We start from the raw sequence: 57,671 nt of genomic DNA, 5'->3' as shown, positions 1-57,671 counted from the left end.
GTCGTCGGCCGCCGGGGACGACGCGGGCGCGGTGCCGCTCGGGGCGCCGCTGCCGCCCGGCGCCAACCAGTCGGCGGTGGGGCCTTCCGGGCCGAGGGACGCGCCCGCCGCGACGGCCGCGATGACGAGGCCCAGCACGAGGGCCGGCACGACAACGAACAGCGGCCCGCGCCGGCGCTCGGCGGCGGGCGGTGCTTCGATGGCCGGGGGGTCCTCTTCGGGCGGCAGGTACGGTCGTCCGTAAACAGTCACTACGTCACGTTCCGGGAGGTCGGGCGGGGTGAGCCCAGGCTACTCGAACGGGTGACTCCACGTCGTCGGCCACGCGGCGGTGCCTGCGAGAACGGCCGCGTGGGTGGCCCGGGCCAGCCGCGCGCCCCACAGCGACCGCGGGCCGCCGAACGGCTCGGCCGGCCCGTCGGTCGGGCACGCCACGACGACGGCGTCGCTCGCCGTGCCGGTGGCCGCCACCCCGTACTCCCAGAGGGCCTGGACCTTCGCCTCGGTCATCGTGATCGCGGCATTGACCAGCGCGGCGTCGGTCAACGGCACCGGGACCGTGGCGACGATGTTGATCGTCCCGATGCCGTGGCGCAGATCACCGTCGGGCGCCGCGGCCCAGGTCGGATGCCCCAACCCGACCGTCGCGACCACGTCGGCCCCGGCGTCGTTGGCGGATGTCGCCGCGTCGACATCCACGGCCGTCAACAGCCCGGCGCCGGGTCCGCGCAGCCCGAGGCCGTCGGCCAGCTCGCCCAGGTGCCGCTCCGGGTCCATCCGCGAGTACGTCCGGGAAACGGTCGCGTTGATGATCCACCAGCGTTCGCCCAGCCCACCGCCCAGCGGGCCACTGGAGATCACCCGCATGGGCGCGTCGAAGCGCCAGAACAGCAGAGAAAGGTCTGCGCCATCCTCGATGCGGCTGGTACGTGTCGGTGCCATCGGCCGGGATATTAACGGGAGATCACCGATTTGCTAGGCCGGCGTCCGTTTCTCGCCCTGGTGTGCCTAGACTGACTCCGTCCGGCAGTCTTGCCGGAAGGTGGAGGTGCGGCGATGGACGAGACTTTGACCCGCAGCGGGATCTTCCAAGGTGTGGACCCCGAGGCGGCCGAGGCGCTCGCCAAGGAGATGGAGACGGTCGAGATCCGCAAGGGCGACGTCGTCTTCAACGAGGGCGAGCCCGGCGACAGCCTCTACATCGTGCTGTCCGGAAAGATCAAGCTGGGCCGCCGCGCGCAGGACGGCCGACAGAACCTGATCTCCGTGATGGGCCCGTCCGACATGCTCGGCGAGCTGTCGCTGTTCGACCCCGGCCCGCGCACGGCCACGGCCACCGCGGTGGTCGACACCCGCCTGGCCCGCCTGCGCAAGCAGAGCCTGCGCCCGTGGCTGACCAACCGCCCGGAGATCGCCGAGCAGCTCCTGCGCGTGCTGGCCCGCCGCCTGCGCCGCACCAACGACGCCCTCGCGGACCTCATCTTCACCGACGTCCCCGGCCGCGTCGCCAAGAACCTGCTCCAGATGGCGGGCCGCTTCGGCTCCCGCGACGGCGGCGTCCTGCGCGTGACCCACGACCTCACCCAGGAGGAGCTCGCCCAGCTCGTCGGCGCCTCCCGCGAGACGGTGAACAAGGCCCTGGCCGACTTCGCCTCCCGCGGCTGGCTCCGCCTGGACGGCAAGAGCGTGATCATCCTCGACCCCGAGCGCCTGGCCCGCCGCGCCCGCGTCTGACCCACCCGACCCGGGGTGTCATCAAACCCTGGCGACACAACGCCAGGTTGGTAACTTGGCGTAGTCGCGCCCGCGTTGTCACTGTGCGCAATCTCCGCGACAAACGCGCCGCGCCTTCCCACCCACTTTGCTCTGCTTCCCTATAGGAATCAGGCACATTGAGCAGCAACAATAACCTAAAGCACTCGACCAATTACCCCACGTACCGCAACTCTGCGTTGTGCTTCCTATAGGGAAGCAGAGCAAAGTGAGGAGAAGGGCACAGCGCTGCGCGCGCGACAATAACCGAGAGTGACCCCGCGGCCGAGAGGACGACTCAGTCCTCGAGCCAGGGGGCCGGGGTGTCGAAGGTCGGGTGGGCGACCGTGGGTTCGTCCGATGTGTCCCGTCGGTCGCCCGTCGGCGGGATCACCTGCAGCGGGCGCAGGGCCGACGTCGGGTCCGGGTCGCGGCGGACGCCGCCGAGGGTGTCACGCAGTTCGGTCGCCGTGGGACGGGCCGACGGGTCGTTCTTGAGGCCCTGGCGCAGGGTCGCGGTCAGCTCCGCCGGCACGCCCGGCAGGTCCGGCACCGGCTCCGCGAACAGGTCGATCACCGAGACGAGCGTCGGGTTGTGGCCCTCACGCCAGCGCGGCGGGCGGCCCGACAGCAGGGCATACAGCGTCGAGCAGAGGGCGTAGACGTCCGAGGCGGGCACCGGGCGGGCGTGGTGGAACAGCTCCGGGGCCGCGTAAGCGGGCGTCAGCTCCAGCGTGATCGATGTGTCGCGCGTCTCCGTCAGCACGGCGAGGCCGAAGTCAGCCAGGGCCGGCTCACCGAAGCGCGTGATCAGGATGTTGGCCGGCTTCACGTCGCGGTGCACCATGCCGAGGCTGTGCGCGTCCGCCAGCGCGTCGGCGATCTTCGCGCCGACGTCGCGGGCCTCGTGGTGGGTGAGCGGCCCCTGCTTGAGCCGGTCGGCGTAGGTGCCGTCGCACAGTTCCATGATGAGGAACGGGTGCTGGTCGTGGGTCACGCCCGCATCGAACAGGTCGACCACGTGCGGGTGCGACGACATCTGGCCCGCCGCCTTCGCCTCCCGCAGAAAGCGCCGCTGGTCCCGGTCGCTCTCCAGGGTGCGGTGCTCGACCTTGACCGCCACCTCGCGGCCGATGGACTCCTGCACGGCCCGGTAGACCGTGGCGTATCCACCTCGGGCAACGACGTGGAGCCCGGTCAGGCCGGGGATCGTGGGGTGTACGGCGGGCGGGGGGGCGCTCACACCCGGAAACGTTACGCCACCGCGGGGGACGACACGGCGGCGAGCACCGCGTCAACCCCCCGACGTTCACTCGCCTGCTGCGTGGCGTAGGCCTCGGCGACCGCCTGGCGGGCCACGATCTCGGCCTCGGCCGCCGCGCCCGGCTCACCGTCCGCGCCGGTCGCGGCCAACGAAGCGGCGAGTACGCGCAACGCGAGCACCCGGCTGCGCACATCCTCCGCCGGCAGCTCGACGGCACGCCGCGCCGACGCGACCGCGTCCGCGGGCCGCCCCGCGGCGAGCAGCGCCTCGGCGTGCGTGGAGAGCACCTGTCGCCGCGAGAAGATCAGGGCGGGGCGGGTAGCGGCCGAATCCACCTCGGACGCCACCGCCTCCAGCAGGTCCAGCGCGTTGGCGACGTCGCCCACCGCCAGTCTCGCCGCGCCCAGCAGCACGCGCGGCCCCACCGTCGCCGCCTTGTCCACGTCGTGCGACTCGATCACCGCGAGGGTGGCCCGCGCGTCCGCCTCGGCGGCCGCCGCGTCCCCGGCGGACAGGCTCACGAAGCCGCGGATCGTCCGGGCCATGCCGATGAGCAGCGGGTGGCCGGTGCGTTCGCCGTGGCGCAGCGCGTCGGTGAGCAGGTCGTGCGCGTGACCCGGCTCGTCCAGTCCCCGCGCGACGACTCCCCGGACCACGAGGGCGAACCCCATGCCCCACTCGTCGGCCGCTTCCGAGAAGTCCCCGTACGCGCGGCGGGCCTCGGCGTCGGCCGTACTCAGATCTCCTAATTCGGCGGCGGCGAAGGCGCCCACGGCCCGCAGCGTGCCCACGGCCCAGTCGTCGCCGACGCGGTCACCGAACGGCAGGAAGGCGTGGGCGAGCCGGCGCGCCTCGGTGAGCCGGCCGGCGAGCAGGCGGGCGAAGGCGGACGTGCCGCGCACCCACGCCCGGCCGGTCACGTCGCCCAGCTCGGCGAAGATCCGCGTGGCCCGGTTGATGGCCTGGTCGGCGGCCAGGAAGTCGCCGCGCGTGGTGGTGACCCAGGCGAGGTACTGCAACGACCAGGCCTGGCCGGTGCGGTCCCCCGCGGTCTCCGAGATCTCCAACGCCTTCGCGAAGAGCGTGGCCGCTTCGCCGAGGCGCCCCCGCAGGTACTCCGTCATGCCGATGCGGCGCAGCACCTCGGCGCGGACGTCGGCCACGTCGGCGGCCGTCGCCACGGCGAGCGCGCCGCGCCACGCGTCGTCGGCGCGTTCCGGCTCGCCCAGCGCCCGGTGCGCCAGTCCGGCGGTGAGCAGGCCGCGGGCGCGCAGGGCGGGGTCCACGCCGTCGGCGATGATCTTTTCGGCGTCGACCAGGGCCTCCTTGGCGCGGCCCAGTTGCAGTAGCGCGTTGGCGAGGACGAACCGGTCGTCGGGCGAGAAGTCGTCGCCGGCCATGGCCGCGGCCTGGTCGAGCAGCTGCGCGGCGCGCGCCGGTTCGCCGGCGACCAGCGCGGTCCGGGCGAGGCGGCCCCACGCGGCGACGGCCAGCGGCACGACGGCCCGGGCGGGCGCGTCGGCGCGCAGGCTCATGGCGTCGGCCAGGGTGGACGCGCGCTCGCCGTGCCCGGCGATGAACGAGTCCCGGTCGGTGGCGCTCCAGCCGTGCACCGGCGACGGGACCTGGGCGGCCCAGGCGGCCAGCAGCGCGTGCCGCTCGGCGAGGTCGGCCTTGCCGACGCCGGCGTACGCGGCCTCCCGCATGAGCGGGGTCGCGAACGCGTACCCGCCGTGGACACGCAGCAGCATGCGCCGGTGCAGCAGTTCGTCGACGGCCCGGTCCAGCTCGACGGTCACCACCGCGCCCGGGCGCGCCTCGCCGCGGTGCAGCCCGCCCCAAGCGGCGACGCGCCCGTCGCGCAGCGCCTCCAGCGCGGCGGCGGGCACCTCGTCGCCGACGACGGCCGCGTCGCGCAGGACGGCGCGGGCCACGGCGGGCAGCGCGTCGATGCGGGCCGCCAGCACAGCGGCGAGGTCACGGCTGAGCAGCCGCCCGCCCAGCGACTCGGGCGAGAGTCGCCAGGTGTGCGTCGCCCCGCTGCGCGCCCCCGTGGCGGTCAGCGTGCCGCGCTCGATGAGCATCGTGACCAGCTCGACGAGGTAGAACGGGTTGCCCTGCGCGGTGAGCAGCAGCCGGTCCTGATCGGCCTGCGGCAGCTTGCCGCCGCCCAGGTACGCGGTGAGCAGCCGGGCGGCCTCTGCCCCGCGCAGCGGGGAGATCGGGTACACCTCGGCGTCGGCGAGGCGGGACATGGCGGCCGGGTTGCGGACCAGCTCCGGGCGGGCCATGAGCAGCACGAGCGCCGGGCCGCGCAGGTGGCGCAGGGTCACCCCGAGCGCCTCGATGGTCTGCGGGGTCGCGTCGTGGAGGTCGTCGACGATCACGACGATGGGGCTCTCCAGCGCGGCCGCGCTGATCAGGTCGCCGACGGCCGCGGCCATCGCCTCGCGCTCGGCGTCGGCCCGCTCGGTGGCGACGTCGCCCGTGCCGGATGGCCGTTCGGCGCCGCCCGGACGCTCGACGGCGCCGGGCCGGTCGGCCTGCGCGGACACCCCGTCGCCGTAGCCGAGCAGGGTGAGCAGCAGGTCCACGCGCAGCTTCGGGGTGACGCCGGTGCGCCGCTCGACGAGCTGCGCGAACCGGCGCAGCCGGTCCTCCGCGCCGGCCCGGGTGGCGGCCGGGTTGGGCTCGGCGGGCAGGCCGGCGACCGCCCGGACCAGGTCGGCGAGGGGCGCGAGCCGGCGCCGTTCCCCGTACGCGGCGCAGCGGGCGGTGAGCACGCGGGCGCCGCCGCCGGTGTTGCGGTCGTAGCCGGCGGCCACCCGCGCGGCCTCGGCGGCGAACCGGGACTTGCCCAGCCCCGCCTCGGCGGTGAACACGACCACCCGGGGCTCGCCCCGGTCGGCGACCTCCGCCAGGCGGCTGGACACGATGCCGAGCTCGGTCTCGCGCCCCACGAACGGGGCCTCGTCACCCATGCCGGAGCGGGTGCCCGGCGAGTCCACGAGGCCGAGCAGCTCGTACGCCTCGACGGGGTCGCGTTTGCCCTTCAACCGCAGCGGTCGTAGCCAACGCCAGGAGGCGACGTGGCGCGTGGCGGCGCTCGTCACCGCCCCGGCGTACGTGGAGCCGATCGACGCCGCGTCAGCCAGCCGCGCGGCGGTGTTGACCGTGTCCCCGATGACCGTGTACTCCAGCCCGGCCTGCACGCCGGCCACGACGACGCCGGTGTTGAGCCCGAGCCGCAGCCCGCCGGGCGCCCCGCCGCCGCGCTCGTCGTCGAGCACCCGGCGCACGGCGCGCTGCATGGCGAGCGCCGCGCGCACGGCCCGCTCCCCGTCGTCCTCGTGCGCGACGGGCGCCCCGAACACGGCCATGATGCCGTCGCCGGTGAGCTTGTCGACGTGCCCGCCGAACGTCTTGACCGCACCGGCGAGCGCCGCCATGACCCGGTCGGTGACCGCCCCGACCCGTTCCGGGTCCACCCCCTCGGACCAGGCCGTGAAGTCGGACAGGTCGCCGAAGAGCACCGTGACGACCCGCCGTTCCGTGGCGGGCAGGGTCGCCGCCGCGGCAAGGGCGGCGCCGCAGTGGTGGCAGAAGTTGGCTCCGGGCACGGGGACGGTGCCGCAGACCGGGCAGGTCACGGCGGGTCCAACTGGTGCGCGGGCGGGATAGATTCCCGCTGGTCGGCTTGTTGACGCTCCTCTTGCCCCAGGTAGGCGAGCTGCGCCCGGACGGACCAGGCCGCCGCGGGCCACAGGTCCGTGGGCACGTCCCGGTAGACGACCGCGACAACCTCTTCCGGGGTACGCGCGCCCGCGGCGACAGACGCGCGCACCTCGTCGAGCCGCGCGTACCGGTGGGCGAGATAGAAGCGGGCGGCCGCCGCGCAGTCGGCGAGCGCGGGCCCGTGCCCGGGCAGCGCCGGCACCCCGTCGAGTCCGGTGAGCGCCTCGAGACTGCGCAGGTAGTCGCCGAGGTGCCCGTCCGGGTGGGCCACGATCGTGGTCCCCCGGCCGAGGATGGTGTCCCCGGTGAGCACAACGGTCTGCGCCCCGGGCTCCCGGGTGGCGACGAAGCAGACGGAGTCGGCCGTGTGGCCGGGCGTCGGCCGCAGTTCGAGGTCGAGGCCCGCCGCGGCGCCGAGGCGCCGGGCCGTCGCGCCGTCGCCCGCGTGTGCGGACAGCACGGGGACGCCGAGGCGTCGGACCAGCGGGTCGACGCCCTCGACGTGGTCCGGGTGGCCGTGGGTGATCAGGATGCCGGCGACCGGGCCGTGCGCCGCGAGCGCGTCGAGGTGCGCGTCGTCGTCCGGCCCGGGGTCAACGATCAGGCACGGCTTCGCGGGGTCGGCGCGCAGCACCCAGCTGTTCGTCCCGTCCAGGGTCATAACGCCCGGATTGTCCGCCCGGACGAGGGCGACCCAGGTCGGCAACTCCGCCAGGACCGCGGCGGCCGGCACGCTGACGTGGCCCACCATGCCGACGATCGTACTGACAGGTGTCAGCCGATCTCGAAGATGAACTCCACCTCGACCGGCGCGCCCAGCGGGAGTTCGGCCACGCCCACGGCGCTGCGGGCGTGCCTGCCCGCGTCGCCGAAGACCTCGCCGAGCAGCTCGCTGGCCCCGTTGATCACCGCCGGCACGGCGGTGAAGCCGGGCGCGGCGGCGACGAACCCGGTCACCTTGACGACCCGGGTGACCGCGTCGATGCCGACCAGGTTGTCGACCGCCGCCAGGCCGCTGAGGGCGCACCGGGCCGCCAACTCCTTCGCCTCGTCCTGGCTGATCTCCGCGCCGACCTTGCCGACCGCGATCAGGCGCCCGTCGGCCATCGGCACCTGTCCGCTGACGAAGACGTGCGGGCCGGAACGCACCGCCGGCACGTACGCGGCCAGCGGCGGGGTCACGGGCGGCAGCGTCAGGCCGAGTTCGGCCAGACGCTTACGGGCTGCGCTCACGTTATTACTCCTTGGGCCGCTTGAGATACGCCACCAACTGCTCCGGGTTCGGCCCGGGCACGACCGCTACGAGTTCCCACCCGTCGGCGCCCCAGTTGTCGAGGATCTGCTTCGTGGCGTGCACGAGCAGCGGCACCGTGGCGTACTCCCATTTGACCATGTGTGACCCGTCCCTCAAGTCGTGTATAGATCAAGAATCCTACCGGTCGGGGCATCCGGGCTGGACGGCGGCGAGGTAGCGTAGCGGCGCCGGCCCACCCCTTCGCACCGAGCGCCGAGGATGATCATGAGCGAGCCCACCCCGGAGCCCACCGCCCCCCAGCCGGGGGTGTACCCGCCGCCGCCCACCTACACCCCGGGCTCCTACGGCGCTCCGTCGTACCCCTCCGCGCAACCGGGCCACCCCACCCCGACCGGGCCGGTCCAGCCGGGCTACCCCGCGGCGCCGCAGGCCCCCACCAGCGGCTACCCGGCCGCGGCCCCGACCTCCGGCTACCCGACGGCCCCCACGTCCGGCTACCCGGGCGCGCCGACCTCGGGCTACCCGGGTGCGGCCCCGACGTCGGGCTACCCCGGCGCGCCCACCTCGGGCTACCCCGGCGCGCCGGTCTCCGGCTACCCGGGCGCCCCCACGAGCGGCTACCCGGGCGCGACGCCGGGCTTCCCGCAGGGCTACCCGTACGCGCAGCCCGCCCCGAAGAAGAGCCGCAAGGGCCTGGTCATCGCCCTGGTGTCGGTCTTCGTCGTGCTGCTCGCCGGCGCCGGCGTGGGCGGCTACTTCGTGATCCAGGCGTCCCAACCGAAGGGCGAGGCGACCCCGGCCGCGGCCGCCAAGGGTTTCCTGGCCTCGATCTACAAGGACCACAGCGCCACGGGCGCCGCCCGGTTCGTGTGCAAGGCCGCCCGGGACGATGCCAAGATCCGCAGCGTGGTGGACAACGTCCGCGCGTACGAGCAGACGTACGACTCCCCGACCGTCACCTGGACGGATCCGGAGATCACCAACGGCACCGGCAAGGCTGACGCCACCGTGACGGTCAAGATGAGCACCGCCGACGGGCGGGTCGCCGAGAAGAAGCTCCAGCTGGCCCTCGTCGAGGATCGTGGCTGGTGGGTGTGTGACGCCACGCAACTGAGCTGAGCGAGACCGCGTACGGCACACCGGGTGCCGGTAACCTCCCTGGTGTGCCGACCCGCGATCAATTCCCGGCTGGGGACCCGGCGGCGGGCGTGACCCGCTGGCCGGCCCGGCTGCATGTCGTGACGGGCAAGGGCGGCACCGGCAAGACCACGGTGGCCGCCGCGCTCGCGCTCGCCCTGGCCTCCCAGGGCCGCCGTACCCTCCTCATGGAGGTTGAGGGTCGGCAGGGCATCGCCCAGCTGTTCGACCGGGACCCGCTGCCCTACCAGGAGCGGCCGATCGCGGTCGGCTGGCCGGGCACGCGCGCCGAGGGCGCCGGCGAGGTGTACGCGCTGGCCGTGGACGCCGAGGAGGCCCTCCTCGAGTACCTCGACATGTTCTACAAGCTGGGCCGCGCGGGCCGGGCGCTGCGCAAGTTCGGCGCGATCGACTTCGCCACGACGGTGGCGCCCGGGGTCCGCGACGTGCTGCTCACCGGCAAGATGAAGGAGGCGGTGACCCGCACGGTCGAGGGCAGGCGCGCCTACGACGCGGTGGTGATCGACGCCCCGCCGACGGGCCGGATCGGCCGCTTCCTCAACGTGACGGCCGAGACCGCCCGGCTGGCCAAGATGGGCCCGATCAAGACGCAGAGCGAGGGCGTGCAGGCCGTGCTGCGCTCCCCGGTGACGTCGGTGCACGTGGTGACGCTCCTGGAAGAGATGCCGGTGCAGGAGACCGCCGACGCGATCATGGAGCTGCGCGCGCTCGACCTGCGGGTGGGCTCGATCATCATCAACGCCGCGCAGCCGGACCTGCTGCCGACCGCGAAGATCACCCAAGCGGAGGTGCGCCGGGGACTGGTCGCCGCCGGGCTGCCCGCCGACAAGGGCACCGTGGCGGGGCTCGTGGCCGAGTCGCGGGCGTACCTGACCCGGCGCCAGCTGGAGGAGGGCCTGCGCGCGGAGCTGGCCGCCCTGGGCCGTCCGATGATGGCGCTGCCGGCACTGGCCGGCGGCGTGGACCTGGCCGGCCTGCACCGGCTGGCGGGCATCCTGCTCGGGGGGCCCGATGAGTGACCTCGACGTCGACGCCCTGCTCGGCAATCCGGACATCCGGATCGTGGTCTGCTGCGGCTCAGGCGGCGTCGGCAAGACCACCACCGCGGCCGCGCTGGGCGTGCGGGCCGCCGAGGTGCACGGCAGGCGCACCGTGGTGCTCACGATCGACCCGGCCCGCCGGCTCGCCCAGTCCCTGGGCCTCGTCGAGCTGGACAACACCCCCCGCGCCGTCCCCGAGGCGGCCGGCGAGCTGCACGCCATGATGCTCGACATGAAGCGGACGTTCGACGACGTCGTGCTCGCCCACACCGACGCCAAGCGCGCCGAGGAGATCTTCGCGAACCCGTTCTACCAGGCCATGAGCTCCACTTTCGCGGGCACGCAGGAGTACATGGCGATGGAGAAGCTGGGCCACCTGCGCGCCCGCGACGAGTGGGACCTGATCATCGTCGACACGCCCCCGTCGCGCTCGGCGCTGGACTTCCTGGACGCCCCGGCGCGCCTGTCGCGCTTCCTCGACGGCCGGATGCTGCGCCTGCTGATCGCCCCGGCCCGGGCCGGCGGGCGCAGCGTGTTCAGCCTGGTCACGGCCTCTTTCAGCCTGTTCGCGAAGCTCATGGAGCGCGTCCTGGGCGGGCAGTTGATCAGCGACCTGTCCGGCTTCGTCGGCGCCCTGGACAACATGTTCGGCGGCTTCCGCGACCGGGCCGAGGAGACGTACCGGATCCTGCAGGCGCCCGAGACGGCCTTTCTGGTCGTCGCCGCCCCCGAGCCGGACGCGGTCCGCGAGGCCGACTACTTCGCCGGCCGGCTCGCGGAGGAGCGGATGCCGCTGGCCGGCCTGGTCGTCAACCGGGTCCACGAGGTGTACGCCCCGGACATCCCGGCCGGGGAGGCGCTCGCGGCGGCGGACGCGGTCGAGGCGGACGACCCGGTGGCGGCCGGGGCTCTGCGGGTGCACGCCCGACTGGTGGCCCAGGTGGACCGGGAGCAGGCGGTGACGCTGCGGTTCCGGGAGGCCCACCCGAGCGTGCCGGTGGCGACCGTCGCGGCGCAGCCCGCCGATGTCCACGACATCGACGGGCTGCGGAAGATCGGCACGGCCCTGTCGGCCGACCCCGTCAACTTGTACTGACGAGTTCGTTGTCCTTCATCGCCGCCTCGAACATGCGGCGCCAGCTCGTGACCTGGGGGTGCCGCCGCAACAGCGCGCGCCGCTCCCGTTCGGTCATGCCACCCCACACGCCGAACTCGATGCGGTTGTCGAGCGCGTCGGCCAGGCACTCGTAGCGCACCGGGCAGCCGCGGCAGATCCGCTTGGCGACGTTCTGTTCGGCGCCCTGCACAAAAAGCGCGTCCGGGTCGCCGTTGCGGCAGGCCGCGAGAGTCGGCCAGTCACTGATCATCCCCATCTGTCACGTCCCCCCTTACGCTCCGGCGGTCCCCACCGCCCGGAGCGGACTTACCCCGGTATCAGGCACGGCTCCGCCCTGGTTGAGCTGGGCGTTGAGCACATCCCCCGCCGGACATCATGCTCCGTAGTCGTACGATTACGCAACGTTGTCCGTGAAATCCGCATAACAGGACACCTCATCCCGCATCAACTCTGGTGAGCGCAGCGGGCGAGGACCGGGCCGGCCGCACGCGCTCCGGCCGTACCGAGCCAGACCGGCCGCAGACCTTCCTCCGGAGAAAGGCGCTCCTCCGGAAGGCTTGCGACGCAATCCCGTGCAAACGGCTGCGGGGGGACCAGCGGTGCCCGACACTTGATGCCGGGCGCCACGCGTACGAGTGATCGTGCGCTCTGCCCAACGACCGTTGCGCGGGCCGGTAATGGTCAGCAAGCCGACGCATTGACGCGGGACCCACAGACGCGCGCACGTCACGTACCCTGTGCGCGTGAAGTGGATGCGCACGCGCGATCGGAGCCTGTTCGCCAACGCCGCTGCGCTACTCGTCTGCGGGGTCCTCGCCGGGGTAGTGGTCGCGGCCGCGGCGTTCCCGGCGATCGCGATGGGTGGCCTGGCGATGAAGTCCGGGTCGGACGCCTACGGCGGCCTGCCCAGCCAGCTCCAGGTGCTGCAGTCGCCACAGATCAGCTACGTCTACGCCTCGGACAACAAGACCCTGCTCGCCACGATCTACGACGAGAACCGCCACGACATCCCGTTGGCGCAGATTCCGAAGATCATGCAGGACGCCATCATCGCGGCCGAGGACGAGCGCTTCTACGATCACCACGGCGTCGACGTGCAGGGCGTGCTGCGCGCCTACGTGGCCAACCAGAACAGCGACGACCAGCAGGGCGCGTCCACTTTGACCATGCAGTACGTGCGCCAGGCGCTGACGTACTTCTCGGACAGCCCGTCGGACATCATCGCCGCGACCGAGCGCACCAACCTGCGCAAGATGAAGGAAATCAAGTACGCGCTCACGCTGGAGACCCAGCTGACCAAGGAGCAGATCCTCGAGCGCTACCTGAACATCGCGGCGTTCGGCAACGCCACCTACGGCATCTACGCCGCGAGCCAGGTGTTCTTCGGCAAGGAGCCGAAGAACCTGACCCTCGGCGAGGCCTCGCTGCTGGCCGGCCTCGTGAAGGCCCCCAGCACGTACGACCCGACGACCAAGACGGGCCTGAAGAACGCCCTGGACCGCCGGCAGTACGTGCTGAGCCAGATGGTGAAGAACGGGTACATCACCCAGGCCCAGTCCGACGAGGCCAACAAGGCCCAGCTCAAGATCATCGGCAAGCGCACCCCGAACGGCTGCGTGGCCACCCGCAAGAACGACTGGGGCTTCTTCTGCGACTACCTGTACCGCTGGTGGCTGCAGCAGGAGGCGTTCGGCGCGGACACCTCGACGCGCGAGAACAAGCTCAAGGCCGGCGGCTTCCGCATCGTCACCACCCTCGACGTGAGCGTCCAGGCGGCGGCGAAGAAGAACATCGAGAAGCAGCTCAAGACGGGTAATCCCATCGCGCTGAGCCTCGCCGCGATCGAACCCGGCACGGGCAAGATCAAGGCGATGGCGACCAACCGGAAGTACGGCCTGGACACGTCGGGTAACGGCCCGTCCACCGACCCGAAGAAGCGCAAACTCGGCATCAAGGGCACGTACCCGACCACCACGAACCCGCTCATCAGCGGCGGTGGCGACATCACCGGGTACAAGATGGGTTCGACGTTCAAGATGTTCACGATGGTCGCCGCGCTCGAGGCCGGCTACACGCTGGACTACCCGATCGCCACCAAGTCGCCCTACCAGTCGCAGTACGCCGTCGAGAGCAGTTCCAGGGCGGCCTGCAAGGACCGGAAGCACTGGTGTCCGGTCAACGCGAACCCGAAGTGGATGAACGGCCTGCGCACCATGTGGACCGGCTTCGGCCGCTCCGTGAACACCTACTTCGTGCCGCTGCAGGAGCGCGTCGGCGCGGACAAGGTGGTGGAGGTCGCCAAGCGGCTCGGCATGCAGTTCCGGGCCAAGGGCACCAAGGACGCCCCGGCCGACTACGAGTTCTCCAGCGACCCCGACCGCGCCCGGAACTGGGGCCCGTTCACCCTCGGCGTCTCGGACGCGGTGCCGCTGGAGCTGGCCAACGCCTACGCGACCCTGGCCGCCGACGGCAAGTACTGCGAACCCATCCCGGTCTCGAAGATCACCGACCACGCCGGGAACGTGCTGGACGAGGTCACCAAGCCGCGCTGCAAGCAGGCCGTCAAGGCCGACGTCGCGCGCGCCGCGGTGGACGCGGCCCGCTGCCCGGTCGGCGACCGCTCGTCGGTCAGCAAGTGCGACGGTGGCACCGCCACCGGCGTGCGCGGCATCGTGGGCAAGCCGGTCATGGGCAAGACGGGCACCTCGGACGTCAACTGGACGGCCACCATGGCACTGAGCACCAAGCAGCTCTCGATCGTCGGCACCATGGCGGATCCGGACTACGCCCAGCACGACAACGTGGGCGTCTCCATGTTGACCAACAACGCCGTGGCGTACACGATGCGCGACGCCCTCAAGGGCAAGAAGTCGGTCAATTTCACCCCGCCGTCGGCGAAGTACACCACCGGCAAGCGGGTCAGCATCCCCGGCAACCTGACGTGCCGCGGCGTGGACGAGGTCCGCTCGATCCTGCGCGGCCGGGGCTTCATCGTCGAGGTGGACAACAACCCGATCGACTCCCCCTGCCCCGCCGGCACCGTGGCGAGCACCGAGCCGGACCGCTGGACGATCGAGGACGGCTACGTCCTGATCCACATCAGCAACGGCAGGGGCACCAGGCCGCCCACCCAGGAGCCCGGCCTGCCAGGCCAACCCGGTAACGGGGGCGGCAACGGCAGAGACTGACGAGCCACACGGAAAACCGCGCTCTGCGACCAGAGCGCGGTTTTCTGTTTCCGGTACGTCTGTTCAGCCCGCGAGCTGCCTACGGACCTCCGCCGCCACGCGGCCGCCCTCGGCGCGGCCGGCGATCGCGGCCTGGACGGCCTTCATGGCCTGGCCCATCTGCCCCTGCGCGGTGAACCCGCCGGCGGCGAGCGCGCCGGAGACGATCTCGGCGATCTCCGCGTCGGAGAGCTGCTTCGGCAGGTAGCCGGCGAGCACCCGCTCCTCGGCCCGCTCCTTGTCCGCGGACTCGGCCCGCCCGGCGGCCGCGAACGCCTCAGCGGCCTCCCGGCGCTTCTTGGCCTCCTTGGTGAGCACGCCCAGCACCTCGTCGTCACTGAGGTCGCGCGCCGCCTTGCCGGCGACCTCGGCCGTCCGGACCGCCGCCAGGGCCATCCGCAGCGTGGAGGTGACCAGCTCGTCGCGGGACCGCATGGCGTCCTTGAGGTCGTGTTCGAGCCGCGCCTTGAGCGCCGTCATGGGAGTCGCACCGCCCTTCAGAAGTGAACCGCGACGCACATTACTCTGTGGCATATGCGTGCGCGCACTGTTTACCGCCTCGGCGCGGGCCTCGCGGTGGCCGGCGCGGCCACCTTCGCCTACGCCTCCCTCATCGAGCGGAACCTGTTCACCCTGCGCCGCTTCGAGGTGCCGCTGCTGGCCCCCGACGCGGAGCCCCTACGCGTCCTGCACGTGTCGGACCTGCACCTGATGCCGGCGCAGGCCCGCAAGCAGCGCTGGGTCGCCGAGCTGGCCGCCCTCGACCCCGACCTGGTGATCGTCACGGGCGACAACATGGCCCACCCGAAGGCCATTCCGGGCGTGCGCCGCGCCTATGAGCCCCTCTTCGACTTCCCCGGCGCGTTCGTCTTCGGCTCGAATGACTACAAGGGCCCGGTCTGGAAGAACCCGCTCAGCTACTTCGACCATGATCGGGAGTACGTCCAGGGCGTCGAACTGCCCACGGAGGAGCTGCGCAGCCTCCTGGTCGACGGCGGCTGGGCGGACCTGAACAACGCCCGCATCCTGCTCAAGGCCGGCGGCCGCTCCATCGAGCTGGGCGGCGTCGACGACCCGCACGTCGACCGCGACGACTACGAGCAGATCGCCGGCCCGGTGGACACGTCCGCCGAGGTCAACATCGGCGTCACCCACTCGCCGGAGCCGCGGGTCCTCGACGCCATGGCGTACGACGGCTTCGGGCTGCTGCTGGCCGGGCACACGCACGGCGGGCAGGTCCGGGTCCCCGGCGTGGGCGCTCTCGTGACCAACTGTGGCCTGCCCCGCAAGATGGCCCGTGGGCTGCACCGGTGGCCCGACAGCGACGCCTGGCTGCACGTGTCGGCGGGCCTGGGCACGCACCCGACGGCGCCGATCCGGTTCGCCTGCCGGCCCGAAGTGTCGCTGCTCACGCTCGTGCCGCGCTGACAGGGGGATACCGAGTTGGACCGTACGGCGCGGTCAGTTAGTATTGCCGGGCACCACCTCGGGGTGTAGCGCAGCTTGGCAGCGCGCTGCGTTCGGGACGCAGAGGTCGTGGGTTCAAATCCCGCCACCCCGACAAAGAGCGAAGGGCCAGGAGAAATTCTCCTGGCCCTTCGTCTTGTGTCAATAGGTTACTGATTTTCCCGAGTAACCGCGTCGATTGCCGCTTCCTCAAGCGCGGCCTGTTGCGCCCGCGTATCCAGCCACACCGGGCTGTGCACGACCGCGATCTTCGCCTCGTGGACGCCCACTAGTCCGGTCCTAATCAGGATCCGGATGCTGTCGCCCATGTAGACATCGCACTCCCGCAGAAACCGAATCACGTCGTCGATGGCCGCGCCGTCCGTGAGCATTTGCCGAGCCCCGGAAATCAGCTCAGCGTACTCTTCGCCACCCAACATGATCTCCTAGGTGAGGTCTCGCGTAATATCCGTCACGTGACCCGCAGCCGGACCTGTGGTTCGCACTCCGGTGATCCGGAGCTTGTCGTAGCCCTGCAGTCTAGCCTGGTCTTCAAGCTGCTTCAGGAAGTCCATCGCCTCGCCGCGTTGCAGCCGCTTTCGCAAGGCCTCCCAGTCCCCGATGCTGCCCCGGCCGGGGGCGATCGACACATCCTTCAACCAGAGCGTGCCGTCAGACGCTCTGACCTCATTCGCGAAAAAGTCGATCTCGCCAACCGACGTGTTGAAGGTGTGCTTATAGTCCATCCCGACCATAAAGACCGAGCAGGCTTCGTTGTGCACCAGGACCGGGGTGCTCAGCGCGAACACGTAGTACGTGTGAATGCCGGCGACGGTGAGGTTATAGGCCCGGGCCCGGTGTGCCGTCGCCATGTTGAGGCCGGCGACCGCGACCGAGCCGCCGCCCGCCGTGTAGAGCAGGTCACCCTCGTCGAATTGCTGAGTCTCCTGCCACTGCCGGTCGGTCGCGTTCCAGAAAAGGTGATCTTCGGTGGTCGTCACCGTCGCCCCGCCGTCCAGGCGGAGGTCAACGAGCATGTCGTCGTGGACCCAGACCTTCGTCACCTTGCGCGGGGCCTGCTCACCGGTCTCGGGGTCGGTGGCTAGCACCTCGTCTCCGACCCGGATCTCCGAGATGCGCTTTCTCGTCCCGTCGGCCATCAAGACCTCTGTGTCGCCCGAGAAGCTGTCCTTCTTCAGGGCGCCGAGCAGACATTCCACGGTTTGCGTGAATCTGACCTTGCTCGCTTCGTCTGCGGCGCCGACCGCCTTCGCGCCATTCTTGATCCGTGCCATCGCTGCGATCTTGCCGACCTTGGCAATGGTAAATATCAGGCCGATGACGTTGACGGCTGTCCATACACATCCGCTGACAGAACCTTCGCCGAAGCAGTCCTCCGCATCGGAGACGCCGGTGAAGTCCTTGAGCATCTTCCAGGGGTCGACCTCGCCGTTCCGCTCCGCGTATTCCGTGCAGGTGATGCCGCTCATCTGCTTGCACAGGAACTGCTGAACGACATTCTTCATGTACGGCTCGTACGGGAAGTCCTCGAGGATATCCTTCTTGAAGTCGCAGTTGCAGTACTCGTTAGCAAAGATGCTGAATTCCTCGGCGACCGTGATGGTGACCGAGACGTATCCCTTGGTCGCCGATGCGCAGGCACTCGCGGCGTACTGGTTTGTGTAGTTACAGCTCGCCGTGGCGAGGCTGGCGAAGCTCCAGAGACCGCTCGGATCACTGAATGTGATCGGGCTGTTACCCGAGTAGCTGTAACCGTTCCACTGCTGCGGGTCGTTCATATCCATGACGGGGTCGACGGATATGAAGCGGCCCGTGTTGGGGTCGTATTCGCGGGCGCCAAGATGCGTCAGGCCCGTGTTGTCCGTCGTGCCGCCCACGAAGCCCTTGGTGTTCGGCCAGGTCACGGCCGCCCCGCGAGCTCCGCCGTAGGGCAACTGGCGCCGAGCCGTGAGCTGCTGGTCAGACTGGCGGATCGAGACCTGTGCCGTGCCCTGGTGGTCACCGCCGAGCCAGGTCAGGCCGGCGGCATCACGCGATGCAAACACCGCGTCACCGAGCGCGTAGTAGCGGGTGCAGGTCACCACCTGGGACGACGTGGTGTACCGGACCTCCTGGCCGGGCAGGTAGAGGGTCTTGCCGGTCGGGTCGCGGCGGATCAGGCGGTTGCCGTCGGCGTCGTAGATGTAGCTGGTGGCGCCGGTCGCGTCGGTCGAGGTCGCCAGGTGGCCCTCGGGATCCCAGGTCAGCACCTGCGAACCGGCCGTGGTGGGATTCGACGCGTCGCAGTCGTTGGTTCCCGTTCCGGCCGGGCGGCAGAGCGTAGCGCCGTTGGCGTCGTAGCGGTACTCGGAAACCTGCGCACCCGTCGTCGAGTTGACCGCGTGCGGGCGGGTCGCGCTCGCACCCGCGGCCGGGTACTGGTAGTCGGTGACGTAGTTCATCGACGTCGTGTGAACGGTGAGCTTTGTCCGGTTGCCGGTCTTGTCCAGCGCCCAGGTGTGCCAGTAGGGCGCCGGCCCACCCAGCGCGGCGGTCGACTTGGCGGCGTTACAGTCGCCGCTGGCCGGAGTCCATGCCTCGGTAAGGCGGCGGAGGAAGTCGTACGTGAAGCACTGGGTGTCGTCCACGGGATCGGGCGCGGCATCCGTGATCTTCGTAATGTTGCCGGCGTTGTCGTACGTGAGGCGCTGATCCATGACCGTGTACGGGGCCACCGTGTCGCGGTCCGTACGAATGCCGGTGATCCGACCGGTCTCCAGTTGCCGGGTGTAGGACTGCCAGACCCGGCCACCGGCGGTGTCATCGGTGTCGAGAGTGATCTGCTCGGTCTGGCCCAGCGCGTTGTAGGCGACAGCGGGAACCAGCTTGAGATTCGTTCCAGGGCTGGTCCCGTACAGCGACGACATCGCGATGGGCATGCCGAGGCTGTTGTGGGTGTAGGACAGCGTCTCGGTCGGTAGCCCGCCAGTCGCCATACCGGGGAGCGTTGACGACGTCAGCGACCCGTCGACGCCGTTGTACGTGTTGGCGTAGGCGTAGGTGCCCGCGAGGCCGGTCTCGGCCGACGGAATAACGATCTCGCTCTGGGTGGGCTGGTAGCGATCGTTGTAGGCGAGGATCTTGCTCTGATAGAGGGCGGTGCCGACCTTGCGGGTCGAGGTGCTCAGCTGACCCTTCGCGATGGTGTCATAGACCCACTGGGCGCGCAGCGTGCCGCTGAGCGAGTCCTCGTAGACCGACTTCTTCCGGCCGAGCGCGTCGAGCACGAAGAGCAGCTTCTTGTTGTTGCTGTCCGTCACCGAGGTGAGCCGACCAGCGTTGTCATAGCCGTACTTCGTGGTGCCCTTGTCCGGATCCTTCGCCTCGCTCAGGCGGCCGAGCAGGTCATATGTGGACTTCCACTCGTTGCCCAGTGCGTCGGTGACCGTGGCGAGCTGGCCCTTGGCGTTGTACGCGTACGACGTCTGGTCCCACGTGCCCGCGGTGGTCGGCGTCGGGGTGGCACCGAAGTACTGCCGCAAGGCTGTGGTCCGACCATGCGCGTCGACGACCGTCGAGGCGGCCGTGCCACCGGCGGGCGGGGTGACGTCCGTACGGTCGCCGCCGTAAGCCGTCGTGGTCCGCCACCGTTCCGCGTCGTACGGCTGGAAGATGACGGCGGTCTCCCGCTTCGCACCGTCGAAGACGGTGCGGTACTGGTTGGGCACGTCGGTGCGCTGCGTGGCGGTGACCAGCGTCGCGCTCGGCGCGCCGGTCGCGTAGTACAGGTTGTAGGTTTTGACCTTGTTGCCGACGGTGTCGTAGAAGTTCTCCGTGATCAGCCGCCCGCCCGACGGCGACGCCGTCTGGGTCTGCCGGTCGCGCATCAGGCCGTCGTACAGGGCGTACCGGGTGATGTACTGCTCCGAGCCGTTGAGACTGCTGGTGGACACGACCGTTGGCGCGTTCGTGCGCAGCTGGTATCCGAACGTCAAGTTGGCGGTCTTGGTGGCTTTGTCGCGGCCCGGCAGCCAGACGCTGGTCATTCGACCAAGACCGTCATAGGCGATGTCGGTGCGCTTGAGGTTCGCGTCGACAATGGCCGTGCCCATGCCGTACGCGGGGTCGAGCGTCGTCGTGGTCACGTGCCCGAGCGGGTTCGTCGCCTTCATAGCGGTGACCGGCCCGCCGGTCAACGGCGTGAACTCGGTCTTCGACTCGTAGTTCAGGGCGTCCCAGGTGCTCGTCGCCCGACCGTGGATGTCGTACGCGAACCGCGACGTCGTGAGGAACGTCGGCGAACCCGAGTTCCACGTGGACATGACTTCGGTCTTCGCGACAAGTCCCTTGTCGGGGGCCTCCAGGAACGCGTTGTCGTCGTAGATGGTGCGGTCCTCGCCGATGATCTGCGCCTCGGTCAGTGTGCCGGTGGTGCTCGCGCAACCGACCGCGTACTTCTGCACCTTGTGTGACTTGTCCATGATCCACGCAGTGTTGTTGCGCGGCTCATAGGTCGTCTTGACGCACGTCTCGTCGCCCGTGACGGCGGTGTCGCCCAGGTCCTCCACCTGCACGGCCATGCCGTACGCGTCGAACGTGGTGGTGGCGGACGCGACCAGGTCAGCACGTCCGCCGTCGCGCGCCGCCCGCTTGTGCGTCGCCTTGATGGCGACGAACCGGGCCGACACCGAGCCCCGGGTGGCGGTGGCCGCGGACTGCCACGGCTCGTTGACCTCGCGGGTCACCACGGCGCCGCCCGGGCCGTTGAAGACCGTGGTCTCGCGGGCCAGGCCCGCGTAGGCGTTCTCGTCGTTGACGGTGGCCACGCCCGTGCCGGTGATGGTGACGGTGCGGGTGCCGCCGCTGTCGTTCGCCCGGTCACCGTGCATGCCCCGGAAGAACTTCGTTTCCGTGTACGTGCGACCCGGGTCGTCGGGGTCGCCGACGGTCACGCCGACGCGCCCGTAGCCCCGGTAGTCCGACCAGTCGCGATCCTTGGGGTCGACGAGACCGTCGTCATCGGTGTAGTGCCACGCCACACCGTCGTAGTACGTGTAGTGGTAGGCGATGCGCGGGCTGCCCTGCGGGGCCGCGCCGCCGGTGTGGTCGATCTCGTAGATGTCGGTGACGACGTACTTGTGGAACCAGTCCTGCTTCGGCGTCGCCGCCCCTTCGGGCGTCCACCGCACCGGGTAGCACCGCTTGGTGTTGGTCGCGGGGTTGGGTGGCGACCCGGCGACGCACTCCGGGGCCGAGTACGTGATGTTGATCGTCCCGCCCGACTCGTTGCGGATGCGGGCCACGCGCCACCAGTTCATGGCCGGGGCGAAGTCGACCGTGTCCACCCGGTTGGCGAGCTGGATGCCGGCGAACTCGATGTCCGGCACCGTCGTCGTGGTCCCGGCGAGGCCCTCGTGGGACAGCTTCGACAACCACAGACCGGCCCGGGTGCCGTCGCCCGGGTCGGGGAAGCTGTGCCGCAGCGTCCACCGCTCGACGTTGGAGTAACTCGAGCCGGACCGCACCTGCGTCGTCACCGTCGCGAGGCGCTTCGTGGTCCAGAACGTCGGCGAGTAGTTCTCGCACGGCGTGCCGGTGCACTCCGAGTCCCACGGGACGTCGGGCCAGTTGGTCGCATTCTTGGTCGTGCAGTTCGAGACGCACCGGTCGGCGACGCCGAAGTCGACCCGCTGCGGTGCCGGCGCGTCGAGCACCGACTCGATGTTGTTGTCCCGGCGGGTGCCGTAGTCGACCCGGTCGAGGTAGCCGCCCCGGACGTATGTCGGCGCGTCGCTCGAGTCGAGGTTGCGGCCGTACTTGTTGGTCTCCTTGACGTACCAGTACGACATGGAGTTGCCGTTGACGTCCACGACGTAGTCGAGGTTCCACCGCCACGCCTGCACACAGTCCGAGTCCTCGAACGCGGTCGCGTGGCACGGCTCGTTGGGGTCGTTGCCGTACACGGGCACCGTGTAGGTCGACTCGGTCACCGGGTCGCCCGACGTCCAGCCGGGCAGCCGGTTCAGTCCGAACCAGTACTGCGTGCCGTCGGTGGTCGTGACGACCCAGTACTCGCCGTCGTTGTCGCCGTTGACGCCGCCCGTCTCGCGCCGGATACGGGTGCCGTCGTCGGCCCGCAGGTGCCACCGACCCTCAGTGCTGTTGTAGATCAACTCACCGGAGTGCCCGGCCAACGACAGGACCGCGTTGTTGGTCTCCCAACACATGTCGCCGGTCTTCTCGTCGTTGTTCGCGTCGTCGTCCATGTCCTCGGCACATGGCAGGTAGCGACGCTCGATCAGACCGCCGGCGCCGACATCGAAGCCCTCGCCGGCCCAGGACGGCTGGTTATTCGAGGCCGCGTGCCGGCCGTCCACCGACTGCGAGTTGTAGCCGACCGACACCTGCGGCGCGAGCCCGCCGGCCGACGGCGGTACGCGCATCGGGTAGGACCAGTTGAACGCACCCGAGTTCCCGCCGGCAGACCACGTCGACGACGACTGCAGCGACGTAGCCGCGTAGGACCCCGAGGGTCCCGACGGGGCGGCGGCCAGCGCGACCACGCTGCCCGCGGACGACACCGCGACGCTGGCCGACACGGCCTTCGCCTTCACGTCATTGGTCGACTTCAACGGTGTGCCCGCGCACGCGCGCTCCTCCGGCGTGGTCAGCGCACAGGCCGGCAACGACACCAGCCGCAGCCGTGACGCCCAGTCCGCGCCGTACGCGCCGGCGAACGCCTTGTAGTCGACACTGAGCGCGATCTTCCCAGCCGCCGACGAGCCGTCCGTGCGCGCGACCTTCATGACCACGCCGGTGACGCCCGCCTTGGCGGTCGCCGCCCGGTCGAGCACCTCCACGCGCACCTGCTTGGGCGCCGCCGTGCTGGTGGTGTCACGCGCGGAGGACGAGCTGGACGCGCCGGTCGCACCCACCTTCAGGTTCAGCCCACCGGCCTTCGCGGCCGTCGTCGCGGCCGCCGCGGCGTCCGTCGCGGACGACGAACCAGCGGCAGCCGCGAGGCTCACGGTCGTCGCACCCGCCGACGGCCACTCCGCCGGCGGGTTCGACGCCGCCGGCAATGTGTCCGTCGAGTTGGGCAGGACCGGAGGCGCCGACCACGACACGTTGGATACCGGCACGGCCGGCACGGTCTGCGGCGTCGGCGGTGCCGCCAACGTCGCCGCCGCGCCCGGCCACGCGAACGCCGGCTGGTCCGACAGGGTGCCTACGAGCACCCCAGCGAGCGCCATGGCCACGGCTCGCCTGGCAGTGCGCCGCAGCCGATCCGGCCGGGATGTATGCGGGTGAACCTGGACCACATGCCCATCAGAAAGACGTGACGTCACCGGGGTACCTCCGGGGAGAGTCGTCGAGCTCGTTCAGGAAGTCGGCATGACAAATCCGGTCGCCTTGGACCAGGCTTGAGGGTGGGCAAAGGCACGTGTACCGCAGGCCGACCGAGGCGCTGCCGACAAACCTGGCATGGACACCGTCGCTGCCGATGCAAGCGTCCAACAGTTCAAAATCGGCTCGTACGAACCCAAATGCTCGACGAGCCTGCAGCGGGAAGCAATCGAACCCGGTTCGGCGCTTTCTTCAAACGACTGAGGATGATGGTCGACGGCTGGGCGTGCACAGCGGTGCTGAACCTCGATCGCCACTTCTTGCCCCCGCGGTGGAGTCGTGATCAGGGTCGAACGATATCGGCATGCATGCCGAGTAGTCAATGCCTCTGGTATCGATGACCTTACGGCACACGAACTCCAGCAATACCTCAGACAGAAGTGGCGCTGGCCCGCCGATACATAGCCCTCGAACTCGCTTCACGGCAACGTGAATCGGCCCGACGCACGATTTTGAACAACGTGCCGCCAATGAAACAATGCAGGTCAGAAGCCGCTTATTCTCGCAACCACTCGGAAAGCTGCTCGATCGCCTCTTCTATGTCAGCGGTTTGGGCTCTAGCCCAATCCGATTCCAACAGGAATGGCGGACGTCCATTCGGCAGCGAATCGAGTTGGAGTTCAGGACCGTCGGGAGGAAGTGAGATAAACCAAACATTGTCATCGTCAGCAGGATGGGAAACCGATAAACGCACGACCTGGAGTCCCGGATAGGATTTCCTCAATGCGAACAGAATATCGTCTACCGGCCCACCAGTGCGGTCGGTAGGGTTCCAAAGTACGCCGCGCTTCATCGAAAGTGCCCCCTAGGATCTGCAGATACGCCTAGCACCGCCGCTTTCCAAGTGCCTCTGGCGTCATCCGGTCAGCCTTAGCGACAGGATTATTCTCAAGCTCACCGAATGGGTTGTTGTCGCCGAGGGTCACATTTACATGATTATTATTCATCGCACCACCCGGGCCAACTTCTGGAGCATAGACAACTGTTCCGCCGGCTGCACGAATTGCACCAGCCGTGGTTACCCGAATGCTCCCGTGGGGTACTGCCGCCCCGGCTTCGCTTACTGTTGTTCCCATCGAACCAGAGAATACCTCCCCGGGTCCAGCCATAGCGCTCTGGCCACCCCTAACAATAACGAAGTCGTCAGGAACTTCCCAGCCACCGTCGTTGTGCACCAATACCGGCGTTGACCCGGCGAGTACATAGTAGGTATGTAGGTCGTCGACCGTTAGGTTGTACGCCGCAGCGCGGTGGATTGTTTTCCAGTTCAGTGAATCAACGGCCACCGTGGACATACCAAGAGCGAGAACCCGGTCGCCCTTGTCCATAAACTGGGCTTCTTGCCACTGCTGATCAGTTTCGTTCCAGAAAAGGTGATCTTCCGTGGTAGAAATTGTCAAACCATTCTGCAGCACGAGGTCGACCAGAATGTCGTCATGGACCCAGATGTTGGTAACCAGACGTGGTCCTTGTTCTCCCGTTGCTGGGTCTGTCGCAACTACAATGTCACCGACACGGATCTCGTCGATCGGCTTAGTGGTTCCATCTGCCAGCAAAACGGGCGTGTCGGCAGAGAAGCTGTTTGATCCGAATGATACCGGGCAAAATTTCGGAATATCGTCGAGCTTTGTCGCCAGCCCTCTAAGGCGCTTGATGTTCTTGAGGGCAGTTACAGCCTTGCCCAGTCCGTAGCCGACGAAGCCGACTGCCACCCAGGCGCATCCAGACCATTTGCCCTTGAAGCAGTCGATGTAGTCGTCAACTCCAAGGAGTGTCCCGAGGAGCTTGAACCCCGCCGCGGCTTGCGCATCTAGATAGTCGCAATAGTCGCAGTTCAGAAGCGGCACGTATCCGAGGCCAAGTTCCTTCGCCAGGAGATACAGGTTCTCGGCGTCGGCAAACACCTGATTCTGCGCGTCCGTCGACGGAAGGCAAGGGCTCAATGGATTCGTCAGGCCACCAATAGGCATCCGGGTGCAGCCTATCCTGGACCATTCGGTGTACGCGCGTGCGTATTCCTTTGGGTCGATGTCTGGCGCCTTTTTCTTTCGCGCGTTGCCGTTCGCGTCGAAGCCGGTTTCCATCGGGTGAGACGTTTGGGATTGTCCCGTCACCACAGAGCATGCGTTGTCATTGCACCATGAGCCGGGTTCGAGGCCGCTCGGGTCACTCAGGGTTATCGGGCTGTTGTTGGCGTAGGAATAGCCGTTCCAGTGCTGCGGATCAGCGAGATCCATGGCCGGGTCCACAGAGATGAACCGACCCGTTGCCTGGTCGTACTCACGCGCGCCGAGGTGTACGAGCCCTGTGTTGTCGTTGACGCCACCGACGAACCCGCGCGTGTTTGGCCACGTCACAGCGGCACCGCGGCTAGCGCCGTACGGCACCTGGCGGCGGGTGGTGACCTGCTGGTCAGACTGCCGAATGGCGACCTGCGACGTTCCCTGATGGTCGGAGTTCAGCCACGTCAGGCCCGCGGCGTCACGGGACGCGATCGTCTTGTCGCCGAACGCGTAGTAACGCGTGCCGGTAACGGCCTGCGACGCCGTGGTGTAGCGGACTTCCTGCCCGGGAAGATAGAGCGTCTTGCCCGTCGGGTCACGCCGGACCAGCCGGTTTCCCTCGGCGTCGTAGATGTAGGTGGTCGCGCCGGACGAGTCGGTCGAAGTAGCGAGGTGACCTTCAGGATCCCAGGTAAGAACCTGCGATCCAGCCGTCGTCGGCGTGGCCGCGTCACAGTCGTTCGTGCCGGTGTTCACCGGTCGACACACGGTGTTGCCGTTGGCGTCGTAGCGGTACTCGGCGACCTGCGCGCCGGAGGACGAACTGACCGCATGCGGTCGCGACGAGCCGGTGGCCGGGTACTGGTAGTCGGTGACGTAGTTCATCGTCGACGTGCGGACCGTCAGCTTCTTGCGGTTGCCCGTCTTGTCCAGTTCCCACGCGTGCCAGTAGGGCGCCGGCCCGCCGAGCGCGGCGGTCGACTTGGTGGCATTGCAGTCGCCGCTGGTCGGGGTCCAGGCCTCGGTCAGCCGCTGCAGGTAGTCGTAGGTGAAGCACTGGGTGTCGTCGACCGGATCCGGCGACACGTCCGTGACCTTTTTGATGTTGCCGGCGTTGTCGTACGCGTAGCGGACGTCCGCGACCGTGTACGGCGCCACGTTGTCCCGGTCCGTACGGATCGCGGTCGTCCGGCCCGTGTCGAGTTCACGGGTGAACGACTGCCATACGCGCCCGCCGGCCGTAGCGTCCGTATCGAACGTGAGTTGATCCGTCTGGCCCAGCGCGTTGTACGCCACGGCCTGGACCAACGACATGTTGGTTCCCGGGCTTCCGTAGAGCGAGGACATCGACGTCAACAGACCGAGGCTGCTGTACGTGAAGGACAGCGTCTCCACGGGGAGCCCGCCTGTCGGCATACCCGGAACCGTGGTGGAGGCCAACGAGCCGTCCGCGGCGTTGAACGTGTTGTTGTAGACGTACGTGCCGCTCAGCCCGGTTTCCGTGGACGGAATCGAGATCTGGGTGCTGACGGGCTGGTAGTTGTCGTTGTACTCCAGGATCTTCGTCTGGTACGCGGCTGTGCCGACGAGGCGGGTGGACGTACTCAGCAGGCCCTTCGCGATGTTGTCGTAGGTCCACTGGGCGCGGAGCGTCCCGGAAACGGTGTCCTCACGTAGAGACCGCTTTCGGCCGAGCACATCGAGGCTGAAGAACAGCTTCTTGCCGTTGAGCTCGGTCGAGGTCAGTTGCCCCTCGTTGTTGTAACCGAACTTCGTCGTGCCCTTGTCGGGATCGACCGTCTGAATCTCCCGACCCAGCAGGTCATAGGTGTGGATCCACTGGTTGCCCACGGCGTCGGTGACGGTGCCGAGCTGCCCCTTCGCGTTGTAGGTGTAGTTCGTCTCGTCCCACGTGCCCGTCGTGTACGGGGTCGGGGTCGCGCCGGTGTACATCCGCAACGTGCGCGTGCGACCCTGCGCGTCCAGGACGGTCGACGTGGCGGTCCCGCCTGCCGGCGGCGTCACGTCGAGGCGATCCCCGCCGTACGCGGTCGTCGTCCGCCAGCGCTCCACGTCGTACGGCTGGAAGATCTCCGCCGTGGGACGCGACACGCCGTCGAACACCGTGCGGAACTGGCTCGGCACGTCCGTACGCTGCGTGGCGGTGACCAGCGAGGTGCCCGGGCTGCCCGTCGCGTAGTAGGCGCCGTAGGCCTTCACCTTGTGGCCGACGCTGTCGTAGAAGCTCTCGGTGATGATCCGCCCGCCGGACGGCGACGGGCTCTGCGACTGCCGCTCCCGCAGGAGCCCGTCGAACAGCGCGTAGGTCGTGACGTACTGTTCGGACGCGTTCAGCTCCTTCGTCGTGACGACCGTCGGAGCGTTCGTACGGAGCAGGTAGCTGTACGTCATGTTGGCCGACTTGGTCGCCTTGTCCCGACCGGGCAGCCAGACGCTGGTGAGGCTGCCGAGCGCGTCGTACGCGAGATCGGTGCGCTTCAGGTTCGCGTCGACGATGCTGGTGGGCGACCCGTACGCCGGGTCGAGGGTCGTCGTGATGACGTGCCCGAGCGCGTTGGTAACGGTCGTGCCGGTCACCGGACCGCCGGTCGCGGGGGTGTACGCGGTCGTGGTCGCGACGTTCAGGGCGTTCCACGACGTTGTGGTGCGGCCGTGCGCGTCGTACGCCGCGCGGGACTTGGTGATGAACGTCGGGGTGCCGGAGTTCCACGCCGACATGGTGTCCACCTTCACGGCGAGTCCCTTGTCGGGCGCCTCGAGGTAGGCGTTGTCGTCGTAGGTCATCCGGTGCTCAGTGATGATCTGAGCCTCGGTCAGCGTGCCCGTCGTCGCCGAACAGGTCGCCGCGTACGTCTGCAACGTGTGCGGCTTGTTCAGAATCCAGGCGGTCGTGTTGCGTGGCTCGAAGGTCGACTTGGTGCACGTCTCGTCACCGGTCACCGCGGTGTCGCCAAGATCTTCGACCTGTACGGCCATGCCGTAGTTGTCGAACGTGCTGACTGTTGAGGTCACCCGGTCCGCGCGACCGCCGTCCCGGGCGATCCGCTTGTGGTTGGCCTTCACCACGACATAGCGGGCGGTGACGGTGTCGCCGTTGAACGTCCGGGTCGCCGTGGCCGCGGACTGCCAGGGCTCGTTGACGTCGCGGGAGACGACCGCCCCGCCCGGTCCGTTGAACACGGTCGTCTCGCGGACCATGCCGGCGTAGGCGTCCTCGTCGTTGACGGTGGTCACGCCGGTGCCGGTCACGGTCACGGTGCGGGTGCCGCCGCTCGGCGCGGCCTTGTCGCCGTGCATGCCGCGGAAGAACCTGGTCTCCGTATAGGTACGGCTCGGCTCGTCCGGGTCACCGGTCGTCACACCCACCCGGCTGTAGCCGCGGTAGTCCGACCAGGTCTTGTCCTTCGCGTCGATGAGGCCGTCGTCGTCGTTGTAGTGCCACGCGGCGCCGTCGTAGTACGTGTAGTGGTAGGCGATGCGCGGGCTGCCCTGCGGCGCCGCGCCGCCAGTGTGGTCGATCTCGTAGACGTCCGTGACCACGTACTTGTGGAACCAGTCCCACTTCGGGTTGGTGGCACCTTCCGGCGTCCACCGCACCGGGTAGCAGCGCTTGCTGTTGGTCTCGGCCGTCGGGGTCGAGCCGGCCACGCAGTCCGGCCCCGAGTACACGACGTTGAGCGTGCCGCCGGTCTCGTTTCGGACGCGGGCGACCCGCCACCAGTTCATAGCGGGCGAATGGTCGATCGTGTCGACCCGGTTGGCCAGCTGGATGCCGGCGAACTCGATGTCGGGAACCGTGACGGTGGTCCCGTTGAGGCCCTCGTGGGACAGCTTGGCCAACCACAGCCCGGCCCGGGTGCCGTCGCCCGGGTCGGGGAAGCTGTGCCGCAGCGTCCACCGCTCGACGTTGGCGTAGCTCGACCCGGACCGGATCTGCGTCGTCACCGTCGCGAGGCGCTTGCTGGTCCAGAACGTCGGGGAGTAGTTGTCGCACGGTGTACCCGTGCACTCGGAGTCCCACGGCACATCCGGCCAGTTGGTGGCGTTCTTGGTGCTGCAGTTCGAGACACACCGGTTCGCGACCCCGAGGTCCACGCGCTGGGGCGCGGGGGTGTCGAGCACGGAGTCGACCCCGCCGTCCTGACGCGTGCCGTAGTCGACCCGGTCCAGGTAGCCACCCCGGACATACGTGGGTGCGTCGCCGGAGTCGAGGTTGCGGCCGTACTTGTTGGTCTCCTTGACGTACCAGTACGACATCGAGTTGCCGTTGACGTCCACGACGTAGTCGAGGTTCCACCGGTACGCCTGCACGCAGTCGGAGTCCTCGAACGCGGTCGCGTGGCACGGCTCGTTCGGATCGTTGCCGTACACCGGCAAGGTCCAGGCGGACTCGGTCACCGGATCGCCCGACGCCCAGCCCGGCAGCCGGTTGAGCCCGAACCAGTACTGGGTGCCGTCCGGGGTCGTGACGACCCAGTGCTCGCCGTTGTCGTCGCCGTTGGTCGCACCCGTCTTGCGCTCGATGCGGGTGCCGTCATCGGATCGCAGGTGCCAACGGCCCTCGGTGCTGTTGTAGATCAACTCACCGGAGTGCCCGGCCAACGACAGGACCGCGTTGTTGGTCTCCCAACACTGGTCACCGTTCTTCACGTCGTTGTTCGCGTCGCCGTCCATGTCCGTGGCGCACGCCGTGTACCGGCGCTCGATCTGGCCACCGGCGCTGGCATCGAAGCCCTCACCGACCCACGACGGCTGGTTGTTCGACGCGGCGTGCCGCCCGTCCACCGACTGCGAGTTGTAGCTGATGCCGACCTGCGGACCAAGCCCGCCGGCCGAAGGCGGCACCCGCATCGGGTACGACCACGTGAACGCGCCGGAGTTGCCGCCAGCGGCCCACGTGGCCGAGGCCTGCAGCGACGTGGCCGCGTAGTTACCCGCCGGACCCGACGGCGCCGCCGCCAGCGCGACCACGCTGCCCGCGGACGACACCGCGACACTGGCCGACACGGCCTTGGCCTTCACGTCATTGGTCGACGTCAACGGCGTGCCCGCACAGGCCCGCTCCTCGGGCGTCGTCAACGCACAGGCCGGCAACGACACCAACCGCAGACGCGACGCCCAGTCCGCGCCGTACGCGCCCGCGAACGCCTTGTAGTCGACACTGAGCGCGATCTTCCCAGCCGCCGACGAGCCGTCCGTCCGCGCGACCTTCATGACCACACCGGTGACGCCGGCCTTCGCCGTCGCCGCCCGGTCGAGCACCTCGACCCGCACCTGCTTCAACGGCACCGAACCGGTGACATCCCGTGCCGACGACGACGCCGACGCCAGCGCTCCCAACTTCAGGTCCAGGCCACCGGCCTTCGCCGCCTGCTTCGCGGCCGCCGTGGAGTCCGTCGTGGCCGACGAACTCGCCGGCGCCGCCAGGCTCACCAGGGCGGATCCCCCCTCCGGCCACTCCGCCGGCGGGTTCGACGCCGCCGGCAGAGTGTCCGTCGAGTTCGGGATGACCGGCGGCGCCGACCACGCCACGTTCGACACCGGCACCGCCGGCACCGACTGCGGCGTCGGCGGCGCCCCCAACGCCGCCGCCCCACCCGGCAACGCGAACGCCGGCTGGTCCGTCAGGGTGCCCGCGAGCACCCCGGCGAGAGCCATGGCGACGAGTCGCCGGGCGTTGCGGCGCAGCCGGTCCGGCCACGGCATAGGCGGACGAACCTGGACCAACTCATCGTCAGAAGGGCGCGACGTCACCGGGAACCTCCGAAAACTCGTCGAACTCGGTCAGGAAGTCGGGGGACTGATCCGGACGCCGTTACCGATCTTGAGGACCGGGGAACGGAAGGTGTACTGGAGGCCGGCGGTACCCGCCGCGTTCTCGATACCGATGGTGGCGCCGCTACCGAGCTCGGTGGAGGTGCCGTCGATGCCGGTGTACGCGAAGGTGAACGCACCGGACTCTTCGAAGATCACCTCGAACGAGACCCGGATACCGGGTTCCTGGAAGCTGCGGACGTTGCGCCACTCCACGATGAACTTGCGGTTCGGCGCGGCGTCCGACGTCGACGCCGTTCGGACGCTCGACTGGCTGTCGACCACCCAGTCGTACCAGAACGGGTAGACCGCGGCGCCGGGCTTGCCCGTGCTCGGTGCCGACGGGATCGCCTGTGGGCCGCCGGGGTCACCGCTGGTGGTGGCGAACGTGATGAAGCCGTTGTCCGCCACCTTGCCGCTGGTGTACGTCTGCCCGTAGAGCTTGACCGGGAACGGGAAGGTGACGCTGGCGTAGCTGTCGTCCTTCGGGATGGTCAGCACCGTGGTGTTCGCGGGGACGAAGGTTGTCGCCTGCTCCACCAACGTGTAGCCGGAGTTGGCGGCGGTGGCCGTCAACTCAAAGTCGATCATCCGGTCGGTGCCGGTGCCGACCGTGACAGGCAGCACCTTGGAGCCGACGCACGTCCCGCTGGGCACCGTCCCCACCACCGCGTACGTGCCGGCGGTGACGTTGCTGATCGAGTAGGTGCCGTCGGCGGCCGTGGTCGCCTGTTGCCCCCCGACGGCCACGGTCGCGCCCGCCACGGCGTCACCCTGGCAGGTCACGGCACCGTAGACCGTTCCCGGGCCGGGCGTGCCGGGAAGGAACTTCACGCCCTGGCCGGAGGAGAGCCACGCGTCCCGGTTGGCGTACTGGAACGCGATGCTGCCCTGGCCGTCCTCGATGCCGACCGTGGAGATCGAGCCGCGCTCGATCGGGTAGGCCGTGTCGATCCCGGAGTACGCGAACGTGATGGCGCCGTTCTCGTCGAAGATCGCCTCGAACGTGACCCGGCGGTTCGCGTCACCCGCGTACTTCACGTTGCGCCACTCGACGATCCACCGTCGGTTCGGTGCGCTGCCCGTCTCCTCCGTGCGCAGGCTCGACTGGGAGTCGAGCTCCCAGTCCAACCAGAACGGGTACACCGCGGCGTTCGGCTCGCCGTCCGGCCCGGCGGACGGGATGGGCGTGGCCAGCCACGGGATGCCGCCCCGGTCGTCCGGGTTGTTGAACGTGATGACGCCGTCGTCGCTGATCCAGGCCTTGGTGTACACCTCGCCGTACAGCTTGATCGGGAAGTCCGGCTCGTACGGCACCCGGAAGTAGTCGCCCGTCGCGCCCGTGTCGCCGGCCGCGGGAACGAACGTCTGGGTCCCGTAGGTGCAGGTGTAGCCGCCCTCGTCGCCGGCCGTCATGACGGACAGGTCGATGTCGCTGGTCCCGCCCTTGTGGTTGATGAACTGCTCGGCCGCCTGACCAGCGCATCGCCCGTCGTTGGTCGATGCGTTGACGAGGTACTCACCGACCGGCACCGAGGTGAACTGGTAGTTGCCGGACGAGTCCGTCGTCGTGGTCAGCGGCGTGTTGCTCGTCAGGCCCGCTGGCGTGAGGGTGATCGTGGCACCAGCGACGATCGTGCCGGTCACGGCCGTGGTGAGCGTGCCGGACACCGTGCCCGGGGCCGCCGGCGTGTACCTGATCGACGGGTTGCCCGTGAGCACGTCCTCCTCGAAGGAGTACTGGCTGGCGGCTGTGCCCGAGCCCGCCTCGATGCCGATGGTCGCCATGTCCGCCCGCTGCGCCGCCGTCGTCGTCGCACCGGCGTACGCGAACGTGATCTCGCCGTTCTCGTGCATGAGAATCTCGAACGTGGTCCGCGCGAGGCTCGGGTACATCTTCACGTTGCGCCACTCGACCACGAAGGTCCGGTTCGGCGCCGATCCGGTCGACAGGGTGCGGACGCTCGCCGAGCTGTCCACATCCAGGTCGTCCCAGAACGGTGCCAGCACGCCGTTGGGCACGTTGGCGTTCGGCATGGCGAGGTTCTTGTAGGTGGCGTCAACCGCCATGTTCGGGACCGGACCCATCCCGAGCAGACCGTTGGTGTCCACCCATCCGCTCGTGTACGACGTGCCGTGGTACTTGATCGGGAACGGGAAAGTCATGGGTGCACGTGCTTCATCGCCCGTGAACGGGGTGGTGCCGACGTTGAAGACGGTCGTGTCGGAGCGGTAGGCGGACGCCACCGTCGAGCACGCGTACCCCATGCCGCCGTAGTCGGGCTGCAGTTGCAGGTTGGTGACGGTGTCGGCGGTCAGCTCCACCTGCGCCCGGGCGACCGTGGCGCACCGCGTGCCCACCTTGGCCGAGACGCCGTAGCTGTCGGCCGGCAGGTCGTTGAACTGGTACGTGCCGCCCGTGCCGGTCACGGCCGTCAGGCCCAGCGGCTCGATCGACACCGTGGCGCCCACGACCGCGACGCCCGCCGCGTCCTTGAGCGTGCCGGACAGGTCGAACAGCGACACCGTCTCCGGCGCGGTGAACACGACCGCCCGGCCGTTCTGCAGCGCCGGCTGCGACTTGGAGTAGACCAGGCCGTTCTCGCCGGAAGGCGCCTCGATGCCGACGATCGCGGCCGCGCCCTTCTCCGCGTCGGTGTCCAGCCCGGTGTAGTTCGTGGTCACCGTGCCGTCGGGCGCGAGGATCGTCTCGAACGACAACCGCTGGCTGGAGTTCGCCTTGCGGTACACGTTGTTCCACTCGATGGTGAAGCGCGCCGCGCTGCCCGTGCCGGTGAGCGACGTGCGCACGCTCGCGGACGCGTCGACCACCAGGTCGTCCCAGAAGGGCGCGACCACACCGTTCGGCGAGGCGACCTGCGGCACGTTCCCGGTGCCGGTGTACGGGTACGATCCGCCGGGATCGAGGAACGTCACGTAGCCGTTGCTGTCGATCCACGCCTCGTAGAACACCTGCCCGTAGAACGGGAAGGCGAATGGCAACGTGATCTTGGATGTGACGTTGTCGCCGGTCAGCGCGGACACGGTCGTGGTGGCCGCCGCGAACGAGGCAGTCTGCTCGGCGCAGGTGTAGCCATCGTTGGCAAACAGTTCCAGATCCCATGCGATGTCGGGCGCGTCGATCATTATGTCGGTGGAGCCGGTCAGGCCACACCGTCCGCCGTACGAGCCGGACAGCGTGTACTCGCCCACGGCGAGGGCCGAGAAGCCGTACTCACCGGCCGACCCGGCCGTCGTCTGCAGCGTGGGCGCCTGCCCCAGCGGCCCCAGACCGACCGAGGCACCCGGCAGCGGCACGCTGCCCGCGGACCCGTTGACGACCGTGCCGTAGATGCTGGCCGCCGATGTCGCGGTGTACGAGAACTGGGACCGGGGTCCCGCCCAGTTGGCGTCGTTGGCGACGGCGTACAGCACGTACGTCTTCGCCGCCGTCGTCGCGATCGTCTTCGTCACCGTGCCGCCCGGCGTGCCGGGCGTGGCGGTCAGCGTGAGGTTCGTGCTGTCCACCGCGTAGTTGAACGAGGTGACGTTCTCGTCCCCGCCGCCGTCGAAGACGACGGTGATCGGCTGGCCGGCGTTCACGGAGGTGCCGTTCGGGAAGGTCACCTTGGCCGGCAGCGGCGCCGCCAGCTCGCCGACCCGCGTGGCCGTCTCGACGAAGTTGTACAGCCGCACGTCGTCGACCAGGCCGCCGAAGTAGCCCGTGTACGCGCCGGCCCACAGCCGCCGACCGACCACGACGGAGCCGGTGGCGTTGAACCCGCCGCTCACCGTCGCCGTGGCGGTCTGCAGGACGCCGTTGACGTACAGCTGCACNTCGACACCGGCACCGCCGGCACCGACTGCGGCGTCGGCGGCGCCCCCAACGCNCGAGAGCCATGGCGACGAGTCGCCGGGCGTTGCGGCGCAGCCGGTCCGGCCACGGCATAGGCGGACGAACCTGGACCAACTCATCGTCAGAAGGGCGCGACGTCACCGGGAACCTCCGAAAACTCGTCGAACTCGGTCAGGAAGTCGGGGGACTGATCCGGACGCCGTTACCGATCTTGAGGACCGGGGAACGGAAGGTGTACTGGAGGCCGGCGGTACCCGCCGCGTTCTCGATACCGATGGTGGCGCCGCTACCGAGCTCGGTGGAGGTGCCGTCGATGCCGGTGTACGCGAAGGTGAACGCACCGGACTCTTCGAAGATCACCTCGAACGAGACCCGGATACCGGGTTCCTGGAAGCTGCGGACGTTGCGCCACTCCACGATGAACTTGCGGTTCGGCGCGGCGTCCGACGTCGACGCCGTTCGGACGCTCGACTGGCTGTCGACCACCCAGTCGTACCAGAACGGGTAGACCGCGGCGCCGGGCTTGCCCGTGCTCGGTGCCGACGGGATCGCCTGTGGGCCGCCGGGGTCACCGCTGGTGGTGGCGAACGTGATGAAGCCGTTGTCCGCCACCTTGCCGCTGGTGTACGTCTGCCCGTAGAGCTTGACCGGGAACGGGAAGGTGACGCTGGCGTAGCTGTCGTCCTTCGGGATGGTCAGCACCGTGGTGTTCGCGGGGACGAAGGTTGTCGCCTGCTCCACCAACGTGTAGCCGGAGTTGGCGGCGGTGGCCGTCAACTCAAAGTCGATCATCCGGTCGGTGCCGGTGCCGACCGTGACAGGCAGCACCTTGGAGCCGACGCACGTCCCGCTGGGCACCGTCCCCACCACCGCGTACGTGCCGGCGGTGACGTTGCTGATCGAGTAGGTGCCGTCGGCGGCCGTGGTCGCCTGTTGCCCCCCGACGGCCACGGTCGCGCCCGCCACGGCGTCACCCTGGCAGGTCACGGCACCGTAGACCGTTCCCGGGCCGGGCGTGCCGGGAAGGAACTTCACGCCCTGGCCGGAGGAGAGCCACGCGTCCCGGTTGGCGTACTGGAACGCGATGCTGCCCTGGCCGTCCTCGATGCCGACCGTGGAGATCGAGCCGCGCTCGATCGGGTAGGCCGTGTCGATCCCGGAGTACGCGAACGTGATGGCGCCGTTCTCGTCGAAGATCGCCTCGAACGTGACCCGGCGGTTCGCGTCACCCGCGTACTTCACGTTGCGCCACTCGACGATCCACCGTCGGTTCGGTGCGCTGCCCGTCTCCTCCGTGCGCAGGCTCGACTGGGAGTCGAGCTCCCAGTCCAACCAGAACGGGTACACCGCGGCGTTCGGCTCGCCGTCCGGCCCGGCGGACGGGATGGGCGTGGCCAGCCACGGGATGCCGCCCCGGTCGTCCGGGTTGTTGAACGTGATGACGCCGTCGTCGCTGATCCAGGCCTTGGTGTACACCTCGCCGTACAGCTTGATCGGGAAGTCCGGCTCGTACGGCACCCGGAAGTAGTCGCCCGTCGCGCCCGTGTCGCCGGCCGCGGGAACGAACGTCTGGGTCCCGTAGGTGCAGGTGTAGCCGCCCTCGTCGCCGGCCGTCATGACGGACAGGTCGATGTCGCTGGTCCCGCCCTTGTGGTTGATGAACTGCTCGGCCGCCTGACCAGCGCATCGCCCGTCGTTGGTCGATGCGTTGACGAGGTACTCACCGACCGGCACCGAGGTGAACTGGTAGTTGCCGGACGAGTCCGTCGTCGTGGTCAGCGGCGTGTTGCTCGTCAGGCCCGCTGGCGTGAGGGTGATCGTGGCACCAGCGACGATCGTGCCGGTCACGGCCGTGGTGAGCGTGCCGGACACCGTGCCCGGGGCCGCCGGCGTGTACCTGATCGACGGGTTGCCCGTGAGCACGTCCTCCTCGAAGGAGTACTGGCTGGCGGCTGTGCCCGAGCCCGCCTCGATGCCGATGGTCGCCATGTCCGCCCGCTGCGCCGCCGTCGTCGTCGCACCGGCGTACGCGAACGTGATCTCGCCGTTCTCGTGCATGAGAATCTCGAACGTGGTCCGCGCGAGGCTCGGGTACATCTTCACGTTGCGCCACTCGACCACGAAGGTCCGGTTCGGCGCCGATCCGGTCGACAGGGTGCGGACGCTCGCCGAGCTGTCCACATCCAGGTCGTCCCAGAACGGTGCCAGCACGCCGTTGGGCACGTTGGCGTTCGGCATGGCGAGGTTCTTGTAGGTGGCGTCAACCGCCATGTTCGGGACCGGACCCATCCCGAGCAGACCGTTGGTGTCCACCCATCCGCTCGTGTACGACGTGCCGTGGTACTTGATCGGGAACGGGAAAGTCATGGGTGCACGTGCTTCATCGCCCGTGAACGGGGTGGTGCCGACGTTGAAGACGGTCGTGTCGGAGCGGTAGGCGGACGCCACCGTCGAGCACGCGTACCCCATGCCGCCGTAGTCGGGCTGCAGTTGCAGGTTGGTGACGGTGTCGGCGGTCAGCTCCACCTGCGCCCGGGCGACCGTGGCGCACCGCGTGCCCACCTTGGCCGAGACGCCGTAGCTGTCGGCCGGCAGGTCGTTGAACTGGTACGTGCCGCCCGTGCCGGTCACGGCCGTCAGGCCCAGCGGCTCGATCGACACCGTGGCGCCCACGACCGCGACGCCCGCCGCGTCCTTGAGCGTGCCGGACAGGTCGAACAGCGACACCGTCTCCGGCGCGGTGAACACGACCGCCCGGCCGTTCTGCAGCGCCGGCTGCGACTTGGAGTAGACCAGGCCGTTCTCGCCGGAAGGCGCCTCGATGCCGACGATCGCGGCCGCGCCCTTCTCCGCGTCGGTGTCCAGCCCGGTGTAGTTCGTGGTCACCGTGCCGTCGGGCGCGAGGATCGTCTCGAACGACAACCGCTGGCTGGAGTTCGCCTTGCGGTACACGTTGTTCCACTCGATGGTGAAGCGCGCCGCGCTGCCCGTGCCGGTGAGCGACGTGCGCACGCTCGCGGACGCGTCGACCACCAGGTCGTCCCAGAAGGGCGCGACCACACCGTTCGGCGAGGCGACCTGCGGCACGTTCCCGGTGCCGGTGTACGGGTACGATCCGCCGGGATCGAGGAACGTCACGTAGCCGTTGCTGTCGATCCACGCCTCGTAGAACACCTGCCCGTAGAACGGGAAGGCGAATGGCAACGTGATCTTGGATGTGACGTTGTCGCCGGTCAGCGCGGACACGGTCGTGGTGGCCGCCGCGAACGAGGCAGTCTGCTCGGCGCAGGTGTAGCCATCGTTGGCAAACAGTTCCAGATCCCATGCGATGTCGGGCGCGTCGATCATTATGTCGGTGGAGCCGGTCAGGCCACACCGTCCGCCGTACGAGCCGGACAGCGTGTACTCGCCCACGGCGAGGGCCGAGAAGCCGTACTCACCGGCCGACCCGGCCGTCGTCTGCAGCGTGGGCGCCTGCCCCAGCGGCCCCAGACCGACCGAGGCACCCGGCAGCGGCACGCTGCCCGCGGACCCGTTGACGACCGTGCCGTAGATGCTGGCCGCCGATGTCGCGGTGTACGAGAACTGGGACCGGGGTCCCGCCCAGTTGGCGTCGTTGGCGACGGCGTACAGCACGTACGTCTTCGCCGCCGTCGTCGCGATCGTCTTCGTCACCGTGCCGCCCGGCGTGCCGGGCGTGGCGGTCAGCGTGAGGTTCGTGCTGTCCACCGCGTAGTTGAACGAGGTGACGTTCTCGTCCCCGCCGCCGTCGAAGACGACGGTGATCGGCTGGCCGGCGTTCACGGAGGTGCCGTTCGGGAAGGTCACCTTGGCCGGCAGCGGCGCCGCCAGCTCGCCGACCCGCGTGGCCGTCTCGACGAAGTTGTACAGCCGCACGTCGTCGACCAGGCCGCCGAAGTAGCCCGTGTACGCGCCGGCCCACAGCCGCCGACCGACCACGACGGAGCCGGTGGCGTTGAACCCGCCGCTCACCGTCGCCGTGGCGGTCTGCAGGACGCCGTTGACGTACAGCTGCACCTGGCCGGTGCTCGCGTTGTACGAACCCGTGAGGTGGGTCCACTTGTTCGCGGTCGCGGTGGCGTTGGACAGCACCGCGTAGACGGTGGGGGCGTCCACATCCGACCCCGCGATCGCGAAGCGCCACTTGTTGTCCGGCCCGGAGTAGCCGAGCGTGAACGCGGACGTCCGCGACCCGCTGGCCGTCACGATGCCCTTCTGCTCGGTGCCGCCGGTGGTGCTGATGCGGACCCGGGCCGAGACGGTGAAGCTCTGGTCCGTACGGACGGCCGTGGCCACGCCGGTGTCCGGGTGCGGCGTGGTGACGGCGCTGGCCGTCGCCGCGTACTGGGAGCTGCCGTTGAGGCTGAGCGCGCTGCCCTGGCCGCCGCGTCCCGTCACCCGCGTGCCGCCGGTGATGGTCAGCGCGTTGTTGTGACCGGTGTTGTCGATCGCGTTACCGGACGCCTCGTCGAACACCCAGTCGGTCGCCGGGCCGGAACCGGCCCGGACCGTGAATGTGTGGGTCTTCGGCGTGGTCGAGTACCGGCCCGCCTTGTCCTTGGCCCATACGCGCAGGGTGAACACGCCGTCGCGCTTGGGCACGATCGTCACCGTCGCGCCGTACGTGCCGGCCTGGGCGGCCACGTAGTCCGCGCCGGACGGCTGGATGCCCGAGTCCAGCGTGTACGCGTACCCGGTGATCTCCTCGGTCGGCGACGCCGCCGTGATCGTGAACGTGCCGGCGAGGTTCACGCCGCCGTGCGGCGCCCCGTCGGCGGGGTACTCCGTGGAGGCGATGCCCCCGGGCGTCGGTGGCGATGTCAGGTCGACGGTGAACTCACACGTCGGCGACCAGTCGCTGTAGTCGACGCCGTCGTACGAGCGGGCCTGCCACACGTAGGTACCGCCGTCGACAAGCTTGCCGGCCGGAACGTTCCCGTAGGCGGTCGCGGTGTAGCCACCCTGGTAGGTCAACTTGTCGGTCTCGTTGCGCGCGCCGCCCTGCGCCCACCAGTAGAAGTACGTCTTGAGGTCGCTTTCCTCGGCGCCGTCCGCGTCGTACTGCTGGGCCTTGAGGACCGGCGTGGCGGTCAGGACGTAGGGGCGGCTGGTGCCGGTGGCGCAGGCCTTTGTGTCGGAGACACGGGTGGCGGGCACGTTCGGCTTGGTGTTGTACGTGACCGACAGCTTCGCCGTGCTGTGCTTGAAGCGCTTCCACTGCAGCTTCGTGCTCTCGTCGATGGCGCGCAGGCCCACGGAGACGGTCTTCGAGGTCGCCGCGGCCTTGGCGACCATGGCGGTGGCGTTGAACTCGATGGTCCCCGGGCCGGAGCAACCATGGATCGCGCCGACCTTGCGGTTCGCCGCCGTCGTCGCGGTGTAGCTGCCATTCCACGTCGGCTGCTTGTTCCAGGTCGTGCTGGCGGCGGGGTCACTCTTGAGCAGCCAGAGCTTCGCGTTCGACTTCGGGCTGCACGTCCACGAGTGCCGCTGCTCGATCATGAACTTGGCCGAGGTGACGTGCTTCTTGTACGCCTTGGTGATGTCCATTTTGAACATCGTGCGGATGACGTAGTCGGCGCAACTGCTGCAGTCCTCGGTGCGGCCGGCGCCCACAGTACCGTTGGTGGAGCCGTTCAGGAGGGCGGTACTGTCCCGCCAGAACGAGCTGTTCGGGTACTTCGACCACACGGTCGTCCAGGCGTTGCCGGAGATGGCTCCGGAGAAGCTGGGGTCGATGTAGATCGGGAACTTGGCCCGGGGGTTCTTGAGCAGATCCTGAACCGGCGTGATGACGAGCGTGTCGCTGTCGACCTTGACCGGCATGACGGCCTTGCGGATGTCCTTGGCCCCGGGCGGGCCACGCTGGTCCGCACTGTCACCGGCGGTCGTGGTCTTCTTGGCACCGTCGGCGGACGTCGCGGACCCGTCAGCGGGCGCGGCGCCGGTCTTGGTCGACGGCGCTTGTGCGTCGGTGCCGCCGTTGTCGTCCGGCGCCGCGGTGGAGTCCCACATGAGCGGCGCGGGCGCGGTGAAGACCGCCTTGCCCTTGCTGTCTGTGGCGGCCAGGCCGCCGGCCGTGGTCGCGCGCAGGGTGACGCCCTTGGTGGACAGTCCGAACTTCAGCGACGCGAGCTTGGGGTTGGCGGCCGCCTCCGGCGTCTTGACGACGAACACCTCGGAGAAGCCGGTCGCCGTGGCCGTGACGCGCAGGTCCACGTCGGGCAGCACGTTGCGGTAGACGGCCGTGTCACCGAACAGGGTCGGTGCCGGCAGCTTGCCCGACCACGACAGCGCCAGTTCGTGGGAACCGTTGGCAAGCTTGGCGAACGGCCCGCTCCCACCGCCGGAGAACGTCATCGGCAGGACTGTGGCCTTGGGCGCGAACCCCGTAGCGGTCTTGGCGAGCGTGGTGTCGACCGGCACCCACGAACTGCCGCGGCGCACCCGGACCGGGGTGACGCTCTCCTCCACGGTCATTGTGCCGTCGGAGTTGGCGAAGGTCTGAGCTGTCTCGGTGCGGTCCGCCAGCACCTCGACGCGCTTGCCGCACGCCTGAGCCTCCTTCTGCGCTGCTTCAACGTCAGTCCGGACGTCGGCGCACACGGGCGGTTTCGGTTTAGGGTCCGCCGCGCTCGCGGGCGTCTCGGCGAGTGTGAGCACCGCCCCGCCGACTGCGAGGGCGAGAAGCGCCGCTAGCCACCGCCCCTGCCGCCGGACAGGCGCGCAGGGCAGCATCGAGCCACGATCATCCACAGTAGTACCCCCGTGTGTGTCTTGATCAGGAACTGAACGGTATCGGCATCCATGACGATGCGTCAATGACTTGTCACCAACCGCTCGATGCGCTAGCGGACGTTCATCTGGATGACGCGTCCGGGGATCGAGGTCAAACCGGCATCGGCGTCCCTGCGGCCGCGCGCGAGCTCCGGCTCGCCGGCAACCCGGTCAGCACCCTGATCAATCAGCTCACCGAGGCCGGCCACCTCTGCCGCGAGACCGACCCGGCCGACCCGGCCGACCCGGCCGACGAGGAGGCTCCATGACCACACTCCCGCCGTCCGCGTCGACCTCGCGGTCGATCCCGACCGACGGGGCCCGACCTCGGCGTGCTGACCTGCTCGGCGGCCGTCGCGATCGCGGTCGCCGCGGCACTGCTCCCCCGCCTGGCCCGCCGGGCAAAGATTAACGGAATGTGTCGGTAAGTTAACGTCGCAACAGAATCAGCAGCTCAAGCGGCACGTATTGACGATGCCCGCCGGTAACAGGCCGTAATCGGCCACCCGGTGTATTGTCGCCGGCCGACGCCTCTCGCGCGTCGGCCGGAGCTGTGCGATTTTCGGCCGCGCGACGGACCCACTCCGGCTCGAGCCGTGCTTATGATCCCCGCTATGCCGCAGCTCAGGAGCCATCCGTGACCGAGCCGGACGGCAACATACCCCGACAATCCGCCCGCGTCGTGCTGCTCGACGACGACGGACGCGTCCTGCTGTTCCGCTGCCTGCGCGACGCCGACGACCCGGCGGCGGGCCACCAATGGCGCACCCCCGGCGGCGGGGTCGAACCGGGCGAGTCGCCGGCCGAGGCCGCCGCCCGCGAGCTGCGCGAGGAGACCGGCGTCGCGGTCGCCGCCGCCGACCTCGGCGATGTCGTCGCCATCGCCACCGGGTACGCCAGCGTGGGCTGGACCAGCGGCGTACTCCGCAATGATTTCTTTGTGTTGCGCCGGCACGCGCCCACCATCGACGCGGACGCCGACCACCGTTGGTGGACGGTCGACGAGCTGACCGCGACGTCGGAGACCGTCGATCCGCTCAACCTCGCGACCCTGGTCACGGCACTGGCTGGCGCGGAGCCTCCAGCGCACCCGATCCGCCTGCCGTGGAGCCGCTGAGCCCGTTCCAGCGACGATCGTGTCACGTCCTGCGGCGGGCCGGCCGGGCTCCCAAAACCGGCGCGGCCGGCCGTGCGCCCCCGTCACACCACCGCCCTGACGCTCCTCCGCTGACCGGGCACGCGAAGGTCGACTCCTGGCGGTTGTCCGGGTCCCGGAAACCGCCAGGAGTCGACCTTCGCAGTGGGTTCCGCTACTCGTGGGCGATGGCCGCCAGGACGTTGATGCGGGCAGCGCGGATCGAGGCCAACAGGCCCGCGATGATGCCGATCACCGTCGCCGCGATCACGTAGGTGCCCAGTTGGGGCCACGGGAGCGACAAGGTGGTGAAGCCCTCGTCCTTGAAGGCCCGCACTGCCGCGGCGCCCAGGCCGATGCCGACGCCCATGCCGAGCAGCGCGCCGAACACCGTGATGACCAGGGCCTCCACCGTCACCATCGCCGTGGTGTGCGCCCGGCCGAGGCCGACCGCGCGGAGCAGGCCGAGCTCGCGGGTGCGCTCCAGCACCGACAACGCCAGGGTGTTGATGATGCCCAGGGCCGCGATGAGGATCGCCAGCGACAGCAGGATCTGCACCATGTTCAGCATGGTGTCGACCTCACCGGTCTCCTGCTCGATCATCGTGGCGCGGTCGACCGCGTCGACCTCGGGCGAGTCGGCGAGCAGCGCCCTGATCTTCGGCAGGGTGTCCGCGAGCGTGGCGCCGGAGTCCAGCGCGACGAACGCCGAGCGCGCCTGCGGCACCGCGAACCCGGTGCGCGCCGCCTCCGACAGGACGAACCCCTGGACGTACCCGAAGTCGGTCGTCGCGTAGATGCCCGAGACGGTGTACTCCTTCGCGGTGCCCCGCAGCGGCTGGATCGTGACCGTCGAACCCACGGTGAGCTGCTGCCGGGCCGCCGTCTTCTCGTCGACGATCACCTGGTCGTCGGCCAGGGTGGCGATCGACCCGGCCACCGGCGTGACCTCGAGGATCGGCTGCAGCGCGGCCGGGTTGTGCACGGCGGTCAGGTCCGCCTCCCGGCCGTCGACCTTGGCGCCGTCGTCGTACCAGGTGGCGAGCACGTCCCGTACTCCCGCAACCTGCTCCACCCGCGGGATGACGGCGACGTCGAACGTCGGTGGGATCGCGCTGGTCTGGTCGGCGCCGATGTAGATCTCGGCGTGCACGGTGTCCTCGGTCGTCTGGGTGAAGCTCGCCTTCGCCGAGGTGAGCAGCACGCCCACGGCGGTCACGAGCGCCACACCGATCATGAGGGCGGCCGCGGTGATGCCGGTGCGACGCGGGTTGCGGCCCGCGTTGCGCCGCCCGAGCACGCCGGGGACCCAGCGCCCGGTGAGCCGGCCCAGCCCGGCCACCACCGGCCGGCTGATCAGGGGAGTGATCAGCGCGACGCCGAGGAAGATCCCGATAGCCCCACCGAGTACGGCCCAGAGCGTGGCGTCGCCGTCGATCCGGCCGGTCAGGCCCAGACCCAGCACGACCGCCGCCGCGACGCCGATGACCGCGCCGCTGATCGTGAGCTTCGTCAGCGGTCGATCGGGGGTGGCGACCTCCTGCAGGGCCGCGATCGGCGGGATCCGCGCCGCCCGGACCGCCGGCAGCACGGCGGCCACCATGGTCACGATGAGCCCGACGGAGAACGCGCTGATCACGGCCGCCAGCGGCAGGCTCACGCTGGCGAGCGCCAGGCCGCCGCCGCCGAAGTTGGCGAACAGCACGGCCATGAGGCGGCCGACGCCGAACCCGGCCGCGAGGCCGAGCACCGAGGCGATCATGCCGATCACCACGGCCTCGGTGAGTACGGAGCCGATCATCTGGCGGCGGCTGGCGCCGACGGCCCGCATGAGCGCGAGCTCGCGGGTCCGCTGCGCGACCACGATCGAGAACGTGTTGAGGATCAGGAACGCGCCGACGAACAGCGCCACGCCGGCGAAGCCCAGCAGCACCTTGTTGAAGATGTCGAGGACGGACGCGAAGGCGGCCGCGCTGGCCGCGCCGAGTTCCTCGCCGGTCTTCACGCCGTACTGCGGGCCGAGTTTGGCCGCGATCGCGTCCCGCAGCGCGGCGTCGTCGACGCCGTCCGCGGCGGTCACGCTGATCGTCGTGTACACGTTGGACTCGCCGATCATCAGCTGCTGCGCGACCGGCAGGGTGAACGCGACGTTCTGGGTGCCGCCGAGCGTGTCCCGGCCGCCGCTGAACCCGAAGATGCCAACCAGGGTGAACGTCTGCTTCGGCTCGCGGGTGAGCACGCCCACCTGGTCGCCGACCTTGACGCCGGCCTTCTTCGCGAGGTCGGCGTTGATGGCGATCTCGTTGTCCGCGGTCGGCCCGCGCCCCTCGCGAATCTGGACGAGGGCGTCCTCGCCGGTCCACGCCTGGCCGAAGCTCGGCGGGCCGAACGTGCTCACGACCTTGCCGTTGCTCCCGATGAGGCGGGCGCCGTCGGCGGCGACGTCGCCGGTCGCGGACGCCACGCCCGGGACGGAGCGCACCGCGTCGAGGGTGGACGCGGGGATGGTCCGGACGGCGACATCGTCGTCGTCCATCGAGGCGCCGCCCAGCCCGGCCGGGCCGACCTGCACGTCGACGGAGGAGTAGATGCCCCGGAACAGGTCGTCGAACGACCTGCTGAGGGTGTCGGTGAGCACGAACGAGCCGGAGACGAACATGACGCCCAGCACGACCGCGAGAGCCGACAGGATGAGGCGCAACTTGCGGGCGAGCAGGCTGCGCAGGGTGGCACGCAGCATCACCGCTCCCCGGTGATGCGCTTGATCGTGTCAAGCACGCTGTCGGCGGTCGGGGCGGCCAGGTCCTCGACGATCTCGCCGTCGGCCAGGAACACGACCCGGTCGGCGTGGCTCGCGGCGTTGGCGTCGTGGGTGACCATGACGATCGTCTGGCCGAACTCGTGCACCGACTGGCGCAAGAAGCCCAGCACCTCGGCGCCGGTACGGGAGTCGAGGTTGCCCGTCGGCTCGTCCGCGAAGATGACCTCGGGTCGGCTGACCAGGGCGCGCGCGCACGCGACGCGCTGCTGCTGGCCGCCGGAGAGCTGCGCGGGCCGGTGGTCGAGCCGGTCGCCGAGGCCGACGGCGTCGATGACGGTCCGGAACCACTCCTTGTCGACCTTGCGCCCGGCGATGGCCAGCGGCAGCAGGATGTTCTCGTGCGCGGTCAGCGTGGGCAGCAGGTTGAACTGCTGGAAGATGAACCCGACCTGGGCGCGGCGCAGCTTGGTGAGACCCGCGTCACCCAGCCCGTTGAGCTTGGTGCCCCCGATGTAGACGTCGCCCCGGGTGACCGAGTCGAGGCCGGCGAGGCAGTGCATGAGCGTGGACTTGCCGGAACCCGAGGGACCCATGATCGCGGTGAACTGGCCGCGCGCGAACTCCACGCTGACGCCACGCAGCGCGCTGACCCGCGCCTCTCCCTCGCCGTAAACCTTCCAGACGTCGGCGGCGCGAGCAGCGGGCTCCGCCGGCCGGTCAAACTGGTCGCGCACCCTCATCGGCGACGATGCGATCGTCACGGGTGTTCACCGCCTCCCACACAGTTGGACCGGCCCGGCAGACACCGGACCGGCCCAACCATCGTGTCGGCGGCCCCACCCCAGTCACATCGGGAACCGACCCGGACGTTCGCCCCACCCCACCCTCAGGGATATCCCTGACATCCGCGCTGCCACCACGGTGAGTTACGCGCTGCCCCGGCTACGCACGGTTATGGGCCCCATCACCCGTCCCTTCACCTCCACGCCCTTTGCTCTGCTTCCTCATAGGCATCACCCACGTGAACAGGCACATTGCCGCGAGGCGCCGAGCGCCTCGCGGCAATGGTGACAACGCTGAGTGACTGATTCCTATAGGGAAGCAGAGCAAAGGGGGGAGGATGGCATCGTCCGAGGCGGCCGACGAACACTCTCCGCAGCGACGCGAATCGCTGCCACGGGAGTGAGCCACACGGCCGTGTCGGGCGGGAGTTGGTTGGCCGCCAGCGGTCCACTGCTGAGCACCACTGAACCGGTCACCGGCAGGTCGACCGCCCGTTCCGACAGGTTCACCACGCAGGTGAACCCGTCGCCGCGGCGGAACGCCAACACCGCGTCCGACGCCGGCAGCCAGGCCATCGGCCCGTCCCCGAGCGCCGGTTGCTGCCGCCGGGCGGCGAGCGCCCGACGGTAGAGCTCCAGCATCGAGTCGGGGTCGCCGTTCTGCGCCTCGACGGTGCGGTCCGCCCACGACAAGGGCTGCGGCAGCCACGGCTCCGCGACGGCGCCGGCCGGACTGAAGCCGAACGGCGGCGCGGCGCCCGACCAGGGCAGCGGCACCCGGCAGCCGTCCCGGCCCAGGTTCTGCCCGTGCGTGCGGAAGAACATGGGGTCTTGGCGTAAATTGTCCGGAATATTCTCGACCTCCTCGAGCCCCAGCTCCTCGCCCTGGTAGACGTACACCGACCCGGGCAGGGCCAGGCTGAGCAGCAGCGCGGCGCGGGCCCGGCGCAGGCCGAGGGCGCGGTCGGTCGGCGCGCCGAGCTGCCGGTAGTCCAGGTTGAACGACGTGTCGGCCCGGCCGTAGCGGGTGACGTGCCGGGGCACGTCGTGGTTCGACAGCACCCAGGTGGCGGGCGCCCCGACGGGCGCGTGCACCGCGAGGGTCTCGTCGATGACCGCGCGCAGCGCGCCCGCCTCCCACGCGCAGCCGAGGAACGCGAAGTTGAACGCGGTATGCATCTCGTCGGGCCGCAGGTACGCCGCGAACCGGTCGGCGTCCGGCAGCCACACCTCGCCGATCAGGGCGCGCGGCTCGGCGTAGGAGTCCGCGATCCGCCGCCACGACCGGTACACCTCGTGCACCTCGTCCCGGTCCGTGTACGGGTGCGGGAACGGCGGCAGCGCGTGGTCGAAGTCGGCCAACTCAAGGTCCTTGAGCAGCAGCGCGGCGGAGTCGATGCGGACCCCGTCGGCGCCCCGGTCGAACCAGAACCGCAGCACGTCCTCGAACTCGGCGCGCACCTGCGGGTTGTCCCAGTTCAGGTCGGGCTGCTCGGCGGCGAACAGGTGCAGGTACCAGTCGCCGGGCGTCCCGTCGGCGTCCTTCACCCGGGTCCACGCCGGCCCGCCGAAGATCGACTGCCAGTTGTTCGGCGGGAACTCGCCATGCTCGCCCCGACCGGGCCGGAACCAGAACAGGTCCCGGGCGGCGGCACTCCCGGCCAGCGCCTCCTTGAACCATGGGTGCTGGTCGGAGGCGTGATTGGGCACCACATCCACGATCACCCGGATCGACCGCGCGTGCGCCTCCCGGATCAGCTCCTCCGCCTCGGACAGGGTCCCGAACGCGGGGTCGATGGCGCGGTAGTCGGCCACGTCGTAACCCGCGTCCGCCTGCGGCGACGCGTACCACGGGTTGAACCAGACCGCGTCGATGCCGAGCTCGGCCAGGTAGTCGAGGTGCGCTCGGACGCCGCCCAGGTCGCCCATGCCGTCGCCGTTGCTGTCGGCGAAGCTGCGCGGGTAGATCTGGTAGATGACGGCCGAGCGCCACCAACCGGCAGTTGGAAAGTCCATGTGCTCCCTTATCCCTTAAGGCTGCCGGTAGTCAGGCCGGACATGATGTTCTTCTGGAAAACGAGGAAGAAGATGACGGTCGGAATGGCCGCGATCACCGCCGCCGCGATAACCACATTCATGGGGGTACCGCCGGCGAAGGCGTAGATGCCGACGCTGAGCGTCCGGGTCGACGGGGAGGGTTCCACCAGCTTGGGCCAGAGGAAGTCCTTCCACACCGCGGTCACCGCGAAGATGCTGACCACGCCGAGAATGGGTCGCGACATCGGCAGAATGATTGACCAGAGAGTACGCAGCGCAGTCGCGCCGTCGATCTCCGCCGCCGACATGAGGTCCTCCGGAATGGAGTCGAAGAACCTCTTCAACAGGAAGATGTTGAACGCGTTCGCCACGGCCGGCAGCCAGATGGCGAACGGCGAGTCCAGCAGGCTGATGTGCAGGATCGGCAGGTCGATCACCGTCACGTACTGCGGAATGATCAGCACCATCGCCGGGATCATGAGTGTCGCCAGCATGAGCGCGAGGATCACGTTGCCGAACCTCGGCCGCAGTTTCGACAGCGCGTACGCCGCGGCGGTGTCCAGGACGAGCTGGAACACCAGCGCGCCGAGCGCGTAGTAGATCGTGTTGAACAGCAGCTTGGCGAGGTTGAGGTTGGTCCACGCGTCCACGTAGTTCTGCGGCTGCGGGTCCTTCGGGAACAGCGTGGGCGGCGTCTGCGCGATCTCCTGCCCGGTCTTGAGCGCACCCGTGATCATCCAGTACAGCGGGCCGAGGAAGACCAGCGTGAACACCACGACGACGAGGACCAGCAGGGACCAGTAGATCACCTTGCCGCGCGGCCGGCTGAGCTGCGCGTGCGAGATGAGGGTGCGGGTCATGGGCTCGCCCTCCTAGTCCTGCTTGGCCGACAGTCGGGCGTAGACGGCCGAGAAGCCGCCCAGGACCAGCAGCATGATCACGCCGAGCGCGGCCGCGCCGCCGAGATCGTTCTGGAAGAACCCGTGCTGGTAGATGAGGTACGCGACCGAGGTGGCGGAGTCCTGCGAGCCCGCGCCGTTGGCCAGGATCAGCGGCTCGATGAACAGCTGCATGGTCGCGACGACCTGCAGCATCGCCATGAGCGACAGGATCAGCCGGGTCTCGGGGATGGTCACGTGCCAGATCCGGCGCAGCAGCCCGCTGCCGTCCAGCTCGGCCGCCTCGTACAGCTCGCCGGGGATGTTCTGCAGCGCGGCCAGGTAGATCAGCACCGCGCCGCCCATGTTCATCCACGTCGAGGCGAGCACCATCGCCGTCACCGTCATGCCCGGCGACTGCATCCACTGCGACGTCGGCAGGTGCAGGAACTTCAGGATCGCGTTGAACAGGCCCGCGTCGCTCGGGTCGTACAGGTAGTACTTGAACAGGAACAGCGCGGACGCCGGCGGGATCATCACCGGCAGGTACACGAGGATGCGCAGGTAGCCCTTGGCATGCCGGAACTCGTTGAGCACGATCGCGACCAGGAACGGCACGGCGTACCCGAGCACGAGCGCCAGCACAGTGAAGTAGATCGTGTTCTGCCACGCGGTCCAGAAGGCCGGATCGTTGATGATGCGCTCGTAGTTGTCCCAGCCCACCCAGGTGGTCACGCCGCGCCGCGTGCGCTGGAAGCTCATCACGATCCCGCGCACCATCGGGTACCACGAGAACAGCGCGAAGCAGGCCAGCGCGCCGATGAGGAACGCGTACCCGGTGAGGTTGTTGCGGACCTGGCGGGCCCTGCGGGTGAGCCCGGGTTTCGCCCGGCTGTCGGGCTCGCTGGCGACCACTGCGTCGGCGGCGACCGTCGTCATGACTGCTCCCTTGGGCGGTGGTGCGGGGGACCGAGGTCGGCCCCCCGCACCGTGGTTGGTCAGCTGCCGTTCTTGAGGACGGTGTTGACCTTGTCCGCCGCCTTGGCGAGCTGGTCGTCGACGCTGGCCTTGGGGTCGGTCAGGATCGCCGACATCGCGCCGTCGAGCACCGCGTAGATCGCCTGTGCGTTCGGGGGCTCGAACTTGATGGCCACCGGGTTGTTCGCGAAGAGGGCGAAGTCGTCCACGTTGACGTTGGAGTTCGCCTTCTTCTGCTCGGTGTCCTGCTTCTCCGCCGCGCTGCCCGGCACGAACAGCTGCGGCTGCGGCAGGCCGACCGGCTGGTTCTGCGGCTTGGAGCGCGCGTAGTCGAACTGGCCCTTACCGGGGGTCAGCTTCTCGAACGCCAGCCACATCAGGCCGGCCTTCACCTGCTCCGCGGAGAGGCCCTTCTTGAAGAAGTAGCCCTCGCCACCGCCGAGGGTCGCCTTGGCCGGGCCGTCCTGGCCGGGCATCGGGGCCATCGCCCAGTCCTCGTACCTGCCCTTGAACTGGGTGACGATCGCGGTGGTCGTGTCGGGCGCGCCGACGAACATGCCGACCTTGCCGGCGGCGGCGTTGGTCAGCAGGTCCGGCCACGTAAGGAGCTGCTTGGCGCCCATGCTGTTGTCGGTGTAACGCATGGTCTTGAGGTTGTTCAGCACGTTCTTGCCAAGATCGTTGTTGAAGTTGGCGGTCTTGCCGTCCTCGCTGACCATCGAGCCGCCCTGGGCGTACAGCTCGGCGGTGAAGTGCCAGCCACCGGTGTTGCCGGCGGAGTACTCGCTGTACCCGGCGACGCCGTTGCCCAACGCGGCGATCTTCTTGGCGGCCTCGCGGACCTCGGCCCACGTCTTCGGCGGGTTCTTCGGGTCGAGCCCGGCCTGGGTGAACAGGTTCTTGTTGTAGACCAGACCCATGGAATAGTTCTTGGTCGGTACGCCGTAGATCTTGCCGCCGTCGGTGAAGGCGTTCTTGGCGCCCTGGTCGATCGAGTCCCAGGTCGGGATCGTGTCCTTGCCGACATACGACGTGATGTCCATGGCCTGACCCGAGTCGAGCACCTGCTGCAGGTCGGTCATGTAGCCGTAGAACACGTCCGTGACGGTGCCACCCTGCAAGCGGGCGGTGAAGTCCGGCGGGTTGTTGCACTGCTCGCCGACGGACACGCTCTTGATCTCGATGTTCGGGTGCGCCGCCTCGAACGCCTTGACGTCGTCGTTCCAGTTGGCGAGCAGTTCCTTCTGGGCGCCGACCGGCTGGCAGTCGACCGTGATGGAGACCTTGCCGGAGGAGCTGGTCCTGCCGTCATCGTCGCTCTTGGTGGAACACGCCGCGAGGCTGATCGCCAGTCCGGCCGCGAGCGCCGTGACCACGACCTTCCTGGACTGCGGTACGGACATCTGCGTCCATCCCTTCAGGGAAACGGGGGTGAGTTTTCAGCAATGTGTCGATCGTGTTGTGCAAGGATGCGACTGCTCTCCGCAGGATGTCAACGTGCTGGCCCAACATCGCTCTGTCTTTTCGTAAGAATGCTCTACTCTTGCGCGCATGGTTCAGACATCGGCCCGTCGGTTAGCGGACGTGGCAAGCAAGGTGGGGGTCAGCGAGGCGACCGTGAGCCGCGTGCTCAACGGCCGGACCGGCGTCTCCGACGCCACCCGCGACGCGGTCCTGACGGCCCTGGACGTGCTCGGCTACGAGCGGCCCACCCAGCTACGCGGCGAGCGCGCCCGCCTCATCGGCCTCGTCCTCCCGGAGCTGCAGAACCCGATCTTCCCCGTACTCGCGGAGGTTGTCGGGGCCGCGCTGGCGCAGCGCGGCTTCACCCCGGTGCTCTGCACCCGCACGACGGGCAGCCTGTCCGAGGCGGACTACGTGTCGATGCTGCTCGGCCAGCACGTGTCCGGCATGGTCTTCGCCGGCGGCCAGTACGCCGAGGCGGACGCCTCGCACGCGCACTACGAGCGCCTGGTCCGCCGCCGCCTGCCGGTGGTGCTGTTCAACGCGGCGGTGGATCACCTGGGCTACCCCCGCGTCTCCACGGACGACGCCGCCGCCGTCGAGGAGGCGTACGCCCACCTCGCCTCGCTCGGCCATGCCCGGATCGGCATGGTCGTCGGCCCGCCGGATCACATGCCGACCCGCCGCAAGATCGCGGCTTACCGGACGGTCGTTGCCCGGACCGGCGCCCCCGAACTGATCGAGCACGCCATGTTCGCCGTCGAGGGCGGCCAGGCGGCGGCCGTGCGCATGCTGCGCCAGGGCGCGACGGCCCTGATCTGCGCGAGCGACCTGCTCGCCCTCGGCGCCATCCGCGCTGCCCGCCGCTCCGGCCTCGCGGTCCCCGACGACGTCTCGGTCGTCGGCTTCGACGACTCGTCCCTGATGAACCACACCGACCCGCCCCTCACGACGGTTCGCCAGCCCATCGAGGCCCTCGGCCGCGCCGCCGTGACCCTCCTGGTGAACCAGATCGACGGCCTGTCCGTCCCCGCCGACGAGCTCCTGTTCATGCCCGACCTGGTCGTGCGCGGCTCCACCGGCCCCGCCCCACGCGCTAACAACACGTAACCCCAACGCCCAGCGGCACCACCACCCCACCCCCCTTTGCTCTGCTTCCCTATAGGAAGCATGCGGAACGTAACGTTGCTAAGAGCATTGTGTTCATCACAGCGAGTGATACATGCAGGCCATGGATGGTGATTCCTATAGGGAAGCAGAGCAAAAGGGCTCAGCCGCAGTATCGGAGCGGCGAGCCCGGTGACGCCGTGTTACTTCGATAGTGCGTGACGCTCTGTTATGGCGAGCGGCGGGAAGGGGGAATGCCCGGACGCCAGCGTCGGCTGCGTCCGACCGAGACCGTCGCGGCCACGAGGGTCACGAGCAACGCGATGCTGATGACGGCGCCAGCGACCGGGACCGCCGTCGACATCGACAGGCCGGTCGGCGCGGCGATCGCCGACTCCGACGGCGCCGGTGGGGTCGCGCGAGGGCGTGCCGCGGCGGCCGGTAGGACGTCGGTCAGGGCGCGCAACGGGTTCAGCACGCCGTAGCCGTACTCCGGCGACGGCCGGCCCCCGGGTGCCGGGTCCGCCGAGGCGAGCAGGCGGCGTGCCACGGCCGCCGCGTCCAGATCCGGCCGGTACTGCCGTAGCAGCGCGGCCGTGGCCGCCACGAACGGGGTGGCCAGGCTCGTCCCGCTCATCTCGGCGTGACCCCCACCCGGCTGGGCGCCGGTCACCCGCTCGCCCGGCGCCACGATGTCCACATAGGTCCCGACCTGCGACGTGGCGACCCGATACCCGCTCGCGTCGATCGCTCCGACCCCGAGCACGTCGGGATAGGCGGCCGGATACGGCTTCGGATCGCCGCGGTCGTGGGCGTTTCCAGCGGCGGCCACCACGACGATGTCAGCGGCGATCGCGTCCTCGATGGCGGAGCGCAGGTCGGCATCGTCCGTGGCGGTACTCAGCGACATGTTGATGACGTCGACCCGGGCGGCGATCGCGCGGCGCACGGCGGTCGCGATGCCCTTCGCGTCCAGGCCGCTGCCCACCACCTCACCGGCGCTGTCGTGCCGGTCGGTCACCCGGATCGGCAGGATCTTCACCCCGGGTGCCAGCCCGACCAGGCCCGAGCCCGACCGGGGACCTGCCGCGATCACGCTGGCCACGGCCGTGCCGTGGCCGACGCAGTCGACCCGCCCGTTGCCGCCGTCGACCAGGTCGGTCCCGCCGGTCAACCGGTCACGCAACTGCGGGTGCGCGCCGTCCACTCCGGAGTCCAGCACGGCGACCGTGACGCCGGAACCGTCGGCGAGCGCGCCGATCGTGGCGTAGTCCCAGCGCTGTTGCGGCCACGGGACGTCGGCGATCGCCCGGAACGCCGTGGTTCGCTCGCAGGTCGGCGCGGCCGCCGCGGGCGTCGCCGGCAGGAGGGCCGCGAGCAGCCCGACGACCGCACACCACACCCGGGGGGAACGCACCGATCGATGGTAGTCAGCCGGCCGGTGGCGTGGGGACCACGAGGCCCGATTCGTACGCGGCGATGACGAGTTGTGCCCGATCGTGCGCGCCGACCTTGGTCATGGCCCGGTTGACGTGGGTCTTCACCGTGTGCGGGCTGACCACGAAGCGGGCGGCGTCGAGGGCGTCCTCGGGCAGTTGCTCGGCCAGGACCTGAACCGCTGGCTGCCGTTCGCGGCGGGCAGTTCGCTGGGCCGCGTCCCGGCGTCCGTCGCCGACGGGCTGACCCAGCCGACGGCGGCCGTCGTTTTGGCGGCCTACGCCACCGTCGCCACGGTCCTCGCGCTCACCACCACGGTCCGTCGCGACGTCGCCTGACGTCCCGGGGTCCGGGCGGCGTCGCCGTCCGGACCCCGCCTCTGTGCACGAGTACGCGGACAGCTCCGGCCTGGCCGGCCACTCTGGGCGGCACAGGCCGTCGTCCGAGGAGGTTCCCGTGTCCCGTCTCACCCGCTACGTTGCCGCGTTGGTGCTGGTCACCGCTCCGGCGGTGGCCGTCGGCTCGCCCGCCGCGGCCGCCGTCGAGCCGCTGTGCACCTACGACGTCACGCGCGTGCAGGCCGTCAACATCCAGGAGCGCAACGCCGACGAGGTCTACATCGAACTCGGCGACGAACGCTTCCCGCGCCTGGCGCCGTGCGCATGGAGCAGGGCGAGACGAAGCCCGCGTCCGCGTTCAACAACCCGACGTTCACGTCCAGCCTCGCGGTCCAGTTGAACCTCTGGGAGTACGACGGGGTGCTCCTCCCCGACGACGGCCTGGGCGGCACGACCCTCCCCTGCACGCCCCGCGAGGAGCGCCCGATCCAGATCGTCCGCACGGCCGACATCGAGTACATCGTCTGGGTCCGCGTCACATCTCGCCTACCCTGACCGCAGCAGCCCGGATCGTGGATGGAAAGGCCGGATGGCAGCCAAAGATCCGAAAGGTGTGACGATTGATCGGAGGGGACGGCTGGTGGAGGGATCGCCGAACGTTCTGTCGCTCGCCTGGGGCGCGATGGATGTCGAGGGGGTCGGGCAGGGCAAGGACTTCAAGCTGTGGCCCGGTGGTGGGCGGGCGTGGGACTGGCGGGAGACGGGCACGCAGCACGACCCCGGCGTGCAGGTCGCCGACGTTGAGGAGCTCATCGCCAACGGCGCGACGACCGTGGTGCTCTCGCAGGGCATGGACGGCGTGCTCCAGGTGGGCCCGCAGGTGGTCAAGGAACTGGAGGACCGTGGCGTCACCGTGCACGTGGCCCGCACCCGCGAGGCCGTGGAGATCTACAACGGGCTGGTCGGGGACACGGCCGTGGGTGGGCTGTTCCACTCCACCTGCTGAGGCACTACCCGAACGATCTTCATAGATAATTTTGGCTGCGCTTAGTCGATGGGTGACATATCCGATATTGGCGACCCGGATTCGAGCAGCCGATGCCCTGGTCATGCGGATATAACGGGTCCAATCGGTCGGCTGGGGGTGACGTGCCCGCGGGCCAGAGCGTCGACGCGGCGCAGGGCGTCGGGCATCCGGTACGGACCGGACATCGCGGCGACGAGCGCGGCCGCGTCGGCGACCGGCACGCCGGCGGCGGTGACGTACAGCGGGCGGTCGGATCCGCCCCGGCGCACGGGGACCGCGTGCGCGGCGGCCGCGAACGCCGTCTTGGCCACCCCGATCACCGGCACGCCGAGCTTCGCGTGGACGTGCGCGCCCAGCCCGGGCCGCCCGTCGGGATCCAGATCGACGTACCCGTCGACGATCAGCAGCTTAAGATCAACTCCGGCGAGTACGGCCTCGACGGCCGGCAGTTCGCGCTCGAAGAACGCGCCCGGCCGGTACGGCGCCACGTGCTCCAACCAGGTGATCCGCTCGTCGACGAGGGTGGCGAACCGGTCGTCGGCGGCCACGACGAGCGCGGCCCGCGCCCCGCCGGTCTCCGGGTAGTGCACGTCGACGGCGCCTGTTCGTTCCCCCACGCGCAGTATTGTCCGGCCGACGGGAACCGTGCCGGAACCGGCCGCGTCTGAGCGGTTGTGACAACAGTTCGCGCGGCGGTGACCGCCGCATCCACCGCCGTACTCCTGGCTCTGGCCGGATGTGCCTCGACGGCCGATGCCAACGGCACGCCGGCCGGCCGTTCCGCCGTCGCCACCGGCGTGCCCGCCGACGGGTACGGCCAGAGCACCCTGCTCCTGCGGGTCGCGTACGCGGGCGGCTTCGTCCCGGCCAACCTGATCCCGACCCGGCTGCCGCTGCTCAGCGTGTATGCCGACGGTCGGGTGTTCACCCAGGGGCCGCAGATCGAGATCTTCCCGCCGCCGGCCCTGCCCGGCCTGGAGGTGCGCCGGATCTCGCCGGCCGACGCACGGCGGCTGGTCGACCTGGCCGTGGCGGCCGGGGTGGGCGGCAGCGCCGACTACGGCCAGCCGGGCGTCGCGGACGCGCCGTCGACCCGGTTCACCGTGCGCACCGACGCGGGCATCAGGACCACCGAGGTGTACGCCCTGGGTAACGGCGACGGGGACGGGCTCACCGGCGGCCTCACGGCCGCGCAGATCGCGGCGCGGCGCCAGCTGTGGACCCTGCTGTCCCAGCTCAACGACCTGCCCCGCACGCTCGGGCCGGACGCGGTGAGCCAGTCGACCCTGTACGCGCCGTCCGCGATCGCGGCGGTCGTGGAGGAGTGGCGCTCCCCGGGCCCGGACCAGCCGGCGCAGGAGGAGAAGGAGTGGCCGGGCCCGACCCTGCCCGGTCCGCTGCTCGGCGGGGGCCTGGAGCTGCACTGCGTGACCGCCAGCGGGGCGGCGGCGGCCCGGGTGGCGAGCGCCGCGACGCACGCCAACACCCTCACCCCGTGGCGGTCGGGGAACCAGCGGTGGACGCTGACGTTGCGGCCGCTGCTGCCCGATGAGCGCGACTGCGCCGACCTGCGCGGACAGTCGTAGTTGACCCCCGGGTGCCGCTGCCGGGCGGCACCCGGGTACCCCCTTTGTCCCGTTGGCCCGAATACGCATAAGGCTGAGAAAGCCGTCACACCCGCGTTTAACCCGTGCTCCTGACGGACACAACACCGGGCATGTTGAAGGACCTCACCGACGCACGAGAGCTCTTCGCCGATCAGGTCATCGACGAGCGCCGGCTCGACGATGTCGATGGGCCGGCCCTTCTGCGGCTGTTCACGAGCCTGCCCGCC

At 69.5% G+C, this 57,671-nt stretch carries 36 protein-coding genes and 1 tRNA gene (1 of these 37 running past the window's edge); 14 read left to right on the top strand and 23 right to left on the bottom strand.

The window, feature by feature from the left end:
• Window positions 1-252, bottom strand: the 5' portion of a protein-coding gene (locus ABD211_RS04520) for a CapA family protein (RefSeq protein WP_344126501.1). It extends 1,008 nt beyond the left edge of the window; 252 of the gene's 1,260 nt are visible here — the first part of the coding sequence; it begins with the start codon at window positions 250-252; its stop codon lies beyond the left edge, outside the window.
• Between the two features lie 39 nt (window positions 253-291).
• On the bottom strand, window positions 292-942 hold the full coding sequence (locus ABD211_RS04515; protein ID WP_344126499.1) for an adenosylcobinamide amidohydrolase: 651 nt from the start codon (window positions 940-942) through the stop codon (window positions 292-294).
• 114 nt (window positions 943-1,056) lie between these two features.
• Between ABD211_RS04515 and ABD211_RS04510 the strand changes: the two genes are divergently transcribed.
• Window positions 1,057-1,734 carry a Crp/Fnr family transcriptional regulator gene (locus ABD211_RS04510; RefSeq protein ID WP_344126497.1) on the top strand — a complete coding sequence of 226 codons (678 nt, stop codon included), beginning with the start codon at window positions 1,057-1,059 and terminating at the stop codon, window positions 1,732-1,734.
• Between the two features lie 316 nt (window positions 1,735-2,050).
• On the opposite strand, the gene ABD211_RS04505 is transcribed toward ABD211_RS04510, so the two are convergent.
• From ABD211_RS04505 to sp36, 5 genes are read right to left on the bottom strand one after another with little or no spacing between them, the layout of a single operon-like run.
• Window positions 2,051-2,995, bottom strand: a complete 945-nt coding sequence (locus ABD211_RS04505) for a serine/threonine-protein kinase (RefSeq protein WP_425560343.1) — start codon at window positions 2,993-2,995, stop codon at window positions 2,051-2,053.
• Window positions 2,996-3,006: 11 nt separating this feature from the next.
• Window positions 3,007-6,666 carry an AAA family ATPase gene (locus tag ABD211_RS04500; RefSeq protein WP_344126495.1) on the bottom strand — a complete coding sequence of 1,220 codons (3,660 nt, stop codon included), beginning with the start codon at window positions 6,664-6,666 and terminating at the stop codon, window positions 3,007-3,009.
• A complete protein-coding gene (locus ABD211_RS04495) occupies window positions 6,663-7,502 on the bottom strand; it encodes an MBL fold metallo-hydrolase (RefSeq protein ID WP_344126493.1) in 840 nt (279 codons plus the stop codon). The genes ABD211_RS04500 and ABD211_RS04495 overlap by 4 nt, the downstream gene beginning before the upstream one ends.
• A gap of 23 nt (window positions 7,503-7,525) precedes the next feature.
• On the bottom strand, window positions 7,526-7,984 hold the full coding sequence (locus tag ABD211_RS04490) for a RidA family protein (protein WP_344126491.1): 459 nt from the start codon (window positions 7,982-7,984) through the stop codon (window positions 7,526-7,528).
• A gap of 4 nt (window positions 7,985-7,988) precedes the next feature.
• Entirely contained in the window at window positions 7,989-8,144 is a 156-nt protein-coding gene (gene sp36 / locus ABD211_RS04485) for a Sp36 family protein (protein WP_344126489.1), read from the bottom strand.
• A gap of 126 nt (window positions 8,145-8,270) precedes the next feature.
• On the opposite strand from sp36, the gene ABD211_RS04480 reads away from it, so the two are divergent.
• Genes ABD211_RS04480 through bagB form a run of 3 tightly spaced genes read left to right on the top strand, consistent with a single transcriptional unit; the run spans window position 8,271 to window position 11,300 of the window.
• Window positions 8,271-9,125, top strand: coding sequence for an Rv0361 family membrane protein (locus ABD211_RS04480; RefSeq protein WP_344126487.1), 855 nt, complete (start codon window positions 8,271-8,273; stop codon window positions 9,123-9,125).
• Between the two features lie 44 nt (window positions 9,126-9,169).
• The gene (gene bagA, locus ABD211_RS04475; protein ID WP_344126485.1) at window positions 9,170-10,183 is read left to right on the top strand and encodes an ATPase BagA; all 1,014 of its coding nucleotides are present in this window, start codon (window positions 9,170-9,172) and stop codon (window positions 10,181-10,183) included.
• The gene (gene bagB, locus ABD211_RS04470) at window positions 10,176-11,300 is read left to right on the top strand and encodes an ArsA family ATPase (protein WP_344126483.1); all 1,125 of its coding nucleotides are present in this window, start codon (window positions 10,176-10,178) and stop codon (window positions 11,298-11,300) included. Before bagA ends, bagB begins: the two co-directional genes overlap by 8 nt.
• Here bagB and ABD211_RS04465 read toward each other — a convergent pair.
• Window positions 11,287-11,577 carry a WhiB family transcriptional regulator gene (locus ABD211_RS04465; protein WP_344080733.1) on the bottom strand — a complete coding sequence of 97 codons (291 nt, stop codon included), beginning with the start codon at window positions 11,575-11,577 and terminating at the stop codon, window positions 11,287-11,289. The genes bagB and ABD211_RS04465 overlap by 14 nt on opposite strands.
• Window positions 11,578-12,073: 496 nt before the next feature.
• Between ABD211_RS04465 and ABD211_RS04460 the strand changes: the two genes are divergently transcribed.
• Complete coding sequence (locus tag ABD211_RS04460) at window positions 12,074-14,509, top strand: transglycosylase domain-containing protein (RefSeq protein ID WP_344126522.1); 2,436 nt, start codon at window positions 12,074-12,076, stop codon at window positions 14,507-14,509.
• 63 nt (window positions 14,510-14,572) lie between these two features.
• Here ABD211_RS04460 and ABD211_RS04455 read toward each other — a convergent pair whose 3' ends face one another.
• Complete coding sequence (locus tag ABD211_RS04455; protein ID WP_344126481.1) at window positions 14,573-15,028, bottom strand: GatB/YqeY domain-containing protein; 456 nt, start codon at window positions 15,026-15,028, stop codon at window positions 14,573-14,575.
• Window positions 15,029-15,082: 54 nt separating this feature from the next.
• On the opposite strand from ABD211_RS04455, the gene ABD211_RS04450 reads away from it, so the two are divergent.
• Together ABD211_RS04450 and ABD211_RS04445 are read left to right on the top strand one after the other, a co-directional pair.
• On the top strand, window positions 15,083-15,976 hold the full coding sequence (locus ABD211_RS04450) for a metallophosphoesterase (RefSeq protein ID WP_344126479.1): 894 nt from the start codon (window positions 15,083-15,085) through the stop codon (window positions 15,974-15,976).
• 59 nt (window positions 15,977-16,035) lie between these two features.
• Window positions 16,036-16,109: transfer RNA gene (locus tag ABD211_RS04445), tRNA-Pro, on the top strand.
• Between the two features lie 55 nt (window positions 16,110-16,164).
• Here ABD211_RS04445 and ABD211_RS04440 read toward each other — a convergent pair.
• The 5 genes from ABD211_RS04440 to ABD211_RS04420 form a co-directional block, all read right to left on the bottom strand.
• Window positions 16,165-16,434, bottom strand: coding sequence for a hypothetical protein (locus ABD211_RS04440; RefSeq protein ID WP_344126477.1), 270 nt, complete (start codon window positions 16,432-16,434; stop codon window positions 16,165-16,167).
• A 6-nt stretch (window positions 16,435-16,440) separates the two neighbouring features.
• The gene (locus ABD211_RS04435; protein ID WP_344126475.1) at window positions 16,441-23,247 is read right to left on the bottom strand and encodes an RHS repeat-associated core domain-containing protein; all 6,807 of its coding nucleotides are present in this window, start codon (window positions 23,245-23,247) and stop codon (window positions 16,441-16,443) included.
• 978 nt (window positions 23,248-24,225) lie between these two features.
• Window positions 24,226-31,131: an RHS repeat-associated core domain-containing protein gene (locus ABD211_RS04430; protein WP_344126473.1), complete on the bottom strand. Its 6,906-nt coding sequence runs from the start codon at window positions 31,129-31,131 to the stop codon at window positions 24,226-24,228.
• Window positions 31,132-31,209: 78 nt separating this feature from the next.
• On the bottom strand, window positions 31,210-35,076 hold the full coding sequence (locus ABD211_RS04425) for a carboxypeptidase regulatory-like domain-containing protein (RefSeq protein ID WP_344126471.1): 3,867 nt from the start codon (window positions 35,074-35,076) through the stop codon (window positions 31,210-31,212).
• Between the two features lie 190 nt (window positions 35,077-35,266).
• Window positions 35,267-41,722 carry a carboxypeptidase regulatory-like domain-containing protein gene (locus ABD211_RS04420; protein WP_344126469.1) on the bottom strand — a complete coding sequence of 2,152 codons (6,456 nt, stop codon included), beginning with the start codon at window positions 41,720-41,722 and terminating at the stop codon, window positions 35,267-35,269.
• A gap of 164 nt (window positions 41,723-41,886) precedes the next feature.
• Between ABD211_RS04420 and ABD211_RS04415 the strand changes: the two genes are divergently transcribed.
• Both ABD211_RS04415 and ABD211_RS04410 read left to right on the top strand, forming a co-directional pair.
• The gene (locus ABD211_RS04415) at window positions 41,887-42,162 is read left to right on the top strand and encodes a hypothetical protein (RefSeq protein ID WP_344126467.1); all 276 of its coding nucleotides are present in this window, start codon (window positions 41,887-41,889) and stop codon (window positions 42,160-42,162) included.
• Window positions 42,163-42,530: 368 nt separating this feature from the next.
• Window positions 42,531-43,010, top strand: a complete 480-nt coding sequence (locus ABD211_RS04410; protein ID WP_344126465.1) for an NUDIX hydrolase — start codon at window positions 42,531-42,533, stop codon at window positions 43,008-43,010.
• A gap of 193 nt (window positions 43,011-43,203) precedes the next feature.
• Here ABD211_RS04410 and ABD211_RS04405 read toward each other — a convergent pair whose 3' ends face one another.
• The 6 genes from ABD211_RS04405 to ABD211_RS04380 form a co-directional block, all read right to left on the bottom strand.
• The gene (locus tag ABD211_RS04405) at window positions 43,204-45,768 is read right to left on the bottom strand and encodes an ABC transporter permease (protein WP_344126463.1); all 2,565 of its coding nucleotides are present in this window, start codon (window positions 45,766-45,768) and stop codon (window positions 43,204-43,206) included.
• The gene (locus ABD211_RS04400) at window positions 45,768-46,529 is read right to left on the bottom strand and encodes an ABC transporter ATP-binding protein (protein WP_344126521.1); all 762 of its coding nucleotides are present in this window, start codon (window positions 46,527-46,529) and stop codon (window positions 45,768-45,770) included. Before ABD211_RS04400 ends, ABD211_RS04405 begins: the two co-directional genes overlap by 1 nt.
• A 351-nt stretch (window positions 46,530-46,880) precedes the next feature.
• On the bottom strand, window positions 46,881-48,587 hold the full coding sequence (locus ABD211_RS04395) for a glycoside hydrolase family 13 protein (RefSeq protein ID WP_344126461.1): 1,707 nt from the start codon (window positions 48,585-48,587) through the stop codon (window positions 46,881-46,883).
• 8 nt (window positions 48,588-48,595) lie between these two features.
• Entirely contained in the window at window positions 48,596-49,468 is an 873-nt protein-coding gene (locus ABD211_RS04390) for a carbohydrate ABC transporter permease (RefSeq protein WP_344126459.1), read from the bottom strand.
• Window positions 49,469-49,480: 12 nt separating this feature from the next.
• Window positions 49,481-50,425 (bottom strand): carbohydrate ABC transporter permease, encoded by a 945-nt coding sequence (locus tag ABD211_RS04385; protein WP_344126457.1) that lies wholly within the window; start codon window positions 50,423-50,425, stop codon window positions 49,481-49,483.
• A 59-nt stretch (window positions 50,426-50,484) separates the two neighbouring features.
• Window positions 50,485-51,867, bottom strand: coding sequence for an ABC transporter substrate-binding protein (locus ABD211_RS04380; protein ID WP_344126455.1), 1,383 nt, complete (start codon window positions 51,865-51,867; stop codon window positions 50,485-50,487).
• Window positions 51,868-52,015: 148 nt separating this feature from the next.
• Here ABD211_RS04380 and ABD211_RS04375 point away from each other — a divergent pair, with 148 nt between their 5' ends.
• Window positions 52,016-53,038, top strand: a complete 1,023-nt coding sequence (locus tag ABD211_RS04375; RefSeq protein ID WP_344126453.1) for a LacI family DNA-binding transcriptional regulator — start codon at window positions 52,016-52,018, stop codon at window positions 53,036-53,038.
• 226 nt (window positions 53,039-53,264) lie between these two features.
• Here ABD211_RS04375 and mycP read toward each other — a convergent pair whose 3' ends face one another.
• Window positions 53,265-54,452, bottom strand: coding sequence for a type VII secretion-associated serine protease mycosin (gene mycP, locus ABD211_RS04370; RefSeq protein WP_344126451.1), 1,188 nt, complete (start codon window positions 54,450-54,452; stop codon window positions 53,265-53,267).
• Between the two features lie 13 nt (window positions 54,453-54,465).
• The gene (locus ABD211_RS04365; protein WP_344126449.1) at window positions 54,466-54,579 is read right to left on the bottom strand and encodes a helix-turn-helix domain-containing protein; all 114 of its coding nucleotides are present in this window, start codon (window positions 54,577-54,579) and stop codon (window positions 54,466-54,468) included.
• A 3-nt stretch (window positions 54,580-54,582) separates the two neighbouring features.
• Between ABD211_RS04365 and ABD211_RS04360 the strand changes: the two genes are divergently transcribed.
• The 3 genes from ABD211_RS04360 (at window position 54,583) to ABD211_RS04350 (ending at window position 55,816) form a co-directional block, all read left to right on the top strand.
• On the top strand, window positions 54,583-54,810 hold the full coding sequence (locus ABD211_RS04360) for a hypothetical protein (protein ID WP_344126447.1): 228 nt from the start codon (window positions 54,583-54,585) through the stop codon (window positions 54,808-54,810).
• Window positions 54,811-55,128: 318 nt separating this feature from the next.
• A complete protein-coding gene (locus ABD211_RS04355) occupies window positions 55,129-55,365 on the top strand; it encodes a hypothetical protein (RefSeq protein WP_344126445.1) in 237 nt (78 codons plus the stop codon).
• A gap of 85 nt (window positions 55,366-55,450) precedes the next feature.
• Window positions 55,451-55,816 carry an Mth938-like domain-containing protein gene (locus ABD211_RS04350; RefSeq protein ID WP_344126442.1) on the top strand — a complete coding sequence of 122 codons (366 nt, stop codon included), beginning with the start codon at window positions 55,451-55,453 and terminating at the stop codon, window positions 55,814-55,816.
• A 101-nt stretch (window positions 55,817-55,917) separates the two neighbouring features.
• Here the strand turns inward: ABD211_RS04350 and ABD211_RS04345 are convergent, their stop codons facing one another.
• On the bottom strand, window positions 55,918-56,454 hold the full coding sequence (locus ABD211_RS04345) for an endonuclease V (RefSeq protein ID WP_344126440.1): 537 nt from the start codon (window positions 56,452-56,454) through the stop codon (window positions 55,918-55,920).
• 78 nt (window positions 56,455-56,532) lie between these two features.
• Here ABD211_RS04345 and ABD211_RS04340 point away from each other — a divergent pair, with 78 nt between their 5' ends.
• Complete coding sequence (locus tag ABD211_RS04340; protein ID WP_344126438.1) at window positions 56,533-57,423, top strand: hypothetical protein; 891 nt, start codon at window positions 56,533-56,535, stop codon at window positions 57,421-57,423.
• Window positions 57,424-57,671 lie beyond the last annotated feature (248 nt).

The organism is Luedemannella flava (assembly GCF_039528515.1).
Taxonomy (GTDB): Bacteria; Actinomycetota; Actinomycetes; order Mycobacteriales; family Micromonosporaceae; genus Luedemannella; species Luedemannella flava.
The sequence above is the reverse complement of the archived record's forward strand: the minus strand, read 5'-3'. Positions and strand labels throughout refer to the sequence as shown.

Excerpts from the sequence above, each read along its gene's own strand:
- ABD211_RS04440 (WP_344126477.1), bottom strand. The coding sequence starts at position 16,434 with ATGTTGGGTGGCGAAGAGTACGCTGAGCTGATTTCCGGGGCTCGGCAA.
- ABD211_RS04435 (WP_344126475.1), bottom strand. The coding sequence starts at position 23,247 with ATGGCGCTCGCTGGGGTGCTCGTAGGCACCCTGTCGGACCAGCCGGCG.
- ABD211_RS04465 (WP_344080733.1), bottom strand. The coding sequence starts at position 11,577 with ATGGGGATGATCAGTGACTGGCCGACTCTCGCGGCCTGCCGCAACGGC.
- ABD211_RS04390 (WP_344126459.1), bottom strand. The coding sequence starts at position 49,468 with ATGACCCGCACCCTCATCTCGCACGCGCAGCTCAGCCGGCCGCGCGGC.
- ABD211_RS04455 (WP_344126481.1), bottom strand. The coding sequence starts at position 15,028 with ATGACGGCGCTCAAGGCGCGGCTCGAACACGACCTCAAGGACGCCATG.
- ABD211_RS04460 (WP_344126522.1), top strand. The coding sequence starts at position 12,074 with ATGCGCACGCGCGATCGGAGCCTGTTCGCCAACGCCGCTGCGCTACTC.
- ABD211_RS04450 (WP_344126479.1), top strand. The coding sequence starts at position 15,083 with ATGCGTGCGCGCACTGTTTACCGCCTCGGCGCGGGCCTCGCGGTGGCC.
- ABD211_RS04380 (WP_344126455.1), bottom strand. The coding sequence starts at position 51,867 with ATGTCCGTACCGCAGTCCAGGAAGGTCGTGGTCACGGCGCTCGCGGCC.
- bagB (WP_344126483.1), top strand. The coding sequence starts at position 10,176 with ATGAGTGACCTCGACGTCGACGCCCTGCTCGGCAATCCGGACATCCGG.
- ABD211_RS04400 (WP_344126521.1), bottom strand. The coding sequence starts at position 46,529 with ATGAGGGTGCGCGACCAGTTTGACCGGCCGGCGGAGCCCGCTGCTCGC.
- ABD211_RS04480 (WP_344126487.1), top strand. The coding sequence starts at position 8,271 with ATGAGCGAGCCCACCCCGGAGCCCACCGCCCCCCAGCCGGGGGTGTAC.
- ABD211_RS04385 (WP_344126457.1), bottom strand. The coding sequence starts at position 50,425 with ATGACGACGGTCGCCGCCGACGCAGTGGTCGCCAGCGAGCCCGACAGC.
- sp36 (WP_344126489.1), bottom strand. The coding sequence starts at position 8,144 with ATGGTCAAATGGGAGTACGCCACGGTGCCGCTGCTCGTGCACGCCACG.
- ABD211_RS04495 (WP_344126493.1), bottom strand. The coding sequence starts at position 7,502 with ATGGTGGGCCACGTCAGCGTGCCGGCCGCCGCGGTCCTGGCGGAGTTG.
- ABD211_RS04375 (WP_344126453.1), top strand. The coding sequence starts at position 52,016 with ATGGTTCAGACATCGGCCCGTCGGTTAGCGGACGTGGCAAGCAAGGTG.
- ABD211_RS04430 (WP_344126473.1), bottom strand. The coding sequence starts at position 31,131 with ATGCCGTGGCCGGACCGGCTGCGCCGCAACGCCCGGCGACTCGTCGCC.
- ABD211_RS04515 (WP_344126499.1), bottom strand. The coding sequence starts at position 942 with ATGGCACCGACACGTACCAGCCGCATCGAGGATGGCGCAGACCTTTCT.
- ABD211_RS04395 (WP_344126461.1), bottom strand. The coding sequence starts at position 48,587 with ATGGACTTTCCAACTGCCGGTTGGTGGCGCTCGGCCGTCATCTACCAG.
- ABD211_RS04510 (WP_344126497.1), top strand. The coding sequence starts at position 1,057 with ATGGACGAGACTTTGACCCGCAGCGGGATCTTCCAAGGTGTGGACCCC.
- ABD211_RS04405 (WP_344126463.1), bottom strand. The coding sequence starts at position 45,768 with ATGCTGCGTGCCACCCTGCGCAGCCTGCTCGCCCGCAAGTTGCGCCTC.